Source organism: Nonomuraea sp. NPDC046570 (assembly GCF_040645915.1).
GTDB lineage: Bacteria > Actinomycetota > Actinomycetes > Streptosporangiales > Streptosporangiaceae > Nonomuraea.
Map to the genome: position 1 here is coordinate 1 of NZ_JBEYZF010000025.1, position 54,227 is coordinate 54,227.

Genomic DNA, 54,227 nt, shown 5'->3' on the forward strand with positions numbered 1-54,227 from the left:
CAACAAGCCCAAGAACGAGGACCTGAAGGAGACCACAGAGAAGCCGACACAGAATTAGCCCAGCTCAACTGCCTTGATCAAATTGACAGGTTCCGAGCCGATCCCAGCGGAAGATCTGAATAACGCTCTATCAGGCTGGCGATGCGGTCGAGATCATCGTCCATGTGATCGACCAGGTGAAAGACTCCAGACTTCAGCGAGCGCAGGAACGCGGCCTCCACCTTGGCTCCACCGATCTTGCCCAGCATGTAGGAGACCTCGCCGGCCACAAAAGCCGGAACAAGAAGCTCACGTCGTTCTCTACGGAACTGGTTGAATATCTCAACACAGACATCGTGCTTACGGTCATTTCGGATGGCAGCGGCCACGATGGGGCCGGTGTCAACGACGATCACGCTTCGCGACCATACCCCTGTCGCAAGATCTCCTCAGCGTGTTCGGCGATGTCGTCCCGCTCGGTGGTCACCGACCCGAACCAGGCGGGCGGCCACTCCTGGCCCGACTCTCCCTCACCGGAGTGGACGAGGCGCAGGGTGTGCGCGCGCACCTCATGAAGCTGGTCCGGCGTCAGCCGATCAACCAGCCGATGCATGTCCTCGTACTCTTCAGGAGCAGCGGTCATAGCCGGAGTCTACGCCAGTCGCCCCGGAAGGCACCGATCTACCAGCACACTTGCGTCGGAACGCTGCGGTCGAGTCCGGCGGGAAGGATCGGCCTCATACTCTGCTTCGTTCCGCCGTCGGCGCATCCGGTCGAAGGGACGCAGGCTCTGACCCAACGGTGGATCAAGCTGCGCGCTGACCGCCTCATATATCGCGATGTGCCCACCCCGGCTGGTGGCCCGAAGCCCTTGGTTCTCCAGCACCGCGCACAGGGCCTTGCGTGCCGCGTCATAGAGCAGCTGGTAAGCACCGATCGGGTCCGATTCCATCGCAAGACGAGCAGTCGCCACGTGTTTTCCTGCCTGAGCGAGCAGCTCCTCGGCCTGCGAACGACTCGCCGCGACTTTTTCGATCTCGCCACGGCTAAGCATGCCCTCAAGGACAGCCCGCCCCTGCTCCCATCTCACCGGCCATGCCCCTTCTCAATCTTGAGTCGCACAAGTGGCCGGGACCTGACCGTTTCCAGGAAGGGATCGCCGGCTGAGAACTCCCAGTCATCGCGGCTCAGCCGACGCATGTTCACCTCTCTGCCAAGTTGCCGCTCCGCAGCTCTGGCGGCGTCGTACAGATCATCTTCATCAATAGCGCCGACAACCAGAACATCCACATCCTTCGGCACCCTGCCCGGCTCACCTGAGTACCGCGCAGCCCAGGAACCATAGATGTACGCCTCCTCGACGGCAGCGACGTCAGACAGCCGCTCACCAAGCACAGCCACCGGCCCGTACGTCAGAGCGAGCAACTCGGTCAGCGGCCGAGCCACGACCACGTCCGTGTCCGCGCGGATCATCCGCAGGTTGCCGATTCTCCGCTCGACGACCAGACCCGCCGCAGCGAGACGATCTACTTCCCGAGTCACGGTCGAGGCCGAGACATCGAACCTCTTCGCCAGCTCAACCTGTGGATATTCATCACCGGGATGGAGAAAGAGCCAGGCCAAGAGCTCACCCTGAAAGGGAGAGCGCAGCAACGGAAGCAAGACGGATGGTGGCTGTTTCATAAACTGAAACATAGCTTGCAGCTTACGCAAGCTCCCAGCGACCACGTGGGGAAATCGACATTCGCGTGCTTCCGTGGTCGGTCTTCAGCAAGATCGGACGGCAAGCTCTGCCACAGGATGCACACATGGCCGGGATAGATCGCGGGACTACGCGGCCATGACCGCAGTAGCCCGACGTATGACTTCATAGGCCTCAAACGCCCGGCTCGGCCAGACGACAAGTTCTGAGCTCTCGCCAGTTGCCTACTCGCTCATGTTTTCTCACTGGGATGAATGACCCGCTTATGGTCACGCACCGAGCCAGAAGAGCCCTGCGAACAGCGCCAGCGGTAGGACACGCCACACGACCGGGACACGAGGTGCGGCGACCAAGACGGCCAGGGGGTAGGCGACGATCCCGCCCAGGGGAACGGCGGGGTAGAGGTTACCAATATCGACTTGGGCCGCCAGCCGCCACAGCACCCCCATGAACACGCCCCCTAGGACGGCGACGAGCCATGCCCGGCGTATTTCAAAGAGGTACAACACCGGCCAGCAAATAGCGGCCGGTACGATGACGAACAGCGGCATCACGTCATCCGAGGTGAGGCGTACACGCTCGACAGTCAGCACTATGACCGACATCATCGTCGCGAGCAGGGTGACGACGGCGGGGATGACGACGATCGTCGAGTGTCCCATTTGACTGATCAACAGCCGACCGGAAGAAGTCTGCTCCTCCATGACCATCCGGACATGGTGTCATACCCAGTGATCCCGCAACCGGCCCGTTCGGACGCGGAGACCCACCGCTGATCCTGTGCCGCGACAGGTGCCAACGCAATCGATCGTCTGCCACACGAGCGTCGACTACATGCCGAGGTCGTACGACGGGGTCCTGCTCCTGCCCGCGATGGCCTGGTCGCTGACGCGACCACGGGCAGGAGAGGAGGTACGGCCGCGGCCTGGATCAGCCGGTGTAGGACGGGCTGACGACGACGGGCTCGTTCGGACCCGCCGTCGTCTTGACCACGGGCCGCTGGTCGGCCGGCGCCGGGGCTGGCGTGGCGGCGGACGTGACGGCCGGCTTCTTGGGATCGGCCGCGGCCGTGCCCGAGAAGCTTGCGAGGCCCGCGGTCAGGGCCAGCACCGCGCTGATGCCGATGAGCGTGGCTTTGATCTTCATATGGGTTTCCCTGTTCATTCGAGTCGGGCCTCAGCCCTGTACGACGACCGGAGTACCGATCGCCAGGTTCTTCGCCATCCAGGTGATGTCGTCGTTGCTGATCCGGACGCAGCCGTGGCTGGCCCGCGTGCCGATGGCGGAGGGCTTGTTCGTCCCGTGGATTGCCAGCTGGCCTGGGCCGCCGGCGAAGCTCTTCAGCACCGGTGAGAAGCCGCTCAGCCCGAAGGCGTAGGCGCCGTAGGCCCCGCCCTGGTCGACGGGCTTCACCAGCTCGGTGAAGAAGTATCGACCTGGAGGTGTCGGCGTGCCCGCTTCGCCCGTCGCGACCTTGCCCGACCTGACGGCCCTGTCGCCGTCATAGACCGTGAACCTGAACGCCCCGCGATCGATCTCCACCCGGTAGGCGGTCTCCGCGAGCGTCACGTCGGTGGCTTTGATCCAGCCCTTGCTGCCGTTCGGCCGGATCGGCAGCAGCACCTGGAGCCACTTGCCCTCGTCACGTTCCACCAGGAAGACACGCGTCGCGCCGTAGTCGTTGGGGCTCGTGATCGTCCTCTGTGCCACCCCCTCCTTGCTTTTGTAGACCGTGATCCGAGATCCCTTGACGCTCGCGATCTTCGAACTGACGCTGCTCGCCGGCTCGGGCCGTGCGGTGCTGCTCGCGCTGCCCACACAACCGGTCAGCAGGAAGGCGAGTGTCGCCGCAGCAGCCGTACGAAGCAGGTTGGTTCTCACCTGCCGCAGCCTGGCGACAGAATGTGTGAAACCTGTTTGGTTGTCATGCGGATCCCATATGCACCCCTGGCATGGGCATAGCCTCAGCCCATGTGCGCGTACGTGCTGGTGGCCGAGGATGACCCCAAGCAGGCCGAACTGCTCAGGCGATATCTGGAGCGGGAGGGCCATGAGGTCCTCGTCGTGCACGATGGGCGTTCCGCGATCGACGAGGCGCGGCGGGCGGATCCCGACCTCGTGATGCTCGACGTGATGATGCCGAAGGTTGACGGGTTGGACGTCTGCCGGGTGCTGCGTGCCGAGTCCGACCTGCCGATCCTGATGCTGACCGCCAGGTCCACCGAGGATGATCTGTTGTTGGGGCTCGACCTCGGCGCTGACGACTATGTCGCCAAGCCGTACAGCCCGCGTGAGCTGATGGCCCGCGTGCGGACCCTGCTGCGCCGTGCCGGGAAGTCCCAGGACGCCGATCGGCAGGTGTTCCAGGCGGGCGATCTCCTCGTGGACCCGGTCAGGCACACCGTCACCGCGGCGGACACGCTGGTGGACTGTACGCTCGCGGAGTTCCGGATCATCGAGACGCTGGCTGCCGAGCCGGAGCGGGTGTTCACCAGGAAGCAGTTGCTGGAGCGCATCCACGGCTTCGACAGGTTCATCACCGAACGCACGGTCGACGTGCACGTGATGAACCTGCGCAAGAAGATCGAGCCTGATCCGCGCCGCCCGGTCCGGCTGCTGACCGTGTACGGCGTCGGCTACAAACTGACCCACGCATGAGGTCGTTGTTCGTCAGGTTGCTCACGAGTTCGGCTGTCGTGGCGGTCTGCTCGATCACGGCGACCGCGTGGCTGGCTGCCAGCAGCACCTCTGGCGCCATCCAGCGCGAGCAGGGCCAGACGCTGGCCAGCGACGCCCGGATCAACAACAGCCTGCTCGGCTACGCCTCCCGCCATGCGGACTGGTCGGGCGTCGCCGCCACCGTGCGCGATCTCGCCGCCCAGAACAGCCGCCGCATCGCGCTGGCCACCGAGAACGGCACCCTCATCGCGGACTCGGCGACCGCCGGGACCCCACTGCCTGCCAAGGTGTCGGCCGTCGTCGACCCGCTGGCCGTGGACGTGACCCTGGTGCCAGGAGCGGCCAGGGACCGTATCGATCCGCGCGCGGTGGGTCCTTTCCTACTGTCCGCCCGCGATCGCGCCCGGCTGAGGAAGGCCGCCGACACCTACGCCGCCTGCGCGGGCCGCACCGGGCAGGCCGTACAGGTGACCGTCTCGAACACCGGCAGGCCCCTCGTCACGACGCTCAGCCAGGGGGTCAGTCAGGAGTCGAGCCCGATGCCGAGCCCGATGCCGACCGCGGCCCCCATCGTGGTGGGCGCCTGCGACGCCACTGCCTTCAGCACACCGACGCGCACCGAGAAGGCCGCGTTGAAACACCTCAACCTCCTGGTCAGCAGGTGTCTCAAGGGCAAGGGCGCGGAAAGGGGTTCGGTCGGCCTCGACTTCACCTGGGTCTCCAAGGTGAAGTCGAGGCCGACCGAGCCCGATCAGGTGATCTCCTCCTGCATCGTCACGGCCCGCAAAGAACAACTCGATCCCTTCGTCGCCCCGGCGGCGTACCTGTACATCGGCTCCCCCGCCGAGGCCACCGGCCAGCGCATCCCGCTCCCCTCGATCGCCGGTGCCGCCCTCCTCGTCCTCGTGCTGACCGTGGGCGTGAGCGTCATGGCGGCCAGGCGCCTGGTCAGGCCCGTCAACGCGCTCACCCACGCCGCGCAGCGGATGCGTGACGGGGACAGCTCCGCCCGCGTCACGGTCAGGACCACCGGCGAGATCAGCGAGCTCGCCACGGCGTTCAACGAGATGTCGGAACACCTCCAGCGCATGGAGGAGCAGCGCAAGGCCATGGTCAGCGACGTCTCCCACGAGTTGCGCACACCGCTGAGCAACCTCAGGGGCTGGCTGGAGGCCGCCCAGGACGGCGTCGCCGAGTTGGACCCCGCGCTGATCGCCTCGCTGGTCGAGGAGATCCTGCTGCTGCAGCACATCGTCGACGACCTTCAGGAGCTCGCCCTCGCCGACGCGGGCAAGCTCCGTCTGCACGTCGAACCCGTCCACCTCGGCGACCTTCTCGACCAGGTGACCACCGCCCACCGAGGCCGGGCCGAAGCCGCAGGTCTCACACTGACCAGCATGGTCACCGACGACCCCCCACTGACCGCGGATCCGGTACGGCTCCGCCAGGCCATCGGCAACCTGGTGACCAACTCCCTGCGCTACACGCCCCGCGGCGGGCACATCACGCTGGGCGCCCGCCAGGACGGCGACCAGGTCGTCGTCGAGGTGACCGACACGGGGATCGGGATCCGCGCCGAGCACCTCCCCCACGTCTTCGACCGGTTCTGGCGGGCAGAGAAATCCCGCAACCGCCAGACGGGCGGCAGCGGACTCGGGCTCGCCATCGTGCGCAACCTGGCCGAGGCACACGGCGGCACAGCCACGGTCACCAGCGTGCCAGGCATCCGCACGACGTTCACCCTGCGTCTTCCGTCATAGCGGGGCCTATGAAGGCCCGCCGTGCCACCAGGAGCAGTCGAGGACTCAGTTGCCAGCTCGATGAAGGAGAAAACGCGGCTCACGACCAGGAAGTCAGAGGCGAGCCACACAAGTGGGTACGGCTCACTCCCAGAAGCCGAGCGCGAGCCGTACCGGTGAAGTCGGCGTCTCAGCTCTCTCGGCTAATCCTCAAAAGAGGTCGTTGTTTACACGCAAGGCAGTGGTTCAGCTCGCTACACACGTACGAGGCGGACCGCCTGCCCACAGAGCTTTCTCATGTCGTCCTCATCCGTGGTGATGACGACGACCGGCCGGGTGGAACGAAGAGCGGTTGCGGCGACGACGGCGTCGATCGCGTAGTTGTGGCCGTGAAGACCGCTGTCGCGCAGCAGGTCCAGCGCGTGGACAGAGACCTTCTCGGTCACCGGCTCGACGCGCAGCCGCGACAGGTGCCAACGCAATCGATCGTTTGCCACACGAGCATCGAAGGCCTCGATAGGCGTCAGCGCACTCACAGCGACCCGGAAGTCGTTGCTCTGCGCCTCCCGCACAATGGCAGTGACTCGCTGGTCAGCCGAGCACCACTTCGAGAGCCCTTCAGAGTCCAGGATGACGGTCCCCGCGCTCAGCTTGCTTCGTGCGCGTGCCATTCACTGTCCTCCCGCAGTTCCGGGGCGGACTTCACGCTGCGGAACAACTCCTCCGCTTCGTCGCGAAGGTGCCGCGGGATCGGACCGCTCTCCTTCTCGTTGACCTGGAGCGCTTCCTCCAGCAAATCTCGCTCGATTTGGCGTTCCACGGCGGCATCCACGTACGCGGAGAACCCTCGCGCGCCGACGCGTTCCTTGATGGCGCGGATGTTGCCGGCACGCAGAGAGACGCTGACCTTGGCTGCTGGCCCCTCCCCTGGCGGGAAAGCTCGTTCAGGCAGGCTCATAGAGGGAGTTTACTACTTGCAGTAGCAAAGGCTCGCCTCATTCGGCTTCATCGCTTGCTCGATCTTCCCTCATCCGCGTCTTCCGGAAGACGGTCAGGAGGATGATCCGCCGACCCGGGGCGATCCAGTAACTGACTCGCATCGTCAGATCATCAAGGTAGAACCGGAGCTCACGTAGCTTGCCATCAAGCTGCCGCGTGTACGGCTCTCCGAGCAACGGGCCTTCTCCCGCCTTCGGCTTCAGGCGTCGGTGTCTTTTGGGTGACGAGGTGAGGCGTAGACGACCCAGACAGTGCGAGTGGTGTCATCGATGACATAGCGGACGCGCCCGCCGCTGGTGACCTCGAATTCCCATTGCTCCAGGTCCTGGCCATTATGACGATGAGTCGCGAGGTCGCCGCGCAGGCGATGTTGACGCTCATGATCCGCCCGCGAGCGTGGATCGGCGCGCAATGCCTCGAAACATCGGCGTGTGTTGCCCAGGGCGTGACGGCATAATTCCTCCCACCCCTTGACCGCATCACTGGCACCGAACCGGATATCCCATTCGTCATCCGGAGGAGGGACCGTGACCCGGTCACCGCGCTTCGGACTCATGCTGAAACCTCTACTGGCCCGTAGTCGCCGCTTGTGGCCTTGCGGGCCTGGGCGTAATGCGCGGGGTCGGCCTTGATCCGAGCGGTCGCCCGCCAGCCTGCGATGACTTCCTGGGTGGTGACATCGACATCCAGTTCCGCAGCGTCAGAGAGCGCCTCAACCAGTTCGAGTGTGAAGGCACGCAGCTCGGCGGAGGTGAGGTGGCGAACCCAGGGGAAGACCTCGGGCATGGCGATGACCAGCGCGCGAGCGGTCGGATCGTGCTTGATGAGGGCGAGGAACAGACGGGATGCCGTAGCCAGCGTCTGCCCACGCTGATCCTCGCGGTCGGCGGCGGTCAGGTAGAAATCTGGAGCGTCTCGGTGGGTGACGCGTACTCGACCGAGGCGTGCGGCGCGTTCGGCGACAGCTCGGGGGTTTCTCGACAGGTCCGAGAAGGTGACGGCGTCGGCGTTGCTGGTGCTCACTCTGCCATCGTAAGTCAGAACACATTCTGAAGTCGGTGAACTGCGGGAAGGAGAGCCACACCATCATCTGTCAGCCAGCCGGGCTGTCAGACGACTCGCACCGCGAAGAACAGCTATGAATCGTGCAGCAATCTCGATCAGATCCCAGTTCGATGAAGAAACGACAGCGAAGCCGCACAGTCGGACGCGACCTGTCGGCGGAGGGTGCGTCCCCGTGCTCTGGGCCGCCCCGAGCAGCTCTCGTACGATGTTCACGTGCCCTCCCTTCTTCGCTCCGTGTGGGACAACCCCAGTCCCCCCAACCCGCCGACGCGGGTATGGCGGGACTGGGTGCTCGTGGGAGTGCTCGTGCCGGTCGCGGTGCTCGAAGGGCTACTGCGGCCGGAGCTTCCGTGGCGAACCGTCTCGGTGATCGTCACCATCGGCCTGGTGCCCACGTTGTTATGGCGCCGGACCAGGCCGCTGCCGATGGTCGCGATCGCCTTCGCCACCACGAGCCTGGCCCCGCTGCTGACGGACGGCGACTCCGCGGAGACGTACACGATGGTGTACCTGCTGATCCTGGTGTACTCGTTGTTTCGGTGGGGGTCAGGACGCGAGGTCACACTCGGGTCGACGATCATGCTCGTCGCGGTCTCCCTCTCGCTGCTCTTCGACCGCATCACGCCCGGCGACATGGTCGGCGCGTTCGCCGTCATGTTCTCGGTCATCGCCCTGGGCGGAGCACTCCGGTACCGGGCCACGGCGAGGACGCGCGAGCTCGACCAGATCAAGCTGCTCGAACGCGAACAGCTTGCCCGCGACCTGCACGACACCGTCGCCCATCACGTCTCGGCTATGGCGATCCGCGCCCAGGCGGGTCTCGCCACATCGGAGTCGGGACCGAACGCCGCCACCGACGCGCTCCGCGTGATCGAGGTCGAGGCGGCACGCGCCCTCGACGAGATGCGCGCCATGGTCCGCATCCTGCGCCGGGACCAACCCGCGGACCTGGCGCCCGGCCGACGCGTCACCGATCTCGAACAGCTCGCGAGCCCAGGCCGCTCCGGCCCCTCTGTCGACGTGGAGATCTCCGGCGACATCGACGGCCTCCCCCCGTCAGTCGAGGCCGCGATCTACCGCCTCGCCCAGGAGTCGATCACCAACGCCCAGCGACACGCCCGTCACGCCACCCGCATCGAGGTCCGCGTCACCGCCGACGACACATCGGTGCGCCTGCGCGTGAGCGACGACGGCGACAGCAGCCCCATCCGCCCGGCCGCGCCGCCGGGATACGGGCTCATCGGCATGATCGAACGCGCTGACCTGCTCGGCGGCACCTGCGAAGCGGGCCCCAGCCCCGACCGGGGCTGGACCGTGACCGCCGTACTGCCCCGAAGCGGGGCGGCGACATGAGCATCCGAGTGATCGTCGCCGACGACCAGGAGATCGCCCGCACCGGGCTCGTGATGATCCTCGACGCCCAACCGGGCATCGAGGTCGTCGGCGAGGCCGCCGACGGACGACGAGCCGTCGAACTCGCGCGGCGCCTGCGCCCCGACGTGTGCCTGTTCGACATCCGCATGCCCGGCCTTGACGGCATCGAGGCCACCCGCTCCCTCGCCGGACCGAACGTGGCCGACCCGCTCGCCGTCGTCGTCATCACCACCTTCGACCTCGATGACTACGTCTACGCCGCCCTGCGAGCCGGTGCCCGGGGTTTTCTGCTCAAGAACGCCGGCGCCGACATGCTCTCCCAGGCCATCCACGCCGCCGCCAACGGCGACGCGCTCATCGCCCCCAGCGTCACCGCACGGCTGCTCAGCGCCTTCGCCAACACCGGGCCCATCTCACCGCCGGCGCACCCCATCGAGACGCTCACGGACCGGGAGGAACAGATCCTGGCCACCGTGGCACGCGGACGGACCAACAACGAGATCGCCGACGAGCTTCACATCTCTCTCAGCACCGTCAAGTCCCACATCGCCAGCCTGATGGCCAAGCTCGGCGCCCGCAACCGCGTCGAGATCGCCATGTGGGCTTACGAGACCAACCGCGTCAAGAACTGAGCCGGGTACGGGCCTGGATGGACCGATCGCCTACGGATGATCCATTCGGCCGCGGCGAGGTTGATCACCCAGCCTGCGCCCACGAGCAGCGCTCTGGGGATCTCTCCAGGCGTGCCGAGGATCAGGAACCAGGTCAGGTGAGTCAGCACCTGCGTACCCGCCCCCAGGCCGATCGCATAGCCGCGGATCATCCAGGCGCGGTGCCGGGCGACGTTCCGCCGCCGGATCGCGGAGAGACCGAGAACAAGGGCCAGGACCATGGCCGAGCCGAACAGGAGCCGGAAGCCGGCGAGGAGATCACCGTCACCATGGGGGCGCAGATGGAACAGGGTCATCCATAGCCCCGAGAGCGCTGCGACGAGTCCGCACGGGACCAGGACCCGCCCTGCGACGCGGTGCCAGCCGGGCCTCCGGCGGCGGAGTCGGGGGACGAACTGAAAGGCCCCGAGCACGCCGTACAGGCCGGCGCTGAGGATGTGCAGCACCACGGGCAGGGGCGCCGCGAAGAACCGTGCGTTCTCCGGCGTGATCTCCGCGCCGCCCGTCAGCTCGGTCAGGCGGACGGCACCGGCGGTCACGGGAACGGCGCTGAGCACGATCAGTGCCGCGGGCACGAGCCAATCTGCCCTGGTGGAGGAGGCTACTGCGGAAGTTCCCGCCGTGTTCCGGTCATCCGCCGGCCGACCGCTCCGCGGCGACTGCGGAGACCAGGGGTGTCCTGTCAGGCTCTCATCGGTCATGACCCGATCGTGGCGGCTGAGACGGCGGCGGCTCATCGACAGAACGGCCTGATCTGAGCTGGCCGATCATCCACCAATCAGGCGTACTTTCGGCTGATGAGTCCTTTGCGCAGGCCTTCTACGCTGATTTTCAGTGGCTCGGGACACGCTCGCCGCCATCCGGCCGACGATACCTCCGCCCCATCGACACGAGCCACGACATCGATCGTGAATGTGACGGCCCCCGACAGAACCCGCGGGCACCCGCGAGGGACGAGGAGAATGTGATGAAGGCGTTCGTCCTGCGCTCGTTCGGCTCACCCGACGTGTTGGATCTCACCGACATCGACCAGCCCGTGCCCGGCGACGACGAGGTGCTGGTCAGGGTACGCGCCACCTCCGTACAGCCCTATGACTGGCACCTCATGAGAGGGGAGCCGTTCATCGCGCGGCTGATGGGCGGCGGCCCCGGACTACGCAAGCCGAAGATCAGTATCTTGGGCGCCGACATCTCGGGGGAGGTCGAGGCGGTCGGCAAGGACGTGACGGAGTTCCGCCCCGGCGACGAGGTGTTCGCGATGCCCAAACAGGGCGGCTTCGCCAAGTACGCCTGCGTCCGGGAAAGCGAGCTGGCGCCCAAACCGAAGAACCTGTCGTTCGAGCAGGCGGCGGCGGTGCCGATGGCGGCCGGCACCGCCCTGCTGGGCCTGCGCGACGAAGGACGGATTCAGCCGGGACAGAGGGTTCTCATCAACGGGGCGTCGGGGGGCGTGGGCACGTTCGCCGTTCAGATCGCCAAGGCATTCGACGCGCAGGTCACCGGCGTCTGCAGCACACGGAATGCCGACCTGGTCCGGTCGATCGGCGCGGACGAGGTCGTTGACTACACCAAAGAGGATTTCACGCGGCGTGGACAGCACTACGACCTGCTGCTGGACATCGCGGGAAGCCGCCCGGGATCGGCGTGCCGGCGGGTGCTGACGCCCAAGGGGATCTACGTCGCCGTCGGCGGGCCGGGCAGCCGATGGTTACAACCCGTTGGTCACGTGTTCTCGGCCCTCGCGATGTCGCCGTTCGTGTCCCAGAGAATGGTCATCGCGGACGTGGTCCGATGCGTGCAGAACAGACAGAACCTGATGACGCTGACCCACTTCATCGAGGACGGCAGGATCACTCCGGTCATCGACCGCTGTTATCCGTTCGAGGAGATCCCGGCCGCCATCAGATACATGGAACAAGGGCACGCGCCGGGGAAGGTCGTCATCATGGTCTGAGCCACCGGATCCACACAACCTTGACGGTTTTCCCGCGTCCATGTCGTCCTTGTCAGAGGTGAGAACGATCACTGGTCTGACCGCACGCAGGACGGTGGAGTTGCTCGGTGGCAACCCGACCCGGAGCACAGGGCTGCCATGGAAGGCGCGTGGGCGGTGCTGGCCGCGACCGGCCCCCAGGCCGCAGCGCGGCCAGCGACCGCCAGACGCGCAGGCCGCCGCAGGCGGACTGCCCTTGACCCTGTAGAGAAAGTTGTCGCCAGAAAGGACTCTGGCCCTCGATCGTCGTCAGCTGAGCCGCGCGACCAAGAGCCAGATTGTTAGACGAACCGCAGGTCTACGCCTCGCCGGACGTCAGACCGACAGGACAGGCCACGCCCGTCCCCCCGATGCCGCAGTAGCCGTTTTTGTTGCGGTGAAGATACTGCTGGTGATAGTCCTCCGCGAAGTAGAACTCGCCCGCCGGTTCGATCTCTGTCGTGATCTCGCCGTAGCCCGAGGACGTCAGAACCCGCTGGTACGCGTCGCGCGACGCCTCGGCCGCCTTCTGCTGTTCCGGTGTGTGGGTGTAGATCGCTGAGCGGTACTGGGAGCCGACGTCGTTCCCCTGCCGCAGCCCCTGGGTCGGATCGTGCGCCTCCCAGAACACCTTGAGGAGTTCCTCGTACGACACCTTGGCCGGGTCGTACACCACCCGCACCGCCTCGGTGTGCCCGGTGAGGCCGCTGCACACCTCCTCGTATGTCGGGTTGGGCGTGTACCCGCCCTGGTAGCCGACGGCGGTGGTCACCACCCCGGGGGTCTGCCAGAAGATCCGCTCGGCGCCCCAGAAGCAGCCGAGGCCGAAGTCGGCCACCGGGTAGCCTTCCACCGGGGGCAGTGGAGCGGACAGCACCGCGTGCGTGGCCGGCACCGGCATCGGTGTCGAGCGCCCCGGCAGCGCGTCCTCGGGAGCGACCATCGTCGCCTTGTTCCTGCCGAACATCCAACCCATCGTGCGCACCTCCACCTGTCAGCCTAAATCACCCAAACACTTAAGAGCCCCTACATAATCCCACATAGCAATACGCATTTGTCTTTAAGCATGTAAGGCGCGAAACTGTACTACATGCCTGACCTTCGGCGCGGTGTACTCTTTGGGGTCGCCGCCTACGTTCTCTGGGGACTGTTCCCTCTCTACTGGCCTCTGCTCAAGCCCTCGGGCGCGATCGAGATTCTCGCCCACCGTATGGTCTGGTCGCTCGTCGCCGTCGTCGCCATCCTGGCCGTCCGACGCCACTGGTCCTGGTTCAGAGACCTGGTCAGGCAACCCAGGAAGATGGCCCTTCTCGCCCTCGCCGCGGTGCTCATCACCGTCAACTGGGGCACCTACATCTACGCGGTCAACACTGGCCACGTCGTCGAAGCCGCCCTGGGGTACTTCATCAACCCGCTGGTCAGCGTGCTGTTCGGCACCATGCTGCTGAAGGAGCGCCTGCGCCCCCTGCAGTGGACCGCGGTCGGCTTCGGCGTGCTCGCCGTGCTCGTGCTCACGATCGACTACGGCCGGCTGCCGTGGATCGCCCTCACGCTCGCCGTCACTTTCGGCATTTACGGGCTGGTCAAGAAGCAGGCCAACGTCGGCGCCGCGGAGAGCCTCACGGTCGAGACCCTGGTGCTGCTGGCCCCGGCCCTGGCCTACCTCGTGTTCCTGGACCAGTCGGGCGCCACCACGTTCGGCCGTGAGGGCGCCCTGCACGCGCTGCTGCTGGCCGGCGGCGGGCTGGTGACCGCGGTCCCGCTGCTGTTCTTCACCGCCAGCGCGATCCGGGTGCCGCTGAGCACCATCGGCCTGCTGCAGTACATCGCCCCGGTCCTGCAGTTCCTGGTGGGCGTGCTGGTCGCCAAGGAGGTCATGCCGCCCAGCCGCTGGATCGGCTTCTCCATCGTCTGGCTGGCCCTCGCCATCTTCACCTACGACAGCCTCCGTACGGCTCACGCGAGCCGTACGGCGGTGAGAGTGCGTCAGCCCGAGCGCTCGACCACGTAGTCGCACAGGGCCAGGAAAGCCTCCCTGGCCGGGATCGGGGGCAGGGAGGCCAGGTCGCCCCGTGCCCTGTTCACCCACGCGTCCAGCTCGGCACGCGCCCTGACCATCGCGGGGTCGGCGCGCAGGAGCTCCAGCGCCTCCTCGACGTCGGCCTCGGCGACGGGGCCGTCCAGCAGGGCGCGGAGGCGGTCGCTGGCGGAGGACTCCAGGGCGTACAGCACGGGCAGGGTCTTGATGCCCTCGCGCAGGTCGGTGCCGGGCGTCTTGCCGGACTCCCCGGACGAGGACGCCACGTCGAGCAGGTCGTCGCCGAGCTGCCAGGCCACCCCGATCGCCTCGCAGGCCCGGCTGAGCCGCTCCACCACGTCGTCGGGCGCGCCGGCGAGCAGGCCGCCGAAGCGTCCGGAGGTGGCGATGAGCGAGCCGGTCTTGTCGGCGAGCACGTCGATGTAGTGGGCGATGGGGTCGTCGCCGGCGCGCGGGCCGACGGTCTCGCGGATCTGACCACGGACCAGGCGGGAGAACGTCTGCGCCTGGATCTTGATCGCCTCGGGGCCGAGGTCGGACAGGATCTCCGAGGCCTGGGCGAACAGGTAGTCGCCGGTCAGGATCGCCACGGTGTTGTCCCACCGGGCGTTCGCGGACGGCGAGCCCCGGCGGACCGGCGCCTCGTCCATGACGTCGTCGTGGTAGAGCGTGGCCAGGTGGGTCAGCTCGATCACGACGGCGCCGGGCACGACGCCCGGCGCCGAAGGGTCGCCGAACTGGGCGGCCAGCAGGACCATCATGGTCCTGAAACGCTTGCCGCCTGCCTCGATGAGGTGGCGGGACGCCTCCGTGACGAAGGCGTCCTCACTCTCCACCGACGAGCGCAGCAGCTTCTCGACCGAGGCCAGTCCTGAGGCCACGTCCTGCGCCAACCGCTCATCGACGATGGGCAGGTCAACAACGGGTGGCGCAGCCATTCACAATCCCCCTAGCGAACGAACAAAGTTGACGCAGCCTGTTCGGCGAGGTCCAGGACAGGCTGCGGGAAGACCCCCAGCACTACCGTAACCGCTGCCGCCAAGGTGATGACCGCCGCGGTCGCCCCACTGGGGATCGCGATGGTGGGGCCGTCCGCGGCGGGCTCGCTGAAGAACATCAGCACGATCACGCGGACGTAGAAGAACGCCGCGATGGCCGAGGTGACCACACCGACGATGACCAGCGGGGTGGCGCCGGCTTCGACGGCCGCGATGAAGATCGCGTACTTACCGAAGAAGCCGCTGGTCAGCGGGATGCCGGCGAAGGCCAGCAGGAAGAAGGCGAACACGCCCGCCAGCACCGGCGAACGCTTGCCCAGCCCGGCCCAGCGCGACAGGTGCCCCGCCTCGCCGCCCGCGTCGCGGACCATGGTGACCACGGCGAACGCGCCGACCGTGGTGACACCGTAGACCAGCAGGTAGAACATGATCGCCGACAGCGAGTTGGCGTTCTGCGCCGCCGCGGTCTCGACGACCTGCCCGTTGGGGCCGACCTTGTCGACGTTGGTGGCGATGACGCCGATCAGCAGGAAGCCCGCGTGCGCGATCGAGGAGTAGGCCAGCATGCGCTTGATGTCGGTCTGCGTGATCGCCAGGATCGCGCCCACCACCATCGTCAGGATCGCCACGCCCCACATGACCGGGCGCCAGTCCCAGTCGAGGTTGCCCAGGGCGACCCAGAACACCCGCAGCACCGCGCCGAAGGCGGCCACCAGCGTGCCGGAGGCCATCAGGGCGGTGATGGGCGTCGGCGCGCCCTGGTAGACGTCAGGCTTCCAGGCCTGGAACGGCGCCGCGCCGATCTTGAACATCAGACCGACGCCGAGCAGCGCCAGACCGGCGAACAGCAGCGTGTCCATGCCGCCGACACTGCCCAGCGCGGTGTTGATCTTGGCCAGGTCGACCGAGCCGGCGTAGCCGTAGATCAGCGCCATGCCGTACAGGAAGAAGGCCGAGGAGAACGCGCCGAGCAGGAAGTACTTCATCGACGCCTCCTGCGAGAGCAGGCGGCGACGGCGGGCCAGGCCGCAGAGCAGGTACAGCGGCAGCGACATGACCTCGAGGCCGACGAACATGATCAGCAGGTCGTTGGCCGCGCTGAACAGCAGCATGCCGCCCACCGCGAACAGGACCAGCGGGTAGACCTCGGTGTGCGCGGCCCCGGAGGTCTCCGCGTCCTCCTCTTCGGCACTGCCCGGTACGGCCGCCGCCGAGGCGACGAAGTGATCGTCGCCCATCACCAGCAGCACGCTGACGAACGACAGCACCAGGATGACGCCCCAGATGAACAGCGAGGGCCCGTCGACCGCGATGGCGCCCATCGCCGCCGCCTTGGTCGGCACGCCGCTCGCCATCACCTGGAAGATGATCAGCGCGAACGCGCCGACCAGGCTGAGCAGGGTCACCGGCACGTGGATCGACTTGCGGAGGTACCGGGGCGCGAACGCCTCGATCAGCACGCCGATGATCGCCGCTCCGAAGACCAGGAGCATCGGCGCCAGAGTGCCGTACTCGATGCTCGGCGCGGGGATGGTGGTGCCGTTCACTGTCCGGCCCCCTTCTCGGCAATCGCCGGGGTGAACTTCTCCACCTGCACGGTGGACAGCGTCTTGTCCACCGCCGGGTTGATCACGTCAAGCAGTGGCTTGGGGTAGAAGCCGAGCCCGATGATCAGGGCGATCAACGGGGCGACCACCCACATCTCGCGGCCGTTGAGGTCCTTGAACCCCTTGACCGACTCGGCCGTCGGCCCGTTGGCCACCCGCTGGTACATCCACAGGATGTAGATGGCGGCCAGGATCACACCGGTGGCGGCGATGATCGCGGGCCACGCGTAGCGCTCGTAGGTGCCGATCATCACCATGAACTCGCTGACGAAGGACGACAGTCCCGGCAGCGCCAGGCCCGACAGGCCCGCGATGAGGAACATGCCGGCCAGCTTCGGCGTGACCTTCTGCACGCCTCCGTAGTCCGCGATGTGCGGCGAACCGCGCCGGGCGATCAGGAACCCGGCGATCAGGAACAGCGCGCCGGTCGAGAACCCGTGGTTGACCATGTACAGCGTGGCGCCCGCGCCCGCGTCGTTCGTCATGGCGAACACGCCCAGCGCGATGAAGCCGAAGTGCGAGATCGAGGTGTAGGCGATCAGGCGCTTCATGTCGGTCTGGCCGATGGCCACGATCGCGCCGTACACGATGCCGACCAGGGCGAGCACGATCACCAGCGGCGTGAAGAACTTCGACGCGTCCGGGAACAGCTCCAGGCAGAAGCGGAGCATGCCGTACGTGCCGACCTTGTCCAGGACGCCGACGAGCAGCACGGCGGCGCCGGCCGGAGCCTGCGCGGCCGCGTCGGGCAGCCAGGTGTGGAACGGCCACAGCGGGGCCTTCACCGCGAAGGCGAAGAAGAACCCGGCGAACAGCCACTTCTGCGTGGTCGGGTCCTGGATGGCCCCGATGAGCTCGGGGAACATGAAGGTGCCCTTGTCGGCGATCACGTACAGCGCGATCACCGCGACCAGCATGAGCAGGCCGCCGAACAGCGAGTACAGCAGGAACTTGACCGCCGCGTAGGACCGCTGGGCGCCGCCGTAGGACCCGATCATGAAGTACATCGGGATCAGCATGGCTTCGAAGAAGACGTAGAACAGGAAGATGTCGGTGGCCGCGAAGACACCGATCATCATGGCTTCCAGCACCAGCAGGAGCGAGAAGTACGTCTTCACCGAACGCTTGGCGGTCGGCGCGTCGGCGTCGTGCCAGGAGGCCAGCACCACGATCGGCACCAGCACCGCCGACAGCGCGATCAGCACCAGCGCGATGCCGTCGACGCCGAGACCGAAGTGCACCCCGAAGGACGGGATCCAGTCGTAGGTCTCGACGTACTGGAAGCGCTGGCCCTTCGGGCTGAACGGCACGGCCATCGCGATGGTCAGCGCGAGGACGACCAGCGAGACGCCCAGGGTGACCTGCTTGGCCAGCTTGTCTTTGCCCTTGGGAAGCAGGGCGACCAGGACGGCGCCCAGGACGGGCACCGCGATCAGGATCGAGAGCCAGGGCATCACAGGTTCCCTACAAGGAGCAGAGCGCCGGCCAGGAGGGCCGCGCCGAAGAGGATGGACATCGCGTAACTTCTGGCGAAGCCCGTCTGGAGCCGGCGCATCCGGCCCGACGTGCCGCCGATCGTCGCGGCCAGCCCGTTGACGAGCCCGTCGATGCCGCGGTTGTCGAAGAACACCGCGAAGCGGGTCAGCCACTGGCCGGGGCGCATGAGCAGCGACTCGTTGATGGCGTCGCCGTACAGGTCGCGCCGGGCGAACCTGGTGAGGAACGAACCCGCCGGGGCGAGTTCGGGGACCTCGGCCCTGCCGTACTTCATCCAGGCGATGGCCGCGCCGATGGCGACCAGTACGAGCGTCGCCATGCCCGGGGTGCTGACGAAGTGGAACGTCGGCAGGGTGTCGGGCTGGCCGACGGCCGGGGCGAGGAACTTCATCAGGCGGTTGTCCAGGATCAGGTAGCCACCCAGGAAGACCGAGCCGATCGACAGGACGATCAGCGGCCAGGTCATCACGGCGGGCGACTCGTGCGGGTGCGCCTCGGAGTCCCAGCGCTTCTCCCCGAAGAAGGTCATGAAGACCATCCGCGACATGTAGAAGCCGGTGAGACCCGCGCCGAGCACGGCCAGCCAGCCGAGGACCGGGTCGTGGTGCATGGCCGTCTCGATGATGCCGTCCTTGGTGAAGTAACCGGACAGCAGCGGGAAGCCGATGATCGCCAGGTAGCCGATGAAGAAGGTGGCGAAGGTGACCGGCATGACCTTGCGCAGGCCGCCGTACTTCCTCATGTTCACCTCGTCGTTCATGCCGTGCATGACCGATCCGGCGCCGAGGAACAGGTTGGCCTTGAAGAAGCCGTGCGTGACCAGGTGGCCGATCGCGAAGGCGTAGCCGACCGGGCCGAGGCCCGCGCCGAGCATCATGTAGCCGATCTGCGACATCGTCGAACCGGCGAGGCCCTTCTTGATGTCGTCCTTCGCCATACCGATGATCGCACCGGCGAGCAGCGTGGCCACGCCGACGATGGTGACGACGAGCTGCGCGGTGGGCGCGGCCTCGAAGACGAAGCCGGAGCGGACCACCAGGTAGACACCGGCAGTGACCATGGTCGCGGCGTGGATGAGGGCGGAGACCGGAGTCGGGCCCTCCATCGCGTCCAGCAGCCAGGACTGCAGCGGGAGCTGGGCGGACTTGCCGCACGCGCCGAGCAGGAGCAGCAGGCCGATCGCGGTGAGCGTGCCCTGGGAGGCCTCGCCGACCTCGCCGGCGATGTCGCCGAAGGCGAGCGAGCCGAACGTCGTCCACATCATGAACATGGCGATCAGCAGACCGAAGTCGCCGACCCGGTTCACGATGAACGCCTTCTTGGCCGCCACCGCCGCCGTCGGCTTGAACTGCCAGAAGCCGATCAGCAGGTACGAGGCCAGGCCCACGCCCTCCCAGCCGATGAACAGCCCCACGTAGTTGTGGCTGAGCACCAGCAGCAGCATCGCGGCGACGAACAGGTTCAGGTACGAGAAGAACCTGCGCCGGTCCGGGTCGTGCGCCATGTAGCCGACCGAGTAGATGTGGATCAGCGATCCGACACCGGTGATCAGGAGCGCGAAGCAGATCGACAGCGGGTCGATCAGCAGCCCGATGTCCGCCATTTCGGGAATGAAGTCGAACAGGTGAACGCTGTAGCGCTTACCGTCGAGGGCGAAGAAGGCGAGCACGGCCACCACGAACGAACCGAGCGACATGAGCACGCCCAGCAGGTGACCCCACCCGTTGGTACGGCGTCCGCCCAGCAACAGGATCGCCGCGCCCAGCAGGGGCAGGGCGATCATCAGCCAGGAGGCCCCGATCACTCCACCGGAGTGCGGGATGATCTCAGCGGGTTCCACTGGCCACCTCTAGTACTTCAGCAGGTTCGCGTCGTCAACGGACGCCGACCTGCGGGTTCGGAAGATCGTCACGATGATGGCCAGGCCGATCACAACCTCGGCCGCGGCCACCACCATCACGAAGAAGGCGATGATCTGGCCGTCGAGGTTGCCGTGCTGCCTGGCGAAGGTGACGAACGCGAGGTTGCATGCGTTGAGCATGAGCTCCACGCACATGAACACGACGATCGCGTTGCGCCTGATCAGCACGCCGATGGCGCCGATGGAGAACAGCAGCGCCGACAGCACCAGGTAGTGAGTGGTCACTTCGATTCCTCCTCGGCCGCTTGCCTGATCGCCTCGGCGAGCTTCGGATCGGCCGGCAGGTGCCCGGTCTTGACGTCGTACCGCGCGATGTGGCGGTTGAGCGACAGCTCGGAGACCGTGCCGTCGGGGAGCAGCGCGGGCATGTCGATGGCGTTGTTCCTGGCGTAGGTGCCAGGCGCCGGCAGCGGCGACGGCTGCGGGCCGAGGAACCTCGCGCGCGACAGGTCCTTCTGCGAGGGCTTGCGCTCGTCGCGCTCACGGTGCGCCAGCACCATCGCGCCCAGCGCGGCGGTGATCAGCAGCGCCGAGGTGACCTCGAAGGCGAACACGTGGCGGGTGAAGACCAGCTCGGCGAGGGCGGGCACGTTGCCGCCGGCCGCCTCGGTCGCGCCCGCGAGCCCCAGCGTCGGGGTGAAGACCGCGTTGCCGATGGCCAGCGTGATCAGAGCCGCGAAGCCGAGCCCGGCGACCGCCGCCCAGAAGCGCTGACCCTTGATGGTCTCGACCAGCGAGTCCGAGGAGTCGACGCCCACCAGCATGAGCACGAACAGGAACAGCATCATGATCGCGCCGGTGTAGACGATGATCTGCACCGCCGCCAGGAAGGGCGCGTCCTGCACCGCGTACAGCACCGCGAGGCAGAGCATGACGCCGCCCAGCATGAGCGCCGAGTAGACCGCCTTGCGGCTGAAGATCATGCCGAGCGCCGCGCCGACGGAAACCACGGCGAGCACCCAGAATGTGATGGTCTCACCCATTCTCGCGTCCCAACCGGTAGTAGTCCTCTTCGGTCTCGCCGAGGCGCATGGCGTGCGGAGGAGCCTCCATGCCGGCGGTGAGCGGCGCGAGCAGCATCTCCTTGGTGTAGATGAGGCTCTCACGGCTCGAATCGGCCAGCTCGTACTCGTTGGTCATGGTCAACGCGCGAGTCGGGCAAGCCTCGATGCACAGCCCGCACAGGATGCACCGCAGGTAGTTGATCTGGTAGGTGCGGCCGTACCGCTCACCCGGCGAGAAGCGCTCGTCCTCGGTGTTGTCCGCACCCTCGACGAAGATCGCGTCGGCGGGACACGCCCAGGCGCACAGCTCGCAGCCGACGCACTTCTCCAGCCCGTCGGGCCAGCGGTTGAGCTGGTGCCGCCCGTGGAAGCGCGGCGCCGTCGGCTTGCGCTCCTCCGGGTAGTTGGTCGTGACGGGCTTCTTGAACATCGTGTGGAACGTGACGCCGAAGCCCTTGACGGGGTTCAGCCAATCAGTTGCTCCCACTGGGAACCTCCTTGCGCTGCACCCCGTGGTAGTGCGGCAGATCGAGCGGCGGCACCGGGAAGCCGCCGGCCGTGGGCTCTTCCCTGAGCTCCTCGTACTCGGCTTCGACCTGGGCCTTGGCTGCTTCCTTGCGGCGCTGGTTGACCGCGTCGAAGCGCCACCAGATGGCGAAGGCGCCGACGAGGACGACCGCCGCGATCACCAGGACCGTGGTCTGGTCGACACCCTCCATGCGGTAGGCGCGCACGGTGGCCACGAGCAGGATCCACGCCAGGTTCAGCGGGATCAGGACCTTCCAGCCAAGCGCCATGAGCTGGTCGTAGCGGACTCGCGGCAGCGAGGCGCGCACCCAGACCACGAAGCAGAAGACCAGGACGAACTTGATGAAGAACCACAGGAACGGCCAGTAGCCCGAGTTCGCCCCGTCCCAGAGCGAGATCGGGTACGGCGCGCGCCAGCCACCGAGGAAGAGGGTGATCGCCATCGCCGAGGCGATGAACGTGTGCAGATACTCGCCCATCATGATCAGCGCGAACTTCAGCGACGAGGAGTACTCCGTCTGGAAGCCACCGACCAGCTCGCCCTCACCCTCGGGCAGGTCGAACGGGATACGGGCGGCCTCACCGAACGCGCAGACCACGTAGATCAGGAACGACGGCAGCAGCAGCACGACGTTCCACGACGGCATCGGGATGGACATCCCGAAGAGCTCCAGCGCGCCACCCGACGCCTGCGAGGCGACGATCTCCGAGGTGGACAGCGTCCCCGCGAACAGGAACACCGCCACGAACGACAGCCCCATGGCGACCTCGTAGGAGACCACCTGAGCCGCCGACCGCAGACCACCGAGCAGCGCGTACGGCGAACGCGACGACCAACCGGCCAGCACCACGCCGTAGACCGACACCGCGCCCATGGCCAGCACGAACAGCACCGCGACCGGCAGGTCGGTGAGCTGCAGCGGCGTCTGCACGCCGAACATGTTGACCATCGGCCCGAACGGCACGATCGCGAACGTCGCGAAGGCGGGGATCACCATGATGACCGGAGCCAGCAGGTAGACGACCTTGTCCACCGTCCGCGGGAACAGGTCCTCCTTCAGGCCCATCTTCACACCGTCGGCCACCGACTGCAGCAGGCCGAACTTGCCCGCCCGGTTGGGGCCGTAGCGGTTCTGCATCCGGGAGATGAGCTTGCGCTCGAACCAGACGCCGAACAGCACGGACAGCATCAGGAAGACGAAGATGCCCACGGCCTTGATGATGGAGATCCAGACCGGGTCCTTGCCGAAGTCGGCCAGGGTCGGATCGGCCGCGAGAACGTGAATCATGAGGCGCTCCCGATCTTGACGATGTCGCCGGCCACCGCGCGCAGGTCACGCGTGACCGAGCAGCCGGCGGAGTTCGTCGGCACCCAGACCACCCGGTCCGGCAGGTCGGCGATGCGCACCGGCAGGCTCACCGTCTCACCGACTACGATCTTGCCCCCGTCGACGACGCCGATCTCGGCGGCGGTGCCCTCCGACAGCAGCGCCTCCGCCTCCCGCGCGGTCCCGGCCAGGTACGGCTCGCCGTCCTGCAGCCGGCCCGCGTCGAGCAGCTGGTGCCAGGTCGCCAGCAGCGCCTCACCGGCCTGCGGGACACCCGTCGACCGGCCGTTGACGCTCGGCGCCGCGACCCGGGCGCCGCGCCAGGAGCGGATACCGCTCAGCTCGCGCCGCGCGGCCTTGGCGTCGGGCAGGCCGAGGTGTACGTCCATGTGGTCGGCGAGGGCGCCGACCACACCGAGGTCGGTCAGCATGCCGGGCACCCTGAGCGCCGCCTCGAAGGTGCGTCCGCGCCCCTCCCAGTCGACGAACGTGCCGCCCTTCTCCGCGACGGCGGCGACCGGCAGGACCACGTCGGCCCGGTCGGTGACGGCGCTGGCGCGAACCTCCAGGCTGACGATGAACGGGGTGTTCTCCAGGGCCGCCAGCGCGGCCTCGGGGTCGGCCAGGTCGTACGGGTCGACACCGGCGATCACCAGGGCGTCGAGCTCCTCGCCCAGCGCGGCGGCGAGCATCGCGTCGGTGCTGCGGCCCGGGGTGTCGGGCAGCGAGGCGACGTTCCAGGCCCGGGCCACCTCGGCGCGGGCGCTCTCGTCGTCGACCGGGCGGCCGATCGGCAGCAGGTTGGGCAGCGCGCCCGCTTCCAGTGCGCCGCGCTCGCCGGCCCTGCGCGGGATCCAGGCGAGCCGGGCGCCGGAGGCGGCGCTGAGCCGTACCAGGGCCGAGAGGGCGCCCGGGACGGCGGCCAGGCGCTCGCCCGCGAGCACGATCGTGCCCTCGGCCAGCGCGCCGGAGTCCACCAGACCGCCGAGCGCCTCGGCCTCGGCGCCGGGAGCGGTACGCAGCAGCGTGCCGCCCATCTTGGCCAGGCCGGTGGTGGCGAACGGGGCGATCGAGGTGACCTGGAGACCGTGCTTCAGCCACGCCTTGCGCAGGCGCAGGAAGACGATCGGCGACTCCTCCTCGGGCTCGAACCCGACGAGCAGCACGGCGGGCGCCTTCTCCAGGTCGGCGTAGGAGAGCTCGATGCCCTTGCCCGCGACCTCGTGCGCCAGGAACTGCGCCTCCTCGGCGGAGTGCGGCCTGGCCCGGAAGTCGATGTCGTTGGTGCCCAGGGCGAGCCTGGCGAACTTCGAGTACGCGTAGGCGTCCTCGACGGTCACCCGGCCGCCGACCAGCACGCCGGCCCGGCCGCGCGCGGCGGTCAGGCCCTTGGCGGCGACGGCGAGGGCCTCGGGCCACGAGGCGGGCTCCAGCACCCCGTCGGCGTTGCGCACCAGCGGGGTCCTGAGCCGGTCGGGCTGCGTCGCGTAGGTGAACGCGAAGCGCCCCTTGTCGCAGTTCCACTCCTCGTTGACCAGCGGGTCGTTGCCGGCCAGCCGCCGGGTGACCTTGCCGCGCCGGTGGTCGGTGCGCAGCGCGCAGCCGGAGGCGCAGTGCTCGCACGCGCTCGGCGTGGAGACCAGGTCGAACGGGCGGGCCCGGAACCGGTAGGCGGCGCTGGTCAGCGCGCCCACCGGGCAGATCTGGATGGTGTTGCCCGAGAAGTAGGAGTCGAACGGCCGCCCGTCGGCGACGCCCACCTGCTCCTTGGCCCCGCGCTCGAAGAACTCGATGAGCGGGTCACCGGCGATCTGGTCGGCGAAGCGGATGCATCGCGCGCACTGGATGCAGCGCTCGCGGTCCAGCAGCACCTGCGTCGAGAGCGGCAGCGGCTTGGCGAAGGTCCGCTTCTGCTCCTGGAAGCGCGACTCGCCCTGGCCGTTGGACATGGCCTGGTTCTGCAGGGGGCATTCGCCGCCCTTGTCGCAGACCGGGCAGTCCAGCGGGTGGTTCATGAGCAGCAGTTCCATCGCGCCCCGCTGCGCCTTCTCGGCGACCGGGGAGCTGAGCTGGGTGGCCACGACCATGCCCTCGGCCACCTCGATCGCGCACGACGGCTGCGGCTTGGGGAAGCCGCGGCCGTTGCCCGCGTCGGGGATGTCGACCAGGCACTGGCGGCAGTTGGCCGCCGGATCGAGCAGCGGGTGGTCGCAGAACCTGGGGATCTGGATGCCGAGCAGTTCGGCGGCCCTGATGATGAGCGTGCCCTTGGGCACGGTGATCTGGAAGCCGTCGATGGTGAGGGTGACGACCTCCACCTGCTGGGCGGTCTCTACAACGGTCACTGGTCACCCCACACGGTGGACTTCTTCGGGTCGAACGGGCAGCCGCCGATCTCGAAGTGCTTGAGGTACTCGTCGCGGAAGTACTTCACCGACGAGTGGATCGGGCTGGTCGCGCCGTCACCGAGGGCGCAGAACGAGCGGCCGAGGATGTTGTCCGCGATGTCGGTGATCGTGGACAGGTCCTCCTCCGTGCCCTGCCCGGCCTGCAGGCGCTTGAGCACCTGCTTGAGCCAGTAGGTGCCCTCGCGGCACGGGGTGCACTTGCCGCACGACTCGTGCGCGTAGAACTCCGTCCAGCGCAACACCGTACGGACCACGCAGGTGGTCTCGTCGAAGATCTGCAGCGCGCGGGTGCCGAGCATCGAGCCCTTGGCGCCGACCGCCTCGAAGTCGAGCGGCACGTCGAGGTGCTCGTCGGTGAAGATCGGTGTGGAGGAGCCGCCGGGGGTCCAGAACTTGATCCGGTGCCCCGCGCGGATCCCGCCCGCCATGTCGAGCAGTTCGCGCAGCGTGATGCCGAGCGGCGCCTCGTACTGGCCGGGCCTGGTGACGTGGCCGCTCAGTGAGAAGATGCCGAAGCCCTTGGACTTCTCCGTCCCCATCGAGGCGAACCAGTCGGCGCCCTTGTCGATGATGGAGGGAACACTGGCCACAGACTCCACGTTGTTCACAACAGTAGGCGAGGCATAAAGCCCCGCTACAGCCGGGAACGGGGGCTTGAGGCGCGGTTGTCCACGGTAGCCCTCCAGCGAGTCGAGCAGAGCCGTCTCCTCGCCGCAGATGTACGCGCCGGCGCCGCTGTGCACGACCAGTTCCAGGTCGTAGCCGGAGCCGAGGACGTCCTTGCCCAGGTAGCCCTTCTCGTAGGCCTCGCGCACGGCCGCCTGCAGCCGGCGGATCACGTGCAGCACCTCGCCGCGCACGTAGATGAAGGCGTGGTTGGCCCTGATCGCGTACGAGGTGATGATGACGCCCTCGACCAGCGAGTGCGGGTTGGCCATCATCAGCGGGATGTCCTTGCAGGTGCCCGGCTCCGACTCGTCGGCGTTGACGACGAGGTAGTGCGGCTTGCCGTCGCCCTGCGGGATGAAGCCCCACTTCATGCCCGTGGGGAAGCCCGCGCCGCCGCGGCCGCGCAGACCGGAGTCCTTGACGGCCTGGATGACGGCGTCGGGGTCCATCGTCAGCGCCTTGCGGGCGGCGGCGTAGTCGCCGTAGCCCTCAAGGGTGAAGGAGTTCGGCTGGTCCCAGTTGGCGGTCAGGACCGGCGTCAGTGTGGTGCTCATGCCTCGGGGGCCTTCCATCCGTTGGCCTTGGCGACCTTGAGACCCTCCAGCGAGGGGCCGGCGGCGCTCGGACCTTCACCGGCCAGCTCGTCCGGCAAGCCGGAGAGCACCCGCGAGGCCTGCTTGAAGGAGCAGAGCTTCTCCGGGCCGCGGGTGGGCGAGACGGGCTTGCCGTCGCGCAGGTCGTCGACGAGCTGCTTGGCCGAGTCGGGCGTCTGGTTGTCGAAGAACTCCCAGTTGACCATCATGACCGGGGCGAAGTCGCAGGCGGCGTTGCACTCCAGCCGCTCCAGCGAGACCTTGCCGTCGGCGGTCGCCTCGTCGTGACCGACGCCGACGTGCTCCGACAGCTCCTCCCAGATCTGGTCGCCGCCCATGACGGCGCACAGGGAGTTGATGCAGACGCCGACGTGGTACTCGCCCACCGGCTTGCGCTTGTACATCGTGTAGAACGTCGCGACGCCCACGACCTCGGCCTTGTTCAGGCCGAGCATCTCGGCGCAGAACTCCTGGCCGCTGTCGGTGATGTAGCCGTCCTCCGACTGCACCAGGTGAAGCAGCGGCAGCAGCGCCGACCGCGTCTTCGGGTAGCGCCCGATGATCTCCTTGGCGTCCCGTTCGAGACGCTCCCGGACTTCCGGCGAATAGCTCACCGGTCCACACCTCCCATGACGGGGTCGATCGAGGCCACGGCCGCGACGACGTCGGCGACCTGTCCGCCCTCCGCCATCGCGGGGAAGGCCTGCAGGTTCGTGAAGGACGGCTCGCGGAAATGCACCCGGTAGGGGCGCGTGCCGCCGTCGCTGACCACGTGCGCGCCCAGCTCGCCGCGGGGCGACTCGACGGTGGCGTAGGCCTGGCCCGCCGGCACCCGGAAACCTTCGGTCACCAGCTTGAAGTGGTGGATGAGGGCTTCCATGGAGCTGCTCATGATGTGCGCGATGTGGTCGGGCGAGTTGCCGAAGCCGTCGGGCCCGAGCGCGAGCTGCGCGGGCCAGCCGATCTTCTTGTCCTCGATCATCACCGGCTTGTTCTTCAGCGGCCCGGCCAGGCGGTCGAGCGCCTGCTCGATGATCTTCAGGGACTCCTCCATCTCGGCCATCCGGACGAGATAGCGGCCGAAGACGTCGCAGCTCTGCTGGGTCGGCACGTTGAACTCGTAGTCCTCGTAGCCGCAGTAGGGCTGCGACTTGCGCAGGTCCCACGGCAGGCCGGCCGAGCGCAGGATCGGGCCGGTGATGCCCAGCGCCATGCAGCCGGTCAGGTCGAGGTAGGCGACGTCCTTGGTACGGCGGGTGTAGACCGGGTTCTCGTCGAGCAGCTTGCGGATGTCCTTGATCCGCTTGGGCATCTCCTTGAGGAACTCACCGATCTTGTCGACCGCGCCCGCGGGCAGGTCGACGCTCACACCACCGGGCCTGATGTAGGCCATGTTCATCCGCAGACCCGTGATGTACTCGAACAGGTCCATGATCAGCTCGCGGTCGCGGTAGCCGAACAGGAACGGCGTGGTCGCGCCCAGCTCCATGCCGAACGTGCCCATCGCGACCAGGTGTGAGGAGATCCGGTTGAGCTCCATCATCATCACCCGGATGGCCGAGGCGCGCTCGGGGATCCGGTCGGTGATGCCAAGCAGCTTCTCCACGCCCAGGCAGTAGGCCGTCTCGTTGAAGATCGGCGCGAGGTAGTCCATGCGGGTGACGAACGTGGTCCCCTGGGTCCACGTCCGGAACTCCATGTTCTTCTCGATGCCGGTGTGCAGGTAGCCGATGCCGCCGCGGGCCTCGGTCACCGTCTCACCGTCGAGGGTCAGGATGAGCCGGAGCACGCCGTGCGTGGACGGGTGCTGCGGGCCCATGTTGATGACCAGGCGCTCGTCCTCGGACTCGCGGACCGCGTCGACGACCTCGTCCCAGTCCTGCCCGTTGACGGAGTAGACCTTGCCCTCGGTCGCCTCGTCGTAGCCCGTGCTCATGAGTAGGACCTCCTCTGGTCCGGCGAGGGGATCTCGGCGCCGCGGTACTCCACCGGGATACCGCCCAGCGGGTAGTCCTTGCGCTGCGGGAAGCCTTCCCAGTCGTCCGGCATCATGATCCGGGTCAGCGCGGGGTGACCGTCGAAGATGATCCCGAAGAAGTCGTAGGTCTCGCGCTCGTGCCAGTCGTTGGTCGGGTAGACGCCGACCGTCGACGGGATGTGCCGGTCGCTGTCCGGGCAGCTCGTCTCGACGCGGATGCGCCGGTTGTGGGTGATCGAGCACAGGTGCAGCACCGCGTGCAGCTCCTCGCCGACCAGGTGCGGGTAGTGCACGCCGGACACGCCGAGGCACAGCTCGAAGCGGAGCTCGGCGTCGTCGCGCAGGCGGCGGCAGACCTCGACCAGCTTCTCGCGGCGGACGTGCACGGTCAGCTCGCCGCGGTCGACGACGACGCGCTCGACGGCGTCCTCGATGCCGGCTTCGAGCGTGTCGACCACGTCGTCGAAGTAGTCGCCGTAGGGGCGGGGAGTCGACAGCTGGGGGGCGCGCCGTACCACCAGGCCGCCGTAGCCGGAGGTGTCGCCGGTGTCGGCGGCGCCGAACATGCCGTTCCTGGCGACCGGCTCCTCCGGCACGTCAGGGAGGTTCTCGCTCACTTGCCGGCCCCCTGATCGATCAGCGGCAGCGTACGCAGCGCCTGGAGTTCGAGCTCCTCGATCTGCTTGGCCCGGTGCGCGCCGAACTTCATGTTCTGGATCTTGTCGTGCAGCTTCACGATCGCGTCGATCAGCATCTCCGGCCGCGGCGGGCAGCCGGGCAGGTAGATGTCGACCGGGACGACGTGGTCCACGCCCTGCACGATGGCGTAGTTGTTGAACATGCCGCCGCTGGAGGCGCACACGCCCATGGCGATGACCCACTTGGGCTCGGCCATCTGGTCGTAGATCTGCCGGAGCACCGGCGCCATCTTCTGCGACACCCGACCGGCGACGATCATGAGGTCGGCCTGACGCGGAGACGCCGAAGCGCGCTCCATGCCGAAGCGCGCGAGGTCGTAGTGCGAGGCCCCGGTGGCCATCAGTTCGATGGCGCAACAGGCCAGGCCGAACGTCGCCGGCCACACGGAGTTCTTACGCGCCCATCCGGCGGCCTGCTCGACCGTGCTGAGGATGAACCCGCTGGGGAGTTTTTCTTCAAGTCCCATATCTAGTCCCAGTCCAGACCCTTGCGGCGCCACACGTAGGCGTAGGCCACGAGCACGGTGACGATGAACAGCACCATCTCGACCAGCCCGAACAACCCGAGCTTGTCGAAGGTGACCGCCCACGGGTAGAGGAAGATGATCTCGATGTCGAATACGATGAAGAGCATCGCGGTGATCATGTACTTCAGCGGGAAGCGGCCGCCACCGACCGGCTGGGGCGTCGGCTCGATGCCGCATTCGTAGGCGTCAAGCTTCGCGCGGTTCCAGCGCTTGGGACCGGTGAAGGGCGCGATCGCGACCGAGAAGATCGCGAATCCTCCCGCGAGAACGGCGAGCACCAAGATGGGCACATAAAGATCCATCGCTACGCCTCCTCTCCCATCTCCACGCGCGCGGGCGCGCAGTCTGATCTATAAGTGGGTCTTGGGTTCATGCTGGTGGGGCTAGTTTCGCTAGGGCGTTGATGATGCGGTCCGACGCATCGCCTCGCCGGTCGGTGAGATTACCAAGGAGTTTGAGAGCGAAGCGCATCAGCCTCGGGTGCGGCAGGCCGTGCCGGGTGCCGAAGCTCATCACTCCGGGCCGCCCGATGGCCTCGACGAACATCCTGCCCAGCGTGAAGTATCCGCCGTAGGCGTCCTTGAGCACCTGTGGATAACCGCGCAAGATCCGCTCCTGCTGTGCGGGAGTGGTGCCGCGCAGCGCCTTGACGATGACCTCGGCGGCCACCTCGCCGGTCTCCATGGCGTAGGCGATGCCCTCGCCGTTGAACGGGTTGATCGCTCCCGCCGAGTCGCCCACCAGCACCAGACCGCGGGTGTAGTGCGGCTGCCGGTTGAACGCCATCGGCAGGGCGGCCCCTCGGATGGGGCCGACCATGTTCTCCTCGGTGTAGCCCCACTCGGCCGGCATGTTCTTCACCCAGCGCCTGAGCAGATCGCGGTAGTCGATCGTCTTGAAGGCGTCGCTGGTGTTGAGCAGGCCGAGGCCGACGTTGCTGGTGCCGTCGCCGACGCCGAAGACCCAGCCGTAGCCGGGCAGCAGCGTGTCGCCGTCCCACAGCTCGAGCCAGGTCTCCAGGTAGTCGTCGTCGTGGCGCGGGCTCTCGAAGTACGTGCGTACGGCCACGCCCATCGGGCGGTCCTCACGCTTGTGCAGTCCCATCGACAGCGCGAGCCGGGTGGAGTTGCCGTCGGCGGCGACCACCAGGCGGCTACGGTAGGTCGCGCCGCCCTTGGTGGTGACACCCACGACATGGCCGCTGCGGTCGTCGAGCACCGGCCCGGTGACGTTCACGCCCTCCATCAGGCGCACACCGGCCTTGACCGCGTGCGCGGCCATGATCTGGTCGAAGTCCTGCCGGGTGCGGACGAGACCGAAGTCGGGGAAGCTCGACAGCTCGGGCCAGTCCAGCTCGAATCTGAGCCCGCCGCCGACGACGCGCAGTCCCTTGTTCCTGATCCAGCCGGGCGCGTCGATGTCGACGCCCATGTTGATCAGTTGCTTGACCGCTCGCGGGGTGAGGCCGTCACCACAGACCTTCTCCCTGGGGAACCTGGTCTTTTCAAGCAGCAATACGTCGAGCCCGGCTCGGGCGAGGTAAAACGCTGTCGCGGAACCGGCGGGTCCGGCGCCGACGACGATGACGTCGGCGTCAGCCTGGATGACGGCTGGCACGGTCACGGGACCTGTCCTGTTCCTACACGCTCGATGGCCTCGGGGTGTGGGGCCTTCGTTCCTTTGTGAAGCTCTTCACAAACTTGTCGCCCGGCAGTCTAACGCTTTTCCGTTGCAAGGTGTCAGGCGGGTTGCCCCTCGGGGTAGGCTACCGGAGGATCTTCATGAGCCGACGCCCCCCTGCCGCCCCCTCTGGGGATCACGCCGCAGAACACGGCGTACACAGCTTTGACCTGCAAGTTTATGTGAACAAACACACAGCTGAGCGCCGCCGTGCGACCCGCCTTCCGGTCAGAGGTCGAATTCTGACTGGCGGACGCCCGCGAGGAACGCCCGCCATTCGCCCGGCGTGAAGGCGAGAACCGGCCCGGACGGATTCTTCGAGTCGCGGATCAGGACACCGTCGGCGACGCGCGCGAACTCCACGCACTCCCCGTTGGTGTTGCTGAAGCTGCTCTTCCGCCAGGAAACGCCGTCCACGGTTCCACCCATCCCAACCCATGCCAGAGAGAGTCAAATCGCCGACGCCCTGTCGTAGTGACGCGGCCAGGGTGGAAGTAGACCATGAAAGACAGATGGGGCGCTCGACAATCCTTGGGAGCAGTTACGTCTTTTACGGCTCCGGCGGGGTCAGATCCGCGCGGTCACCGCACGTGGTCGAACTCCCCGTTACGCACTCCGGCCACGAACGCGGTCCACTCGGCCGGCGTGAAGCGCAGGACCTCGTCGTCCGGGCGCTGGGAGTGGCGCACTTTCACGGCGGTCGGAGTCCACGCCACCTCCACGCACTCGCCGTTGTTACCGCTGAAAGTGCTCTTGCGCCAGGTCGCCGGCTCCATCGATACATCCTCACTGTCGGGGGGCTAGATGGACATACCCCGGCACCGAGCAAGGGATTCACATCATGTCGAACGTGAACGGTCCGCCAGGTCAGCAATGAAATCCACCGAGTCCTCGTCGGACATGGCCTCGATGGACATCTGATAGAAGAGCCTGTCGAAGAGGTAGGTCTCCTTCTCCCCCTCCTCGAACGCGCCGCCCGTGACCTTCTCCAGGTAGACGACGTCGTCGTGCAGCCGTTCCAGCCCGTCGCGCGGCGGGAAGCGCAGCAGGACGAACCCGTGGTGCGCGTGCATGTGCGGCGCGTTGAGTGGCAGCACCCGGATCGAGACGTTCGGCAGCCTGGCGATCTCGACGACCCGCAGCAACTGGTCCCGCATGACCTCCGGGGTGCCGAACCGGCGGTACAGGACCGACTCGTCGACCAGCGCGGAGATGTCCAGCGCGCCCGGCCCCTGGAGTATCCCCTGGCGCTGCAGGCGCAGCCGGGCCCGCCGTTCCACCTCGGCGGGCGACATCGTGTTCAGCGGGTGGCCGAGCCCCATGGCGGCGCGGGCGTAGTCGGCGGTCTGGAAGAGTCCGGGGAAGATGACGTTCTGCCAGGTGAGCATCGACTGGGCGCCCCATTCGAGGCCGATGTAGTTCACATAGGAGTCGGGCAGGGAGTCGGCGTAGCCGTCCCACCAGCCCTTGGCCTCGGATTCCATCGACAACGCGAGCAGCGTCTCGCGCAGCTTCGGCTCGATCTGGTAGAAGTCGGCCAGGCGGGCGACATCGTCCCGCTGCACGACCACCTGGGCCTTCTCGATGCGGGAGATCTTCGAGGTGGACCAGTCGAGCGCCTCGGCCAGTTGGGTGCCCGTCCGGCGAGCGTCCTCGCGAAGCCGCCGGAGCTCAGCGGCGAGCCTGCGCTGGCTGACGGTGGGGCTGGCATCCCGCGCCACTGCGCTCTCCTTCGGGCCGTGCTCACAGGATCGGACGAGATTCCCAGCGGGAATCCCGACATTAATCCCGGCGAGGATTGCGGTGCATTTCCCGAGCTAGAAGACCATCGTAACCCTGACGAGCACAATGCGCACAGATACGACAGAAACCACCGGCCAACCGCTAGACCTCCGGCCGCGCTGTGACCAGACTCACCCCCCGGACACCTCCCGCGCAAGCTCACTCGCGCATCGATCAGCCCCGGGGCTTGAAACCGCGGTGGAGCGCGACGGTGCCCATGGTGAGGTTGCGCCAGGCGACGCGCTCCCAACCGGCACGCTGGATGATCCCGGCCAGTGTCCGCTGGTCGGGCCAGTCCCTGATCGACTCGGCGAGGTACTCGTAGGAGTCGTCGTTGGAGCCGAACACCTTGGCCACCTTCGGCAGCAGCCTCATCAGGTACTCCCGGTAGACCGTGTCCACTATCGGCACCGTCACGTGGGAGAACTCGAGGATCACCAGCCGCCCGCCCGGCTTCGCCACCCGGAGCATCTCGCGCAGCGCCTGCGAGGTGTCGTGCACGTTGCGCAGCGCCACGGAGATCGTCACGGCGTCGAAGGAGTCGTCGGCGAACGGCAGCCTGAGCGCGTCGCCCGCGACGAACGAGACGCCGCGCACGCCGCCGCCGGAGATGCCCGACCCGCCCCTGCGCCGCACTCCCGTGGTCAGCATGCCGAGGGAGAAGTCGGAGGCGATGGCGCGGGCGCCCAAGGCGGTGAAGGCGTCCGTCGAGGTGCCGGTGCCGGCGCCGAGGTCGAGGACGAGCTCGCCGGGGCCCGCGTCGACGGCGGCCGCGACCGCCTTGCGCCAGAGTCGCACCTGGCCGAGGGAGATTACGTCGTTCACCAAGTCATACCGGCGGGCCGTGCGATCGAACATCGCGGCGACCTCATGCGGCTGCTTGTCGAGCTGAGCGCGCGTCATAGGGCAAGCCTAGGGCGTACCGGACAATAAACGGAAAGTAGCGTGCCGATTACTCAGAGGCTGATAAGACTTGGCGAATGCTTGCCCTCACCGCGACCATGGCCACGCTGCTGGCCCTGGTCCCCTCCTCTGCGATCAGGCACGAACGCGTGGTGTCCGCCGATCCGGTCGACACCACCCCCCATGTGCTCGACGGCATCGTCAACGCCATCGTGCTCGTCGGCGACACCGTGGTGGTCGGCGGCGCGTTCAGCGAGGTCGGCGACGCGGCCCGGACGACCGTCCTGGCCAGGGACAACCTGTTCGCCTACTCGCTGTCCACCGGCAGGATCCTGCCGGACTTCGCCCCCGTGGTCGACGGGCCGGTGAGCGCCCTCGCGGCGGGCGGCGGCGGCACCGTCTACGTCGCGGGCGGCTTCACCTCGGTCAACCACGCGCGCGGGCGCGCGCTGGTCCGGCTCGGCCTGGCCGACGGCTCTGTCGTCCCCGGCTTCACCCCCAGGATCTCCGGCGGCGCGGTGTCCACCCTGGCCAGACGGGGTTCCGAGCTGTACGCCGGCGGCGACTTCGACCACGTCGGCGGCATCCCCCGCCCGGCGCTGGCCAGGCTCGACGCGACCACCGGACAGCCCGACCCGCGCTTCACGATCACCCCGGGCTCGCCGCTCACCTCGAAGGTGAAGGTGCACGCCATCGCGCTGTCGCGGGACCGGCTCGCGGTCGACGGCAGCTTCACCACCCTCGACGGCCGGTCCCGGCCACAGCTCGGCCTGATCGACATCGGCGCCGCCACGCCCAGGGTCGCCGACTGGCGCACCGACACGTACGCGGTGACGTGCATGGACAGCTTCCCCTCGTACGTCCGGGGTCTCGACTTCGCGCCCGACGGCAGCTACTTCGCGCTGGTGACCACCGGTGGCCCGCGCGGCGGCGCGAAGAAGCCGTGCGACACCGCGGCCCGCTTCGAGACCTACGCCAAGGGCAGCCGGATCAAGCCCACCTGGATCAACCACACCGGCGGCGACTCGCTCTACTCCGTGGCGGCCACCGGCGCGGCGGTCTATGTGGGGGGGCATCAGCGCTGGATGAACAACCCGTCAGGGCGGGACTCGGCGGGGCCGGGCGCGGTGCCCCGGGAGGGCATCGCCGCCATTCACCCGCGCACAGGAAAGGCGCTGAGCTGGAACCCCGGCCGCGAGCGCGGCATCGGAGTCAAGGCATTTCTGGCGCACAAGGGCGGACTACTGGTTGGTAGTGACACAACGCGACTCGGACGGGAGTACCATGCCCGGATTGGCATGTTCCCCCTGCCCTAGTCGCCCTGCGGCTTGTTGCGGTCGACCTTGTCGCTGATGCGTGAGCTCATGGCGTCACGCTGCTTGGACAGCAGGACATAGCTGGCTATGCCGCTGACCACGAAGGCGATGACGATCAGCAGCAGTGGGTGGCGCACGTTGAGCAGATAGAGCACACCCAGAGTTACGAGAAACAGGCCGATCCGCGACGCGGTGTAAACGAGAACGGGACGCACAGGTTCGAGGTTACTCGCCCCGCTCCGTGCGTCGCTCTTCGCACCAGGCGCGACCGCTGCTACTGTTCCCAGTCAGGCGCTTTCGTAAAGAAACACCCACGAGAGCCCCAAAGAGGCTCTATCATATAACAATCGGGCAGTCGGCTGATAACAACCCGTGATCTTTGTAGAAAAGCACGGATAAATCAGGTTTCGCTCGACACACTGGATACCTGTCCGCCCGCTGGCAGGAAGCGGGATGCGAGGGGGAGAGATTGGTGGAGAGTAGCAGCGAGCGTCTGCTGACCCCTGGAGAGGTTGCCGCCCTCTTCCGGGTAGACCCAAAGACGGTGACGCGCTGGGCCGCGGCAGGCCGCATCAGTAGCATCCGTACCCCCGGAGGGCACCGGCGTTTCCGCGAGTCGGAGGTGCACGCCCTTCTTCGTGGCGAGGACGTTCTTACGGCCGATCGGCCGGCAGGTGAGTCCCCGCGCGTCTGACGTACCGTCACCGGTGATCCTGCGTGCCATACCCGGAGCCGCAGGGTCACCGACACGGGTCAGCGCGCGCACATCCCCGCATCAGGGTGTAAGGCCGGCCGTGGCCGGGCTTCCCTCGCCTGCGCCACTCGCGCTCACCGCCTGACCACCGCCGCGTCGCCACCGGATCAGGCATCCTCCTGCTCGGACCTGAACGCCAGGAACTCGCGCTCCAGCGCGTCGTTCTCCGCCTCCCACCTGCGACGGCGCTCCGCCACCTCGAACTCGGTCAGCGACTCGGCCAGCCACCTCTCGTAGTCAGGGTCCCCCGGCTCGATCTCGACGTACGCGTTGCCGATGAGACGCCCGTCATCGCTGGTCAGGCTCTGCGGCACCCGAATGGTGCCGTCCGCGAGCCGGATCACGTACATGACTGATCACCTAGATTCCGTAGCGCCGGTTGAAGAACAACATCACGTTGAGCGCCATCCGCGTGTCACCGCCCAGCATGTCGACGAGGGCGGGCCGCTGGCGTGAGGCGATCGCCGCGAAGGCGTCCGCGAAGAACTCCTTGCGCCCCAGTCCGCCGCCCTGCCGGTGGAAGGAGGATGCCAGAAGGGGCGTGCACTGCTCGTAGAGCGCCAGGAACTCCGGCGAGTCGGACACCCAGTCGCCCTCCGGCGAGTCGACGTCGTCGATCGCGTGCCCGACCTCGTGCATCATCACGTCCGGCGTGGGCGAGGGGCGGTCGCCGACCACGATCTTGCGCTCGCCGTACGCGCCGGCGCAGATGTCCCAGGTGGCGCGGCCTGAAGGGAGGGGGGCGCCGCGCAGGTAGGACATGTCGTCGAGGTCGGGGACGCCGCCGGAGCCGACGTAGATGCCCTCCAGGCCGTCGGCGAGCAGCCGCTTGAGCCGGTCCGGCAGCCCGGCCAGGCTCTCCACCGCTCGGACGGTGTCGGCGGCGGGCGGTCCCTGGCGGGCGTCCCACTGGCGGTGCAGGATCGCTTCCAGGCTGCCGCAGTGGCGCAGCCCGTCGCCCTGCGGGGGAACGTCGGGCCGGTTGGGCTGCGCCCGGGGCCGCTCGTCGACGAGCTCGAAGTCCTGCCAGGTGTACTGCGGCCGGTCCACCACAGCCGCCGCGAACCGCTCGCTGTTCCGATCCCCGCGCTCCACCCGCTCCTGACGCCCGGCCACCGAATCCGCGGCACCGGCCCGGCCGTCCGGTTTCCGGTCGGCGCCGCCGGACAGGCCGTCGGTGAAGCGTTCCCGCCAGCGGTCCCGGAAGCCCTCCACGCGCTCCCTGGAACGCTCCCTGGGGGCCTCGGCCTCAGGAGGATCCTCCGGATGGTCGCCGCCCCAGAAGGACTCGCGTGGCGCGTCGGAACCGCGTGCGGAGAGGTACGAGCCGCGGCGCCACCAGCGGCTGCCCCGCCGATGGCGGCCCTTGTCACCGGACCGCCGATCGCCAGAAAAGGCCATAGCACCTCTCCCCGACGTGGAGCCCGTAGTCGCAGCTCCCTGGATCAGGTTCCACCGTACGACGCGGATCTTCCCGAGTCATCCGAAATGGGGCAGCGCGCACGCACGATCACTCGATCGATGGCTTACAGTTCGGGCATGCCTAGCGTCCTTGTCGGTCTGGCGGTCATGGCCTTCTGGCTCTACTGCCTGTTCGACGTCATCACCACCCCTGACGAAGAGGCCAGGAACCTGCCCAAGATCCTCTGGGTGCTCGTCATTCTGCTGCTGCCCCTGGTCGGCGGCCTGTTCTGGCTGCTGCTCGGCCGCCCCCACGGCCCGCGCGCGACGCGCGTGCCACCACCGGACACGACGAAGCGCACCCAGGCCCCGAAGGGCCCGGATGACGATCCCGACTTTCTGCGCGACCTCGACCGCCGCCTGCGCGACGACGACTGAGCGTTCTACAGGCCCGAGTAGCTGTGCAGGCCGCCCAGGAAGATGTTGACGCCGACCAGGTTGAACAGCAGGCAGCCGAACGCGACGAGCTGGACGATCGTCACCGACCTGCCGCGCCAGCCGGCCGTGGCCCTGGCGTGCAGGTAGGCGGCGTAGGCGATCCAGGTGATGAACGCCCAGACCTCCTTGGGGTCCCAGCCCCAGTACCGGCCCCACGCCTTGTCCGCCCAGAGCGCGCCGGCGATGACGGCGAACGTCCACAGCGGGAAGGCCAGCACGATCGCGCGGTGCGCGACCCGCTCCAGTTCGGCGCGGGTGGGCAGCCTGGACAGGCCCTCACGGCGGACCAGGTAGAGGATGCCGGCCACGCCCGCGAGCGTGAACAGGCCGCTGGCGATGATCGCCGCGGAGACGTGGATGGCGATCCAGTAGGAGTCCAGGGCGGGCACCACGGGCCCTGCCTGGACGTAGAGGTACTTGACCGCGAAGCCGATGCCCAGCGTGGCCGCGACCATGACGAAAGCGCCGAGGAAGCGGATGTTCTGCCGGAGCTGGGTGACCAGGAAGGCGGTCACGGCGGCGCAGCAGAGCGCCAGCACGAACTCGTACATGTTGCCCCACGGCCAGCGTTCCACGGCCAAGCCGAGGGTGACGATGGCGGCGAGGTTGGCGGCCCAGCCGAGCCAGCCGAGCGCGACGGCGGCGGTGCCGGCCTTCAGCGCCCAGGCCGGCGGCTCGGGGGTGTCGGCGACGGCCGTCTCCGGTTCCTTGACCGCGACTCCGCCCGAGGAGGCCGCCGCGAGCGGCACTCTCCTCTTGGCGGCGGCCGAGACGTTACCGCGAGCCTTGCCGAAGGCTAGCTCCATCGCGAAGCCGATCATGGCGACGAGATAGAGCAGCACGGTGGCGAGGACGAGATTGTCGCTCAGTCCGGCGAGTTGCTCAGCGGACATCCTTCTCTCCTGAAGATAGGATTTTGACGATGCCGGCGAACTCCTCGGAGAAGCCCGCGCCGGAACCTTCGGTACGTGTCAGCCCACCGATCTGGACCGTGGTGCCGTCCAGCCGTACCCAGAGGCGGCGGCGGCGGATCATGAGCGAGAGCACGATGCCGAGGACCGCGGCCGCCGAGGAGACGAGCGCGGGGACCCGGCCAGGGTCGTGGGCGATCTGGAGGGTCATCCACTCCTTGACGGCGGTGAACTCGATCTTGCCCGCGCCGTCCGGCAGGTCGAAGGACTGCCCGACCGCGAGCGGCTTGGGCGCCTTGGAGCCCATGACCAGCGGGTTGAGCTTCTTCATGATCTCCGGCGGGGCCAGCTCGTAGACCGACTGGGGCCGGCCCGAGCGGACGCCGAGGTCGCCGGAGAAGGCTCCGACGATCTGCAGCTCGGGGTTGATCGCGCCGGGGAAGGCGGAGACGAACGTGCCGTCCTGCGTCTGCACGCTGGTGGGCAGGAAGCCGAGCACGAAGCCGAGCTGACTGGGCTGGGCGTCGGGCGCCTTGACCACGCAGGCGGAGGTGAGCGTGGGCTTGCTCTCGATCAGGCACGGCACCGGCCCGTCGAAGGCGACCTGGCCCTTGCCGTCGGTCACCTTGACGACCGGCGCGTAGCCGTGGCCGATGAGGTAGGTCTGGGTGCCGTCGATCTCCAGCGGCTCGTTCACCTTGAGTTCGTAGGCGCGTTCGGGCGCGCCCGGCGAGTCGTTCACCTTGAGGTAGGCGGAGTAGTCGAGCTCCTGACCGCGCTTCTGCCCCTGGAGCTGGTAGGAGGCGCTGAAGTCGGTGAGCTGGAAGGAGAACGGCTCCAGCGACTCGGCGGAGACCTGGCTGCCGGGCATGTAGCGGTCGTAGGCGGCCACCGTGTTGGCGAAGCCGTCGCCCTCGACGACCAGGACGTTGCCGCGGTAGCCGTACAGGCTGCCGATGCCGACCGCGACCAGGATGCCGAGCAGTGAGACGTGGAACAGCAGGTTGCCGACCTCGCGCAGGTAGCCCTTCTCCGCCGACACCCAGCCGGGCCCGGTGTCCACCCGGAAGCGCAGGCCGCGCAGCCGCTTGGCGGCCTCCTCCACGGTGAGGTCGCCGTCGAGGGAGGAGTGGTACGGCAGGCGGCCGAGGTTCTTGGGCGCGGCGGGCGGGCGGCGGCGCAGCTCGCGGACGAACGTCGAGGTACGCGGGATGATGCAGCCGATCAGCGAGGTGAACAGCAGCAGGTAGATGGCCGCGAACCAGGGCGACTGGAAGACGTCGAAGAGGGACAGCCGGTCGTACCATTCGGCGAGCGCGGGGTTGTTCTGGTAGATCTTCGCGACCTTGTCCGGCTCGACGCCGCGCTGCGGCACCAGCGAGCCGGGGATGGAGGCCAGCGCGAACAGGAACAGCAGCACCAGGGCGGTCTTCATCGCGGTGAGGGTGCGCCACCCCCACCGCAACCAGCCCAGCACGCCGAACTGGGCGGGCTGGGGCGCCTGCTGCTTCTTGAGCTCGTCGATCGTCATCAGATCACCGGCTCGAATCCGCCGATCCACACCTGCATGGACGCGATGATCTCAGTCCAGAGCCCGGTGACCAGCAGGACGCCCACGGCGACCAGCATGCCGCCGCCCACCCTGGTGATCAGTCTGCTGTGGCGGCGGATGGCCTTGATGGAGCGCAGCGCCCACCGATAGGCGAAGGCGGCCGCGACGAACGGCAGGCCGAGGCCGAGCGCGTACGCGCCGGCGAGCACGGCGCCGCGGCCGGCGCTGCCCTCGTTGAGGCCGAGGGTGAGCACGACGGCCAGCGTCGGGCCGATGCACGGGGTCCAGCCGAGGCCGAACACCACGCCGAGCAGCGGCGCGCCCGCCAGCCCCGCGGCGGGCATCCGGTGGATGCGCACGTCGCGCATCATGCCGGGGATCACACCGAGGAAGGCCAGGCCGAGCACGATGGTGAGCACGCCGAGGACGCGGGTGATGATCTCGGCGTTGCCGAGCAGGGCCGCGCCGAGGCCGCCGAACAGCGCCCCGCTCAGCACGAAGACCAGCCCGAAGCCCAGCACGAACAGCGCGGTGCCGAGCACCAGCCGGCCGCGCTTGGGATCGGCGCTCATGCCGGTGACGTACGACAGGTAGCCGGGCACCAGTGGCAGCACGCACGGGGACAGGAACGAGACCAGCCCGGCGAGCACCGCGATCGGCAGGGCCAGGACGAGCGAGCCGGAGGCGACGGTGGACACCCAGTCAGCGCTCATCGCGAACCTTCGTGACCGCGTCCATGAGGTCGGTGTACTTGACCGCGCCGAGCGCCCGCGCGGCGATCCGGCCCTGCGCGTCGATGATCAGCGTGGACGGGATGGCGGCGGGCGGCACCGTGCCCTGGAAGGACAGCGCGACCTTGCCGGGCTGGTCGAAGATGCTGGGGTAGCCGGACTGCTCGGTCCGCTCGAAGGCCAGCGCGTCGGCCTTGCGGTCCTTGAAGTCGATCCCGAGGAACTCGACCCCGCTGGCCTTGGTCTTGGCGGCGACGTCCTTGAGCACGGGCGCCTCGGCCCGGCAGGGGCCGCACCACGACGCCCAGAAGTTGATCACGACGACCTTGCCCTTGTGGTCGGCGAGGGAGACGGTGGTGTCGGTGAGGGTCGTGCCCCGCACCTCGGGCGCCTGCTTGCGGTCGGCCTGGGCGAAGATCGTGACCTTCCCGTCGCCGGCGACGAACCGTGTGTCACCCGACTGCGGCTGGCCGTCCTGCTGGTTGCCGGCGCAACCCGCGAGGAGGAGGGCCAGGAGTGCGAGAGTGATGGGTTTTGCGCGCACGGGAGAAGGATCTCCTTGTACTACAACTGGTAGAGCTTGCAACTGTACCGGCGGAGTCAGGCGCCCGGGACAGAGGGGCGGCCTTTCACCAGCGCCCCCGCGGGCTCGCTGTAGCCGATGCTGACCAGCCGGTCGCCGTCGAAGGTGAAGGTGGTGAGGCTGGCCAGCGCGCACTGCCGGCGGCGCGGGTCGTGCCACAGCCGGCGGCCCTCGGCGGCCGTTCTGATCATCCAGATCGGTAGCTGGTGGCTGACCAGCACGGCCTCGTGGCCTCGCGCCTCCTCCCGGGCGGTGTCGACCATGGAGCGCATCCGGGCGACCACCTCGGTGTAGCGCTCGCCCCAGGAGGGGCGCAGCGGGTTCCAGAAGTAGCGGTAGTGGCGGGGGTTGCCCAGCACGGCCAGGCCCATGCCCACCGGCGCGCCCTGCAGCAGGTTGTCGGCCTCGATCAGCCGTACGTCGGTCGCCACCTCCAGCTCCAGCGCATGGGCGAGCGGGGCGGCGGTCTCCTGGGCCCGTTCCAGGGGGGAGCTGTAGAGCTTGACGATGTCGCGGTGGGCTATCGCCTTGGCGACCGTCTCGGCCATCAGCCTGCCGGTCTCGGACAGGTGGTAGCCGGGCAGCCTGCCGTACAGGACGCCCCCGGGATTGTGCACCTCACCGTGCCGCAGCAGGTGAACGACGGTGGTCTCAGCCATGGTGGGGATCAGCCTATCCGTTTGGATATGCCTGGCAGACGGGCCCTGCCTCGTGGAGAAGGTATGTGGAAGGTAAAGTCGGACCCGATCGCGCCTAGGGTTCCGTGCCGTCCCGCGCTCCGCGCGACGGCAGGCAGGTCCGAGCGGCGCCGCGGCTCCTCGGGGTCGTACAGCTGACGGGACAAAAGCCTGGAGGCTCCTGTCCGCTTACCCGGAGGGAGTCTCACAGTGAGCCTTTTCCCCCTTGTCCTCGTTCTTGTCGCGGCCATCGCGCACGCCTCGTGGAACCTGCTGAGTAAGCAGGCGTCCCAGGCCGACGGCATCGTGTTCCTGTGGCTGGTCGCGGCGGCGTCCTCGATCATCTGGGGGCCGGTCGCGATCGGCTACCTGGTCGTCACGGAGACCGCGCCCACCTGGACGGACGCGGCGGTGATCACCGGGAGCACGCTCCTGCACCTCGGCTACTTCATGCTGCTGCAGCGCGGGTACCGCGACGGCGACCTGTCGATCGTGTACCCGATCGCCAGGGGCACAGGGCCGATGCTGGCCAGCGCGGTCGCGGTGCTCTTCCTGGACGAGCACCCGGCTCCCGCGGGCGTCGCGGGCATCGTGCTGGTCGGCGTGGGCGTGTTCATGATGAGCGGCGGCGGCGCCGAGGGCGACCTGCGCGGGATCGCGTTCGGCCTGGCCACGGGCGTGTTCATCGCGGCCTACACGGTGTGGGACGCCCAGGTGGTCGGCGCCTTCGCGGTCGCGCCGATCCTGCTGAACTACGGCGGCGAGGTCGGGCGGATGGCGTTCATGACGCCGCTGGTGCTGGGCGGGCGGCGTCCGCTGATCGGGCGGGTGTGGCGTGAGCACCGCTACCGGGTGCTGGGGGCGGCGGTGCTGATGCCGTTCTCCTACTTGCTGGTGCTGTTCGCGTTCACCATGGCGCCGGTCAGCGTGGTGGCGCCGATGCGCGAGGTGAGCGTGCTGGTGGCGGTGGTGCTGGGCGGCCGGCTGCTGGCCGAGGGCGACCTGCGCCGCCGCCTGCTGGCGGCGGGCGTCATCCTCGGCGGCATGGTCACGATCGCACTGAGCTGATCCAGCCGTCCTCAAGGTGGCGGCTGGCCTGCTCCAGCGCGTCCACCGCGGCGCGGATGGCCGGCCGGCGGGCCGCGTCGGTACGCCACAGGGCGTAGATGCGCCGGGTCTGCCGGGGCAGGGTCGGGATCACTCGTACCCCTTCGGGCACGCAGTCGCGCCCCAGTCTGGGCACGATCGCGCTGCCGAGCCCGGCGGCGACCAGCGCGAGCTGGGTCGGGTACTCGTCGGCCATGCAGGTGATCTCGGGTTCGAGCTGGGCGCTGCGCAGCGTGAAGATCAGCCAGTCGTGGCAGACGGTGCCGGGCGAGGAGCTGATCCACTTGTCGCCGCTCAGCTCGGCCAGGGAGACCTCCCGCCGGTCGGCGAGCGGGTGGCCGGCGGGCAGGATGACGTCGGCGATGTCGTCGATGAGCATCGCCCGGGACAGCCCGTCGGGGATGGCCATCGGCCGGTTGAGCCAGTCCTGGACGATGGCCAGGTCGAGCTCGCCCCTGGCCACTTCGCGGATCTGCCGCTCGGGCTCCCGTTCGCTCAGGTTGATCTGCAGGTCGGGGTGGCGCTCGCGCAGGGCGCTGAGCGCCTGGGGCATCAGCCCGCGCGCGGCCGTGGGAAAGGCGCTGACGTGCAGCTTTCCGACGACCGCGCCTCTGAGTGCCTCGAAGTCGGCCTCGGCGGTCTCGACCAGGGCGAGGATGCGCTCGGCGTGGTCGGCCAGCAGGCCGGCGGCGTCGGTGAGCCTGACGCCCCGGCCGTTGCGCTCGATGAGCGTGGCGCCGGTCTCCCGTTCCAGTTTGGCGAGTTGCTGCGACACGGCGGACGGCGTGACCATCAGTGCTTCGGCGGCGGCTCCCACCGAGCCGTAGACGTGCACGGCGTGCAGGGCCTTGAGCCTGTTGAGGTCGAGCATGTAGCCAGCCTAAATGGATATGCGCAGAAAGTCTCGCTTGTACTGAACTGTTCCGCCGTCGACCGGCTACTGAACCGCCGCCGCCGCCTTCGCCGCGGCCGGCAGCGCCTCCGCGATGCGCCCGATGGCCTCCTCGTCGTGCGCGGCCGACAGGAACCACGCCTCGTACGCCGACGGCGGCAGGTAGACCCCCTGGTCGAGCATGGCGTGGAAGAAGGCCGTGAACGCCTTGGTGTTCTGCGTCTGCGCCCCGGCGAAGTCGGTCACCTGCCGGTCGGTGAAGAACACCGAGAACAGGCTGCCCGCCCGCTGCAGCCGGTGCGGCACGCCCTCGGCGGCCAGCGCCTCGGCGGCGGCCGACCCCACGGCCTCGGCGGCGGCGTCGATCCTGGCGTAGGCGTCCGCGTCCAGGTTGCGCAGCGTGGCCAGGCCCGCCGCGGTGGCCAGCGGGTTACCCGACAGGGTGCCCGCCTGGTAGACCGGGCCCTCGGGCGCCAGATACGCCATCACGTCGGCCCGGCCGCCGAACGCCGCGGCCGGCAGCCCGCCGCCCATCACCTTGCCGAACGTCATCAGGTCGGCGTCCACCGGGTCCAGGCCGTACCACCCGGCCGCCGACACCCGGAAACCGGTCAGCACCTCGTCCACGATGAGCAGCGCGCCGTTCGCCGAGCACAGCTCGCGCAGGCGGGCGTTGAACCCGTCGGCGGGCGGCACCACGCCCATGTTCGACGGGCAGGCCTCGGTGATCACACAGGCGATCTCGAAACCGCGGAACGCCTCCTCCACCGCCGCCACGTCGTTGTACGGCAGGACGATCGTGTCGGCCGCCGACGCGCCGGTCACCCCGGGAGTGTCGGGCAGCCCGAACGTCACCACACCGGAGCCCGCCGAGGCGAGCAGCGCGTCGACGTGGCCGTGGTAGCAGCCGGCGAACTTGATGACCTTGGAGCGGCCGGTGAAGCCCCTGGCCAGCCGGACGGCGCTCATCGTGGCCTCGGTGCCCGAGCTGACCAGGCGGACCTTCTCCACCGGGGCGACCCTGGCGACGATCTCCTCGGCGAGTCCGACCTCGCCGGGGGTCGCGGTGCCGTACGAGAAACCGTGGGAGAGCGCTTCGGAGACGGCCTCCACCACCGCGGGGTGGCGGTGCCCGAGGATCATGGGCCCCCACGAGCAGACCAGGTCGACGTAGCGGTTGCCGTCGACGTCGGTGATGTACGGACCCTGTCCCGAGGCCATGAAGCGGGGGGTGCCCCCGACGGCGCCGAACGCGCGGACCGGGGAGTTGACGCCTCCCGGGACGATGGCGCGGGCGCGGGCGAACAGGGCCTCGGAGTTCCTTGTGCTGCTCACGGACCCAGCCTAGCCAGGCGCGGGAGTCAGGTGAGCCAGTCGAGCACGCGCACCGGGTCCGGCAGCGGGCGGCCGTCCGGCGGGCGCAGCCACGAGACGGGCTGGCCGGTGGACAGCGTCGAGGGCGGGGCCAGCACGTAGCTGTCGCGGCAGTGCCAGCGCAGCCCCGGAGTGTCGTCGATGGTGGCGGGGTCGCAGTCGAGGTTGCAGGACCACCACTCGTCCTCGTCCTCGGGATTGCCGCGGGTCCCCACATAAAACAGGACCCGGTCGCCTTGGGAGGCGACCGGGCCCGAGTCGAAGCCCGCGGCGTCCATCCGCGTGAGCGCGGACAGTCCGGCGGCGAGCGGTACGTCGAACACGTCGAACACGCGGCCGGTGGGCAGAATCACATTGGCCTCGGGCTCACGCTGCCACCAGCGGGTGAGCAGCGTGGTGTCCGTCGTCGCCTGCACATGCCAGGCCGGCGAGAGCGGATGCGCGCCCGGGTCGGGACAGCCGATGCGGTCACACGAACAGGCCCGCGAGCCGCGCCGCAGCGGGTGGGCGCCGGGCACGCTGGCCCAGCCGAGCGCGGCATACTCCAGCACGGCGTCGATCCGAGTCGAACGCGCCCGCTTTTTTGTACGTCGAGCGAGTGGTACCCCCACCATGGTGCCTCCGTCGAGTCCGCGCCTGAGGCGGCCCCGCCAAGAGGTGCGACATCGGGCCTTAGGCACACGAGTGGTCGTCACCTGGGACACACCAGCACTTGTCCTCGCACTCTAACGCACCAGTCCCACAAGACGACGGGAAACCCCCCGGCTAGAGACGGCGCGCCACTTCGGTCGCCCAATAGGTCAGGATCATGTCGGCCCCGGCGCGCTTGATCGCGACCAGCGACTCCATGATCATCCGATCCCGGTCGACCCAGCCGTTGGCCGCCGCCGCCTCGACCATCGCGTACTCGCCGCTCACCTGGTAGGCCGCCACGGGCACGTCCACCGTGTCGCGCATCTGCCGGATGATGTCGAGGTAGGCCATCGCGGGCTTGACCATGACCGCGTCGGCGCCCTCGGCCAGGTCCAGGCGCACCTCGCGGAGGGCCTCGCCCAGCGGTCCCGCCGGGTCCTGCTGGTGGGAGCTGCGGTCGCCGAACTGCGGCGCGCACTCGGCGGCGTCCCGGAACGGCCCGTAGAAGGCCGAGGCGTACTTGGCGGTGTAGGCCAGGATCGGCAGCCCGGCGAACCCGGCCGCGTCCAGCGCCTCGCGGATCGCGCCGACCTGGCCGTCCATCATGCCGCTCGGCGCGATCATCTGTGACCCGGCGCGGGCCTGGGCCACGGCGATCGAGGCGTAGCGCTCCAGCGTCGCGTCGTTGTCCACCTCGCCGTCGGCGGTCAGGATGCCGCAGTGGCCGTTGTCGGTGAACTCGTCCAGGCAGGTGTCGGCCATCACCACCAGCGCGTCGCCGACCTCGGCGACGGCGTCGCGCAGCGCCTGCTGCAGGATGCCGTCGGGGTCGTCGGCGGCCGAGCCGCGCGCGTCCTTCACCGCGGGGATGCCGAACAGTATGACGCCGCCCACCCCCGCCTCGGCCGCCTCGTGGACGGCCTTGCGCATCGAGTCACGGGTGTGCTGGACCACCCCCGGCATCGAGCCGACCGGCTGCGGCCCGCTGATCGACTCCTTGACGAACATCGGCAGGATCAGCTCCGCCGGGTGCAGGCGGGTGCCCGCGACCATCCGCCGCATCGCGGAGGTACGGCGCAGCCGCCGCGGACGGGCGACGGGAAACTCAGCGGACATGGGCACTCCCCCGGGGGTCTCTCACTTGGTACGGCGGCGCGCGCCCCTGCGGTTCTGCGAGGGCCGCCGCGGCGTGTCCCCCGCGGCCAGCGCCGCCTGCCTCTGCTTTGAACCGTACTCCGACAGCGCCGCCGCCAGGGCCGAAGCGGAAGGTTTGTCGGCCATGACGTCCACCCGCAGGCCGAACTCCTCGGCGGTCTTGGCCGTCTGCGGGCCGATGACCGCGATCACCGTCACGTTGTGCGGCTTGCCGGCGATCCCCACCAGGTTGCGCACCGTGGAGGAGGAGGTGAACAGCACGGCGTCGAAGCCACCGCCCTTGATCGCCTCGCGGATCGGCGCGGGCGGCGGGGCCGCGCGCACGGTCCGGTAGGCGGTGACGTCGTCGCACTCCCAGCCCAGCTCGGTAAGCCCGGCGACGAGCGTGTCGGTGGAGATGTCGGCGCGCGGCAGCAGCACCCGGTTGATCGGGTCGAGCATCGAGTCGTAGGGCGGCCACTCGGCGACCAGGCCCTCGGAGGACTGCTCGCCGGAGGGCAGCAGGTCGGGCTTGACGCCGAACTCCACCAGGGCCCTGGAGGTGGCGTCGCCCACGGCGGCCACCTTGAGCCCGGCGAAGGCGCGGGCGTCGAGACCGTACTCCTCGAACTTCTCGCGCACCGCCTTGACCGCGTTGGCGCTGGTGAAGGCGACCCACTCGTAGCGGCCGGTGACCAGGCCCTTGATGGCCCGGTCCATCTGCTGCGGGGTGCGCGGCGGCTCCACCGAGATGGTCGGCACCTCCTCGGGCACCGCGCCGTAGGAGCGAAGCTGCTCCGACAGGCTCGCCGACTGCTCCTTGGTCCGGGGCACCAGCACCCGCCAGCCGAACAGCGGCTTGGTCTCGAACCAGGACAGCCGGTCGCGCATGCCGACGGCGTCGCCGACGACGATCAGCGCGGGCTCGGTGAAGCCCGCGTGCTTCAGGTCGGCCTGCAGCCGGCCGAGCGAGGTGGCCACGGTGAACTGCTCGACGGTGGTGCCGGAGCTGCTCACCGCGACGGGCGTGCTGTCCGGCTTGCCGCCGGCCATCAGCGCCTTGCCGATCGCCACGGCGTCGTTGATGCCGTGGTAGATGACGAGCGTGCCCTGACAGGCCGCGTGCGAGGCCCAGTCCTGCTCCTGCGCGGCGTCGACGATCCGGAACTCGGGCACGCCGGAGGCCGGCGGGATGCCGGCATAGGTGAGCACCGCGGTGGCCGGCGGCACACCGGGCACGATCTCGAAGTCCACCTCCGCCGCGGCACAGGCCGCGACCTCCTCGGCGATCGAGGAGAACAGCATCGGGTCGCCCTCGCACAGCCGGACGACCCGCTGGCCGGCCTTGGCACGCCTGACGACGTCGCCGTCGACGACCTCGACCCCGGCGCGGCAGTGCCGCAGCAGCGGGCCGAACAGTTCTTCGTCGAGGACGACGGCGTCTGCCTTGGCCAGCAGTTCGGCGCCGCGCAGCGTGAGCAGGTTCTCGTCACCCGGCCCCGCGCCTACGAAGGCGACGAACGCGGAGGTTGGACTATCGGAGCTCAATGGGAATGCTCCCCCATCAATCTGTCGGCCCCTTCGGCGATCATGGTGGCCGCGAGTTCACGGCCCAGCTCCATGGCCTCCGAAGGAGAACCGGCGGCGGACTTGCGCACCGCGTGACGGCCGTCCAGTGAGACGACCGCGGCGGTCAGGTTCAGTGTGTGCCCGTCGTCGACGGCGTGGGCGCCCACCGGAGCGGAGCACCCCGCCTCTAGGGCGGACAGCACGGCGCGCTCGGCCGTCACCGCGGAACGGGTCCGCGGATCGTCCAGCACGCTGAGAAACTCGACCAGGTCAGACCTGGTCGAGAGGCACTCTACGGCCAAAGCGCCCTGACCAGGAGCCGGCAGCATCTCCTCGACCTCGAAGACTTGGGAGATCTCGGCGTCCCTGCCGATCCGGACCAGGCCCGCGGCGGCCAGCACGACCGCGTCCAACTCGCCCGAGGTTACCTTGCCGATGCGGGTGTCCGCGTTGCCGCGGATCGGCACGTAGACCAGGTCGGCGCGCAGCGCGGACAGCATGGCGATGCGGCGCGGCGAGCCGGTGCCGACCCGCGCGCCCGGCTCCAGGTCGGCGAACTTGGCCCTGCCGACCAGCGCGTCGCGCACGTCGTGCCGGGTGGGGAGGGCGGCCAGCGTCACCTGCTCGTCCTGGGTGGTCGGCAGGTCCTTGAGCGAGTGCACGGCGAAGTCGATCTCGCCCTCGATCAGCTTGTCGCGCAGCGCGCTGACGAACACGCCGGTGCCGCCGAGCTGGGAGAGCTGGGCCTTGGTCACATCACCGAAGGTGGTGATGCCGACCAGCTCGATCTCCGCGCCGGTCGTGGCGGTGTAGGCGTCGGCGATCATCTGGGACTGGCTGGTCGCCATCAGGCTGCGGCGCGTCCCGAGCTTGAGCTTCACAGCTCTACCTCCCTCACGGCTTCGGGCACCTTCGGGTCCAGATCGAAAAGCTCACGCAGCGCCTCCGCATAATGATCGCCCGCCGGTGAGGTCGCGAGCTGTTTGACACGCACAGTGGGCTCGTGGAGCAGCTTGTCGACGACCCGGCGCACGGTCTGGCCGACCTCGTCGCGCATCCGGCCGTCCAGGTCGGGCACGCGCATCAGGAGCCGGCCGAGTTCGGCCTCCACCACGTCGGCGGCCTTGTCCCGCAGGGCCACCACGGTCGGGGTGACCCTGGCCGCCCGTTCGGCGACGAGGAACGCCTCGACCTCCTGCGCGACCAGGTCACGCACCGACTGTACGGCGTCGCCGTCCTGTGAGCCGACACCCGAGGCGTTGATGGCCTCCAGGTCGACCAGCGTCACGCCGGGCACCTGCCGGACGGCCGGGTCGATGTCGTGCGGCAGCGCGAGGTCCAGCAGGAACAGCGGGCCCTGGACCATGTCCGGGGTGATCACGTGGTGCCCGGCACCGGTGCAGGAGATGACCACGTCGGCGTTCCGGAGCTCTCGGGGAACCTCGGACAGCTCGACCGCGCGCCCGCCGACCGACTCGGCCAGCCGTACGGCACGCTCGAAGGTGCGGTTGGCGACCACGATGTCGGTGAGGCCCGCGCGGGACAGCGTCGCGGCGGACAGCGCGCTCATCGAGCCCGCGCCGACCACCAGCGCCCGGCGCCCCTCCAGCGGTCCGGCCAGGGACAGGCCCGCGCTGACCATGGAGGCGCCGGCCCGGTCGATGCCGGTCTCGGCGTGCGCCCGCTTGCCCACCCGCAGCGCCTGCTGGGCCAGCTCGTTCAGGGTCGCGCCGAGCACGCCCTCGTCCTGGGCCAGCCTGAGCGACTGGCGCACCTGGCCGAGGATCTGGCCCTCGCCCACGACCATGGAGTCGAGGCCGCTGGCGACGGAGAACAGGTGCTCGACGGCCCTGTCCTCGTAGTGCACGTACAGGTGCGGGGTCAGCTCCTCCACGGGGACGCCGGAGTGGACGCCCAGCAGCCGGCTGATCGCGGTGACGGCGCCGTGGAAACGGTCCACCGCCGCGTACACCTCGACCCTGTTGCAGGTCGAGACGACCATGACCTCCGCGACGCAGACCTCGGTCCGTACGTCGTGGAGCAGTTTGACGAGCGCGTCGCCGGTCACCGACACGCGCTCCAGAAGTGCCACCGGAGCGCTCCGGTGACTCAGTCCGATCGCAAGAACACTCATTGACTGTCCACGGCCATAAGTGGCCCCCCACTTTCGCGATCCGCTTTGCGCTGCTCATGGAACGCAAGGATCTGCAGCTCGATCGATAGGTCGACCTTACGGACATCGACGCTGTCAGGCACGGCGAGCACGACAGGGGCGAAGTTCAGGATGCTGGTCACACCGGCCGCGATCACGCGGTCGCACACCTTCTGGGCCGCTCCGGCCGGGGTCGCCAGCACCACGATCGAAACTCCGCGCCGTTTGATCACGGTTTCCAGTTCATCGATGTGCTCTACATTCAACCCAGCGATGTCGTCGCCCACCACTTCGGGGTCGGCGTCCAGGAGCGCGGCCACCCGGAAGCCCCTGGAGACGAATCCGCCGTAGTTGGCGAGCGCGCGGCCGAGGTTTCCGACGCCGACGATGGCGACGGCCCAGTCCTGGGTCAGGCCGAGTTCCCGGGAGATCTGGTAGATCAGGTACTCGACGTCGTAGCCGACGCCGCGCGTGCCGTAGGAGCCCAGGTGGGACAGGTCCTTGCGGAGTTTGGCCGAGTTTACTCCGGCGGCGGCGGCCAGGTCCTCGGAGCTCACCGTGGTGGTGCCGCGCTCGGCCATCCCGTTGAGCGCGCGCAGGTACAGCGGCAGCCGGGCGACGGTCGCCTCGGGAATACCGCGGTCACGCGATAGGGACGGGCCTTTGGGAGGGCGGGGCATCACGTGCCGGTGCTCCAGAGGAACGGGCGGTCTGGCCTGGACCGCGCCAACAGTATCGGGGCCGTCTTTCAGGTTAATCCCTTTGTGAACCGACGCACAAAGTCGGGGCTCCGGATACCGTGGCGGCATGCACCGGATCACGCTGCTGGGCAAGCCAGGCTGCCACCTCTGCGACGACGCCCGCGAGACCATCGCGAGGGTGGCCGGCGAGCTCGGCGTGCCCTGGGAGGAGATCGACATCAACTCCTCGGCCGAGCTTCAGGAGAAGTACTGGGAGATGATCCCGGTCACGCTGATCGACGGCGTGCAGCACGACTTCTGGCGCGTCACCGAGTCACGCCTGCGCGAGGCGCTCGCCTCCTAGAACATCGCCGTCGGCAGCGGCACCACCTTCGCCGCGTTGACGTTCAGCTCGATTACGTTGGTGGCCAGGACCATGCTCTGGCGCTCGGTCAGGAATCGCTGGACGTGCGGCTGGCGCTGGTGGTCGCCGTAGGCGACCTCGTCGCGGTAGAGCTCGTAGACGATGCGCTGCAGCGGGGCGGACTTCACCGAGTGGCAGGCGTAGATCAGCGTGTCGGGCTCGCCGCCGCGCACCGCCTGGACGGTCTCCTCGGCCAGCCGGTCGAACGCGTCGCCGGAGCCGTCGATGATGGTGAAGACGGTGAGCAGGCCGAAGATGTTCGGCGACGGCCTGGACTGGTGGACGGCGGCGGCCGGGCGGGTGGCGGCGTAGCCGGGCAGTTCGGCGCCGGGGTAGACCGCGCCGGTGCCCGGCATGCTGTAGTCGGGTTCGCGGGGCTGGCCGTACCCCTGGGGGACGGCGTGCGCGCCGGTCTGCGGGGTCGCGCCCGGCAGGTTGTGCGCGACGGTCCGCTCTCCGGTCTGCGGGCCGCTGCTGGGCATCCCGTGCGAGCCGCTCTGCGGGCCCGTTCCCGGCATTCCGTGCGAGCCGGTCTGTGGGGCGGCGCCGGGCAGACCGTGCGGGCCGGTCTGTGGGCCGCGGGCCAGTGGGTCGGCGCCGTTGGTCATGATGTAGCCGGTCGCCGGGCCCGCGGAGAACGGGTCGGGCGCCATCCGCGCGGCGTAGTCGACCTCCTGGTCGCCCGCGCGGTACTCGGCCACCAGGTCGCCCAGGCCCGAGTTGCGCGAGCGGCGCGGCTCGACCGGCGCGCGCGGCTCGGCGCGCTCCACCGGCGGCTCGGGCGCGGCCCGGCGCCCGCCGGAGCCGCGCTCCCAGCGCTCGTCCTTGACCCCGACGCCTCCGGCCTCCTCCTCCTCGTCCTCGTACGGCGCCAGCGGGCGCAGCACCGAGTACCAGATCGCGGCGGCGGCCACCAGCAGCAGCGCGACGGTGAACACCTCGGCCACCGCGAAGCTGACCGCGCCGACCAGCGCGATGCCCGAGGGCGCGATCACCAGTGAGGCGTGCAGGTTGTCGACGTCGGTCTCGTCGCCGGTGCGCCAGCGCAGACCGGCCACCGCCATGGCGGCGAGCATGATCACCACAACCGCGACGTGCGCGCCCAGCAGCAGGTAGGCCGGCGGCCAGTCCCAGTGGCCGGCGGCCGGCGGCAACGCCTTGGAGAACGGCGGCGTCTCGCCCACCGGGTCGAAGATCAGCACGACGGAGGCGACGACGGTGAAGGCGATGCCGATCAGCCAGGTGGCGAACTTGGCGGGCGTCTTCGTTGCGAGGAGCTGGATGAGCCCGATGGCCAGCCAGACGGGGGCCAGGAGGGAGCCGGTGAGCTGGTAGAAACGGAAGGTGGCGGTGCCGAACCCGATCAGCGAGCCCACGCCCACTACGGCCAGTGACACGCACAACGCGATCGCGGCGACGGTCCAGGCGATCAGCCAGCCCTCGCGCTCCTCCTGGAGTCTGCGGATCAGGGCGACCGAGGCGATCGCGGCGAGCAGGGCT

62 protein-coding genes (1 of these 62 running past the window's edge) are annotated in these 54,227 nt (G+C 68.6%); 11 read left to right on the forward strand and 51 right to left on the reverse strand.

Annotation, left to right across the window (positions count from 1 at the left end):
- Window positions 1-77: 77 nt before the first annotated feature.
- The 7 genes from ABZ911_RS30900 to ABZ911_RS30930 all read right to left on the reverse strand — a co-directional run bounded on the left by ABZ911_RS30900 (window position 78) and on the right by ABZ911_RS30930 (window position 3,562).
- Window positions 78-395 (reverse strand): PIN domain-containing protein, encoded by a 318-nt coding sequence (locus ABZ911_RS30900; RefSeq protein WP_358063715.1) that lies wholly within the window; start codon window positions 393-395, stop codon window positions 78-80.
- Complete coding sequence (locus ABZ911_RS30905; RefSeq protein WP_358063718.1) at window positions 392-622, reverse strand: hypothetical protein; 231 nt, start codon at window positions 620-622, stop codon at window positions 392-394. The genes ABZ911_RS30900 and ABZ911_RS30905 overlap by 4 nt, the downstream gene beginning before the upstream one ends.
- Window positions 623-631: 9 nt before the next feature.
- Window positions 632-1,033, reverse strand: coding sequence for a hypothetical protein (locus ABZ911_RS30910; RefSeq protein WP_358063721.1), 402 nt, complete (start codon window positions 1,031-1,033; stop codon window positions 632-634).
- A gap of 32 nt (window positions 1,034-1,065) precedes the next feature.
- Window positions 1,066-1,602 (reverse strand): winged helix-turn-helix domain-containing protein, encoded by a 537-nt coding sequence (locus tag ABZ911_RS30915; protein ID WP_358063724.1) that lies wholly within the window; start codon window positions 1,600-1,602, stop codon window positions 1,066-1,068.
- A gap of 348 nt (window positions 1,603-1,950) precedes the next feature.
- Complete coding sequence (locus ABZ911_RS30920; RefSeq protein WP_358063727.1) at window positions 1,951-2,391, reverse strand: hypothetical protein; 441 nt, start codon at window positions 2,389-2,391, stop codon at window positions 1,951-1,953.
- Window positions 2,392-2,611: 220 nt separating this feature from the next.
- Window positions 2,612-2,827 carry a hypothetical protein gene (locus tag ABZ911_RS30925; protein WP_358063730.1) on the reverse strand — a complete coding sequence of 72 codons (216 nt, stop codon included), beginning with the start codon at window positions 2,825-2,827 and terminating at the stop codon, window positions 2,612-2,614.
- A gap of 30 nt (window positions 2,828-2,857) precedes the next feature.
- Window positions 2,858-3,562: a L,D-transpeptidase gene (locus ABZ911_RS30930; RefSeq protein WP_358063733.1), complete on the reverse strand. Its 705-nt coding sequence runs from the start codon at window positions 3,560-3,562 to the stop codon at window positions 2,858-2,860.
- 90 nt (window positions 3,563-3,652) lie between these two features.
- On the opposite strand from ABZ911_RS30930, the gene ABZ911_RS30935 reads away from it, so the two are divergent.
- Together ABZ911_RS30935 and ABZ911_RS30940 are read left to right on the forward strand one after the other, a co-directional pair.
- The gene (locus tag ABZ911_RS30935) at window positions 3,653-4,339 is read left to right on the forward strand and encodes a response regulator transcription factor (protein ID WP_358063736.1); all 687 of its coding nucleotides are present in this window, start codon (window positions 3,653-3,655) and stop codon (window positions 4,337-4,339) included.
- Window positions 4,336-6,120: an ATP-binding protein gene (locus tag ABZ911_RS30940; protein WP_358063739.1), complete on the forward strand. Its 1,785-nt coding sequence runs from the start codon at window positions 4,336-4,338 to the stop codon at window positions 6,118-6,120. Before ABZ911_RS30935 ends, ABZ911_RS30940 begins: the two co-directional genes overlap by 4 nt.
- A gap of 233 nt (window positions 6,121-6,353) precedes the next feature.
- Here ABZ911_RS30940 and ABZ911_RS30945 read toward each other — a convergent pair whose 3' ends face one another.
- From ABZ911_RS30945 to ABZ911_RS30965, 5 genes are read right to left on the reverse strand one after another with little or no spacing between them, the layout of a single operon-like run.
- Window positions 6,354-6,770 (reverse strand): PIN domain-containing protein, encoded by a 417-nt coding sequence (locus tag ABZ911_RS30945; protein ID WP_358063742.1) that lies wholly within the window; start codon window positions 6,768-6,770, stop codon window positions 6,354-6,356.
- Window positions 6,746-7,057: a hypothetical protein gene (locus ABZ911_RS30950; RefSeq protein ID WP_358063745.1), complete on the reverse strand. Its 312-nt coding sequence runs from the start codon at window positions 7,055-7,057 to the stop codon at window positions 6,746-6,748. Before ABZ911_RS30950 ends, ABZ911_RS30945 begins: the two co-directional genes overlap by 25 nt.
- Window positions 7,058-7,094: 37 nt before the next feature.
- A complete protein-coding gene (locus tag ABZ911_RS30955) occupies window positions 7,095-7,274 on the reverse strand; it encodes a type II toxin-antitoxin system RelE/ParE family toxin (protein WP_358063748.1) in 180 nt (59 codons plus the stop codon).
- Between the two features lie 23 nt (window positions 7,275-7,297).
- Window positions 7,298-7,654 carry a hypothetical protein gene (locus ABZ911_RS30960; RefSeq protein ID WP_358063751.1) on the reverse strand — a complete coding sequence of 119 codons (357 nt, stop codon included), beginning with the start codon at window positions 7,652-7,654 and terminating at the stop codon, window positions 7,298-7,300.
- The gene (locus ABZ911_RS30965; protein WP_358063754.1) at window positions 7,651-8,121 is read right to left on the reverse strand and encodes a hypothetical protein; all 471 of its coding nucleotides are present in this window, start codon (window positions 8,119-8,121) and stop codon (window positions 7,651-7,653) included. The genes ABZ911_RS30960 and ABZ911_RS30965 overlap by 4 nt, the downstream gene beginning before the upstream one ends.
- A gap of 255 nt (window positions 8,122-8,376) precedes the next feature.
- Between ABZ911_RS30965 and ABZ911_RS30970 the strand changes: the two genes are divergently transcribed.
- Both ABZ911_RS30970 and ABZ911_RS30975 read left to right on the forward strand, forming a co-directional pair.
- Window positions 8,377-9,516 (forward strand): sensor histidine kinase, encoded by a 1,140-nt coding sequence (locus tag ABZ911_RS30970; RefSeq protein WP_358063757.1) that lies wholly within the window; start codon window positions 8,377-8,379, stop codon window positions 9,514-9,516.
- Window positions 9,513-10,169: a response regulator transcription factor gene (locus ABZ911_RS30975; protein ID WP_358063760.1), complete on the forward strand. Its 657-nt coding sequence runs from the start codon at window positions 9,513-9,515 to the stop codon at window positions 10,167-10,169. The genes ABZ911_RS30970 and ABZ911_RS30975 overlap by 4 nt, the downstream gene beginning before the upstream one ends.
- Here ABZ911_RS30975 and ABZ911_RS30980 read toward each other — a convergent pair.
- Window positions 10,142-10,783 carry a DUF2306 domain-containing protein gene (locus ABZ911_RS30980; protein ID WP_358063763.1) on the reverse strand — a complete coding sequence of 214 codons (642 nt, stop codon included), beginning with the start codon at window positions 10,781-10,783 and terminating at the stop codon, window positions 10,142-10,144. The genes ABZ911_RS30975 and ABZ911_RS30980 overlap by 28 nt on opposite strands.
- Before the next feature lie 392 nt (window positions 10,784-11,175).
- Here ABZ911_RS30980 and ABZ911_RS30985 point away from each other — a divergent pair, with 392 nt between their 5' ends.
- Window positions 11,176-12,162 (forward strand): NAD(P)-dependent alcohol dehydrogenase, encoded by a 987-nt coding sequence (locus ABZ911_RS30985; protein WP_358063766.1) that lies wholly within the window; start codon window positions 11,176-11,178, stop codon window positions 12,160-12,162.
- Between the two features lie 337 nt (window positions 12,163-12,499).
- Here the strand turns inward: ABZ911_RS30985 and msrA are convergent, their stop codons facing one another.
- Window positions 12,500-13,147 (reverse strand): peptide-methionine (S)-S-oxide reductase MsrA, encoded by a 648-nt coding sequence (gene msrA / locus ABZ911_RS30990; protein ID WP_358063769.1) that lies wholly within the window; start codon window positions 13,145-13,147, stop codon window positions 12,500-12,502.
- Window positions 13,148-13,270: 123 nt separating this feature from the next.
- Between msrA and rarD the strand changes: the two genes are divergently transcribed.
- Window positions 13,271-14,191, forward strand: a complete 921-nt coding sequence (gene rarD, locus ABZ911_RS30995; protein ID WP_358063772.1) for an EamA family transporter RarD — start codon at window positions 13,271-13,273, stop codon at window positions 14,189-14,191.
- On the opposite strand, the gene ABZ911_RS31000 is transcribed toward rarD, so the two are convergent.
- The 20 genes from ABZ911_RS31000 to ABZ911_RS31095 all read right to left on the reverse strand — a co-directional run bounded on the left by ABZ911_RS31000 (window position 14,167) and on the right by ABZ911_RS31095 (window position 34,339).
- Entirely contained in the window at window positions 14,167-15,156 is a 990-nt protein-coding gene (locus ABZ911_RS31000) for a polyprenyl synthetase family protein (protein ID WP_358063775.1), read from the reverse strand. The two genes, rarD and ABZ911_RS31000, sit on opposite strands and share 25 nt — an antisense overlap.
- An 11-nt stretch (window positions 15,157-15,167) precedes the next feature.
- Window positions 15,168-16,763, reverse strand: coding sequence for an NADH-quinone oxidoreductase subunit NuoN (gene nuoN, locus ABZ911_RS31005; RefSeq protein ID WP_358063778.1), 1,596 nt, complete (start codon window positions 16,761-16,763; stop codon window positions 15,168-15,170).
- Window positions 16,760-18,277 (reverse strand): NADH-quinone oxidoreductase subunit M, encoded by a 1,518-nt coding sequence (locus ABZ911_RS31010; protein WP_358063781.1) that lies wholly within the window; start codon window positions 18,275-18,277, stop codon window positions 16,760-16,762. The genes nuoN and ABZ911_RS31010 overlap by 4 nt, the downstream gene beginning before the upstream one ends.
- A complete protein-coding gene (nuoL, locus tag ABZ911_RS31015; RefSeq protein ID WP_358064055.1) occupies window positions 18,277-20,103 on the reverse strand; it encodes an NADH-quinone oxidoreductase subunit L in 1,827 nt (608 codons plus the stop codon). The genes ABZ911_RS31010 and nuoL overlap by 1 nt, the downstream gene beginning before the upstream one ends.
- Before the next feature lie 66 nt (window positions 20,104-20,169).
- The gene (nuoK, locus tag ABZ911_RS31020) at window positions 20,170-20,466 is read right to left on the reverse strand and encodes an NADH-quinone oxidoreductase subunit NuoK (RefSeq protein ID WP_358063784.1); all 297 of its coding nucleotides are present in this window, start codon (window positions 20,464-20,466) and stop codon (window positions 20,170-20,172) included.
- Window positions 20,463-21,224, reverse strand: a complete 762-nt coding sequence (locus tag ABZ911_RS31025; protein ID WP_358063787.1) for an NADH-quinone oxidoreductase subunit J — start codon at window positions 21,222-21,224, stop codon at window positions 20,463-20,465. Before ABZ911_RS31025 ends, nuoK begins: the two co-directional genes overlap by 4 nt.
- On the reverse strand, window positions 21,217-21,732 hold the full coding sequence (gene nuoI / locus ABZ911_RS31030; protein WP_358063789.1) for an NADH-quinone oxidoreductase subunit NuoI: 516 nt from the start codon (window positions 21,730-21,732) through the stop codon (window positions 21,217-21,219). The genes ABZ911_RS31025 and nuoI overlap by 8 nt, the downstream gene beginning before the upstream one ends.
- A complete protein-coding gene (nuoH, locus tag ABZ911_RS31035; protein WP_358063792.1) occupies window positions 21,719-23,062 on the reverse strand; it encodes an NADH-quinone oxidoreductase subunit NuoH in 1,344 nt (447 codons plus the stop codon). The genes nuoI and nuoH overlap by 14 nt, the downstream gene beginning before the upstream one ends.
- A complete protein-coding gene (locus ABZ911_RS31040) occupies window positions 23,059-25,446 on the reverse strand; it encodes an NADH-quinone oxidoreductase subunit G (protein ID WP_358063795.1) in 2,388 nt (795 codons plus the stop codon). The genes nuoH and ABZ911_RS31040 overlap by 4 nt, the downstream gene beginning before the upstream one ends.
- On the reverse strand, window positions 25,443-26,732 hold the full coding sequence (gene nuoF / locus ABZ911_RS31045) for an NADH-quinone oxidoreductase subunit NuoF (RefSeq protein ID WP_358063798.1): 1,290 nt from the start codon (window positions 26,730-26,732) through the stop codon (window positions 25,443-25,445). The genes ABZ911_RS31040 and nuoF overlap by 4 nt, the downstream gene beginning before the upstream one ends.
- Window positions 26,729-27,385: an NADH-quinone oxidoreductase subunit NuoE gene (gene nuoE / locus ABZ911_RS31050; RefSeq protein ID WP_358063801.1), complete on the reverse strand. Its 657-nt coding sequence runs from the start codon at window positions 27,383-27,385 to the stop codon at window positions 26,729-26,731. Before nuoE ends, nuoF begins: the two co-directional genes overlap by 4 nt.
- Entirely contained in the window at window positions 27,382-28,707 is a 1,326-nt protein-coding gene (locus ABZ911_RS31055) for an NADH-quinone oxidoreductase subunit D (RefSeq protein ID WP_358063804.1), read from the reverse strand. The genes nuoE and ABZ911_RS31055 overlap by 4 nt, the downstream gene beginning before the upstream one ends.
- Window positions 28,704-29,315 (reverse strand): NADH-quinone oxidoreductase subunit C, encoded by a 612-nt coding sequence (locus tag ABZ911_RS31060; protein ID WP_358064058.1) that lies wholly within the window; start codon window positions 29,313-29,315, stop codon window positions 28,704-28,706. The genes ABZ911_RS31055 and ABZ911_RS31060 overlap by 4 nt, the downstream gene beginning before the upstream one ends.
- Window positions 29,316-29,362: 47 nt before the next feature.
- Complete coding sequence (locus tag ABZ911_RS31065) at window positions 29,363-29,914, reverse strand: NADH-quinone oxidoreductase subunit B family protein (RefSeq protein WP_358063807.1); 552 nt, start codon at window positions 29,912-29,914, stop codon at window positions 29,363-29,365.
- 2 nt (window positions 29,915-29,916) lie between these two features.
- The gene (locus ABZ911_RS31070; RefSeq protein ID WP_358063810.1) at window positions 29,917-30,276 is read right to left on the reverse strand and encodes an NADH-quinone oxidoreductase subunit A; all 360 of its coding nucleotides are present in this window, start codon (window positions 30,274-30,276) and stop codon (window positions 29,917-29,919) included.
- A gap of 67 nt (window positions 30,277-30,343) precedes the next feature.
- Window positions 30,344-31,597: a geranylgeranyl reductase family protein gene (locus ABZ911_RS31075; RefSeq protein WP_358063813.1), complete on the reverse strand. Its 1,254-nt coding sequence runs from the start codon at window positions 31,595-31,597 to the stop codon at window positions 30,344-30,346.
- Window positions 31,598-31,882: 285 nt separating this feature from the next.
- A complete protein-coding gene (locus tag ABZ911_RS31080) occupies window positions 31,883-32,071 on the reverse strand; it encodes a DUF397 domain-containing protein (protein ID WP_358063816.1) in 189 nt (62 codons plus the stop codon).
- Between the two features lie 164 nt (window positions 32,072-32,235).
- Window positions 32,236-32,430 (reverse strand): DUF397 domain-containing protein, encoded by a 195-nt coding sequence (locus ABZ911_RS31085; RefSeq protein WP_358063819.1) that lies wholly within the window; start codon window positions 32,428-32,430, stop codon window positions 32,236-32,238.
- Between the two features lie 63 nt (window positions 32,431-32,493).
- The gene (locus ABZ911_RS31090; protein ID WP_358063822.1) at window positions 32,494-33,375 is read right to left on the reverse strand and encodes a helix-turn-helix transcriptional regulator; all 882 of its coding nucleotides are present in this window, start codon (window positions 33,373-33,375) and stop codon (window positions 32,494-32,496) included.
- A gap of 235 nt (window positions 33,376-33,610) precedes the next feature.
- Entirely contained in the window at window positions 33,611-34,339 is a 729-nt protein-coding gene (locus ABZ911_RS31095) for a demethylmenaquinone methyltransferase (protein ID WP_358063825.1), read from the reverse strand.
- Window positions 34,340-34,416: 77 nt separating this feature from the next.
- Here ABZ911_RS31095 and ABZ911_RS31100 point away from each other — a divergent pair, with 77 nt between their 5' ends.
- Window positions 34,417-35,655 carry a hypothetical protein gene (locus tag ABZ911_RS31100; protein ID WP_358063828.1) on the forward strand — a complete coding sequence of 413 codons (1,239 nt, stop codon included), beginning with the start codon at window positions 34,417-34,419 and terminating at the stop codon, window positions 35,653-35,655.
- On the opposite strand, the gene ABZ911_RS31105 is transcribed toward ABZ911_RS31100, so the two are convergent.
- Window positions 35,652-35,870, reverse strand: coding sequence for a DUF4229 domain-containing protein (locus ABZ911_RS31105; protein ID WP_358063831.1), 219 nt, complete (start codon window positions 35,868-35,870; stop codon window positions 35,652-35,654). The two genes, ABZ911_RS31100 and ABZ911_RS31105, sit on opposite strands and share 4 nt — an antisense overlap.
- A 257-nt stretch (window positions 35,871-36,127) precedes the next feature.
- Here ABZ911_RS31105 and ABZ911_RS31110 point away from each other — a divergent pair, with 257 nt between their 5' ends.
- Window positions 36,128-36,349 carry a BldC family transcriptional regulator gene (locus tag ABZ911_RS31110; protein ID WP_026214226.1) on the forward strand — a complete coding sequence of 74 codons (222 nt, stop codon included), beginning with the start codon at window positions 36,128-36,130 and terminating at the stop codon, window positions 36,347-36,349.
- 167 nt (window positions 36,350-36,516) lie between these two features.
- Here the strand turns inward: ABZ911_RS31110 and ABZ911_RS31115 are convergent, their stop codons facing one another.
- Together ABZ911_RS31115 and ABZ911_RS31120 are read right to left on the reverse strand one after the other, a co-directional pair.
- A complete protein-coding gene (locus tag ABZ911_RS31115) occupies window positions 36,517-36,759 on the reverse strand; it encodes a hypothetical protein (RefSeq protein ID WP_358063834.1) in 243 nt (80 codons plus the stop codon).
- Between the two features lie 10 nt (window positions 36,760-36,769).
- Entirely contained in the window at window positions 36,770-37,810 is a 1,041-nt protein-coding gene (locus ABZ911_RS31120) for a hypothetical protein (RefSeq protein ID WP_358063837.1), read from the reverse strand.
- A gap of 138 nt (window positions 37,811-37,948) precedes the next feature.
- Here ABZ911_RS31120 and ABZ911_RS31125 point away from each other — a divergent pair, with 138 nt between their 5' ends.
- The gene (locus ABZ911_RS31125; protein ID WP_358063840.1) at window positions 37,949-38,248 is read left to right on the forward strand and encodes a PLDc N-terminal domain-containing protein; all 300 of its coding nucleotides are present in this window, start codon (window positions 37,949-37,951) and stop codon (window positions 38,246-38,248) included.
- 5 nt (window positions 38,249-38,253) lie between these two features.
- Here the strand turns inward: ABZ911_RS31125 and ccsB are convergent, their stop codons facing one another.
- From ccsB to ABZ911_RS31150, 5 genes are read right to left on the reverse strand one after another with little or no spacing between them, the layout of a single operon-like run.
- On the reverse strand, window positions 38,254-39,201 hold the full coding sequence (gene ccsB / locus ABZ911_RS31130; protein ID WP_358063843.1) for a c-type cytochrome biogenesis protein CcsB: 948 nt from the start codon (window positions 39,199-39,201) through the stop codon (window positions 38,254-38,256).
- Window positions 39,191-40,750, reverse strand: a complete 1,560-nt coding sequence (locus ABZ911_RS31135; RefSeq protein ID WP_358063846.1) for a cytochrome c biogenesis protein ResB — start codon at window positions 40,748-40,750, stop codon at window positions 39,191-39,193. The genes ccsB and ABZ911_RS31135 overlap by 11 nt, the downstream gene beginning before the upstream one ends.
- Window positions 40,750-41,484, reverse strand: coding sequence for a cytochrome c biogenesis protein CcdA (locus tag ABZ911_RS31140; protein WP_358063848.1), 735 nt, complete (start codon window positions 41,482-41,484; stop codon window positions 40,750-40,752). The genes ABZ911_RS31135 and ABZ911_RS31140 overlap by 1 nt, the downstream gene beginning before the upstream one ends.
- Window positions 41,474-42,046 carry a TlpA disulfide reductase family protein gene (locus tag ABZ911_RS31145; RefSeq protein WP_358063851.1) on the reverse strand — a complete coding sequence of 191 codons (573 nt, stop codon included), beginning with the start codon at window positions 42,044-42,046 and terminating at the stop codon, window positions 41,474-41,476. The genes ABZ911_RS31140 and ABZ911_RS31145 overlap by 11 nt, the downstream gene beginning before the upstream one ends.
- 56 nt (window positions 42,047-42,102) lie before the next feature.
- Window positions 42,103-42,744, reverse strand: a complete 642-nt coding sequence (locus ABZ911_RS31150; RefSeq protein WP_358063854.1) for a histidine phosphatase family protein — start codon at window positions 42,742-42,744, stop codon at window positions 42,103-42,105.
- Window positions 42,745-42,972: 228 nt separating this feature from the next.
- Here ABZ911_RS31150 and ABZ911_RS31155 point away from each other — a divergent pair, with 228 nt between their 5' ends.
- On the forward strand, window positions 42,973-43,830 hold the full coding sequence (locus ABZ911_RS31155) for a DMT family transporter (RefSeq protein WP_358063857.1): 858 nt from the start codon (window positions 42,973-42,975) through the stop codon (window positions 43,828-43,830).
- On the opposite strand, the gene ABZ911_RS31160 is transcribed toward ABZ911_RS31155, so the two are convergent.
- The 8 genes from ABZ911_RS31160 to ABZ911_RS31195 form a co-directional block, all read right to left on the reverse strand.
- Window positions 43,811-44,740, reverse strand: coding sequence for a LysR family transcriptional regulator (locus ABZ911_RS31160; protein WP_358063860.1), 930 nt, complete (start codon window positions 44,738-44,740; stop codon window positions 43,811-43,813). The two genes, ABZ911_RS31155 and ABZ911_RS31160, sit on opposite strands and share 20 nt — an antisense overlap.
- A 66-nt stretch (window positions 44,741-44,806) precedes the next feature.
- Window positions 44,807-46,096 (reverse strand): glutamate-1-semialdehyde 2,1-aminomutase, encoded by a 1,290-nt coding sequence (gene hemL / locus ABZ911_RS31165; RefSeq protein ID WP_358063863.1) that lies wholly within the window; start codon window positions 46,094-46,096, stop codon window positions 44,807-44,809.
- Between the two features lie 26 nt (window positions 46,097-46,122).
- Entirely contained in the window at window positions 46,123-46,749 is a 627-nt protein-coding gene (locus ABZ911_RS31170; RefSeq protein WP_358063865.1) for a bifunctional DNA primase/polymerase, read from the reverse strand.
- 151 nt (window positions 46,750-46,900) lie between these two features.
- Window positions 46,901-47,884 carry a porphobilinogen synthase gene (hemB, locus tag ABZ911_RS31175; RefSeq protein WP_358063868.1) on the reverse strand — a complete coding sequence of 328 codons (984 nt, stop codon included), beginning with the start codon at window positions 47,882-47,884 and terminating at the stop codon, window positions 46,901-46,903.
- Between the two features lie 21 nt (window positions 47,885-47,905).
- Window positions 47,906-49,450 (reverse strand): uroporphyrinogen-III synthase, encoded by a 1,545-nt coding sequence (locus ABZ911_RS31180; RefSeq protein WP_358063871.1) that lies wholly within the window; start codon window positions 49,448-49,450, stop codon window positions 47,906-47,908.
- A complete protein-coding gene (gene hemC, locus ABZ911_RS31185; protein WP_358063874.1) occupies window positions 49,447-50,352 on the reverse strand; it encodes a hydroxymethylbilane synthase in 906 nt (301 codons plus the stop codon). The genes ABZ911_RS31180 and hemC overlap by 4 nt, the downstream gene beginning before the upstream one ends.
- Window positions 50,349-51,605, reverse strand: a complete 1,257-nt coding sequence (locus ABZ911_RS31190) for a glutamyl-tRNA reductase (protein ID WP_358063877.1) — start codon at window positions 51,603-51,605, stop codon at window positions 50,349-50,351. The genes hemC and ABZ911_RS31190 overlap by 4 nt, the downstream gene beginning before the upstream one ends.
- Complete coding sequence (locus tag ABZ911_RS31195) at window positions 51,602-52,303, reverse strand: redox-sensing transcriptional repressor Rex (protein ID WP_358064060.1); 702 nt, start codon at window positions 52,301-52,303, stop codon at window positions 51,602-51,604. The genes ABZ911_RS31190 and ABZ911_RS31195 overlap by 4 nt, the downstream gene beginning before the upstream one ends.
- Before the next feature lie 127 nt (window positions 52,304-52,430).
- Between ABZ911_RS31195 and ABZ911_RS31200 the strand changes: the two genes are divergently transcribed.
- Complete coding sequence (locus ABZ911_RS31200; RefSeq protein ID WP_358063880.1) at window positions 52,431-52,667, forward strand: glutaredoxin family protein; 237 nt, start codon at window positions 52,431-52,433, stop codon at window positions 52,665-52,667.
- Here the strand turns inward: ABZ911_RS31200 and ABZ911_RS31205 are convergent.
- Window positions 52,664-54,227 carry the 3' portion of an antibiotic biosynthesis monooxygenase gene (locus tag ABZ911_RS31205; RefSeq protein WP_358063886.1) on the reverse strand. It continues 35 nt past the right edge of the window, so 1,564 of the gene's 1,599 nt are visible here — the last part of the coding sequence; its start codon lies off the right edge, out of view; its stop codon occupies window positions 52,664-52,666. The two genes, ABZ911_RS31200 and ABZ911_RS31205, sit on opposite strands and share 4 nt — an antisense overlap.

What these genes read in the sequence shown, in the direction of transcription:
- ABZ911_RS30905 (WP_358063718.1), bottom strand. Translation starts at nt 622, where the DNA reads ATGACCGCTGCTCCTGAAGAGTACGAGGACATGCATCGGCTGGTTGAT.
- ABZ911_RS30910 (WP_358063721.1), bottom strand. Translation starts at nt 1,033, where the DNA reads ATGCTTAGCCGTGGCGAGATCGAAAAAGTCGCGGCGAGTCGTTCGCAG.
- ABZ911_RS30920 (WP_358063727.1), bottom strand. Translation starts at nt 2,391, where the DNA reads ATGGTCATGGAGGAGCAGACTTCTTCCGGTCGGCTGTTGATCAGTCAA.
- ABZ911_RS30925 (WP_358063730.1), bottom strand. Translation starts at nt 2,827, where the DNA reads ATGAAGATCAAAGCCACGCTCATCGGCATCAGCGCGGTGCTGGCCCTG.
- ABZ911_RS30935 (WP_358063736.1), top strand. Translation starts at nt 3,653, where the DNA reads ATGTGCGCGTACGTGCTGGTGGCCGAGGATGACCCCAAGCAGGCCGAA.
- ABZ911_RS30940 (WP_358063739.1), top strand. Translation starts at nt 4,336, where the DNA reads ATGAGGTCGTTGTTCGTCAGGTTGCTCACGAGTTCGGCTGTCGTGGCG.
- ABZ911_RS30945 (WP_358063742.1), bottom strand. Translation starts at nt 6,770, where the DNA reads ATGGCACGCGCACGAAGCAAGCTGAGCGCGGGGACCGTCATCCTGGAC.
- ABZ911_RS30950 (WP_358063745.1), bottom strand. Translation starts at nt 7,057, where the DNA reads ATGAGCCTGCCTGAACGAGCTTTCCCGCCAGGGGAGGGGCCAGCAGCC.
- ABZ911_RS30960 (WP_358063751.1), bottom strand. Translation starts at nt 7,654, where the DNA reads ATGAGTCCGAAGCGCGGTGACCGGGTCACGGTCCCTCCTCCGGATGAC.
- ABZ911_RS30975 (WP_358063760.1), top strand. Translation starts at nt 9,513, where the DNA reads ATGAGCATCCGAGTGATCGTCGCCGACGACCAGGAGATCGCCCGCACC.
- ABZ911_RS30985 (WP_358063766.1), top strand. Translation starts at nt 11,176, where the DNA reads ATGAAGGCGTTCGTCCTGCGCTCGTTCGGCTCACCCGACGTGTTGGAT.
- msrA (WP_358063769.1), bottom strand. Translation starts at nt 13,147, where the DNA reads ATGTTCGGCAGGAACAAGGCGACGATGGTCGCTCCCGAGGACGCGCTG.
- rarD (WP_358063772.1), top strand. Translation starts at nt 13,271, where the DNA reads ATGCCTGACCTTCGGCGCGGTGTACTCTTTGGGGTCGCCGCCTACGTT.
- ABZ911_RS31000 (WP_358063775.1), bottom strand. Translation starts at nt 15,156, where the DNA reads ATGGCTGCGCCACCCGTTGTTGACCTGCCCATCGTCGATGAGCGGTTG.
- ABZ911_RS31010 (WP_358063781.1), bottom strand. Translation starts at nt 18,277, where the DNA reads ATGCCCTGGCTCTCGATCCTGATCGCGGTGCCCGTCCTGGGCGCCGTC.
- nuoL (WP_358064055.1), bottom strand. Translation starts at nt 20,103, where the DNA reads ATGATCGCCCTGCCCCTGCTGGGCGCGGCGATCCTGTTGCTGGGCGGA.
- ABZ911_RS31025 (WP_358063787.1), bottom strand. Translation starts at nt 21,224, where the DNA reads ATGGGTGAGACCATCACATTCTGGGTGCTCGCCGTGGTTTCCGTCGGC.
- nuoH (WP_358063792.1), bottom strand. Translation starts at nt 23,062, where the DNA reads ATGATTCACGTTCTCGCGGCCGATCCGACCCTGGCCGACTTCGGCAAG.
- nuoF (WP_358063798.1), bottom strand. Translation starts at nt 26,732, where the DNA reads ATGAGCACCACACTGACGCCGGTCCTGACCGCCAACTGGGACCAGCCG.
- ABZ911_RS31055 (WP_358063804.1), bottom strand. Translation starts at nt 28,707, where the DNA reads ATGAGCACGGGCTACGACGAGGCGACCGAGGGCAAGGTCTACTCCGTC.
- ABZ911_RS31060 (WP_358064058.1), bottom strand. Translation starts at nt 29,315, where the DNA reads ATGTTCGGCGCCGCCGACACCGGCGACACCTCCGGCTACGGCGGCCTG.
- ABZ911_RS31065 (WP_358063807.1), bottom strand. Translation starts at nt 29,914, where the DNA reads ATGGGACTTGAAGAAAAACTCCCCAGCGGGTTCATCCTCAGCACGGTC.
- ABZ911_RS31070 (WP_358063810.1), bottom strand. Translation starts at nt 30,276, where the DNA reads ATGGATCTTTATGTGCCCATCTTGGTGCTCGCCGTTCTCGCGGGAGGA.
- ABZ911_RS31085 (WP_358063819.1), bottom strand. Translation starts at nt 32,430, where the DNA reads ATGGAGCCGGCGACCTGGCGCAAGAGCACTTTCAGCGGTAACAACGGC.
- ABZ911_RS31095 (WP_358063825.1), bottom strand. Translation starts at nt 34,339, where the DNA reads ATGACGCGCGCTCAGCTCGACAAGCAGCCGCATGAGGTCGCCGCGATG.
- ABZ911_RS31100 (WP_358063828.1), top strand. Translation starts at nt 34,417, where the DNA reads ATGCTTGCCCTCACCGCGACCATGGCCACGCTGCTGGCCCTGGTCCCC.
- ABZ911_RS31115 (WP_358063834.1), bottom strand. Translation starts at nt 36,759, where the DNA reads ATGTACGTGATCCGGCTCGCGGACGGCACCATTCGGGTGCCGCAGAGC.
- ABZ911_RS31120 (WP_358063837.1), bottom strand. Translation starts at nt 37,810, where the DNA reads ATGGCCTTTTCTGGCGATCGGCGGTCCGGTGACAAGGGCCGCCATCGG.
- ABZ911_RS31125 (WP_358063840.1), top strand. Translation starts at nt 37,949, where the DNA reads ATGCCTAGCGTCCTTGTCGGTCTGGCGGTCATGGCCTTCTGGCTCTAC.
- ccsB (WP_358063843.1), bottom strand. Translation starts at nt 39,201, where the DNA reads ATGTCCGCTGAGCAACTCGCCGGACTGAGCGACAATCTCGTCCTCGCC.
- ABZ911_RS31135 (WP_358063846.1), bottom strand. Translation starts at nt 40,750, where the DNA reads ATGACGATCGACGAGCTCAAGAAGCAGCAGGCGCCCCAGCCCGCCCAG.
- ABZ911_RS31140 (WP_358063848.1), bottom strand. Translation starts at nt 41,484, where the DNA reads ATGAGCGCTGACTGGGTGTCCACCGTCGCCTCCGGCTCGCTCGTCCTG.
- ABZ911_RS31150 (WP_358063854.1), bottom strand. Translation starts at nt 42,744, where the DNA reads ATGGCTGAGACCACCGTCGTTCACCTGCTGCGGCACGGTGAGGTGCAC.
- ABZ911_RS31160 (WP_358063860.1), bottom strand. Translation starts at nt 44,740, where the DNA reads ATGCTCGACCTCAACAGGCTCAAGGCCCTGCACGCCGTGCACGTCTAC.
- ABZ911_RS31170 (WP_358063865.1), bottom strand. Translation starts at nt 46,749, where the DNA reads ATGGTGGGGGTACCACTCGCTCGACGTACAAAAAAGCGGGCGCGTTCG.
- hemB (WP_358063868.1), bottom strand. Translation starts at nt 47,884, where the DNA reads ATGTCCGCTGAGTTTCCCGTCGCCCGTCCGCGGCGGCTGCGCCGTACC.
- ABZ911_RS31190 (WP_358063877.1), bottom strand. Translation starts at nt 51,605, where the DNA reads ATGAGTGTTCTTGCGATCGGACTGAGTCACCGGAGCGCTCCGGTGGCA.
- ABZ911_RS31195 (WP_358064060.1), bottom strand. Translation starts at nt 52,303, where the DNA reads ATGCCCCGCCCTCCCAAAGGCCCGTCCCTATCGCGTGACCGCGGTATT.
- ABZ911_RS31200 (WP_358063880.1), top strand. Translation starts at nt 52,431, where the DNA reads ATGCACCGGATCACGCTGCTGGGCAAGCCAGGCTGCCACCTCTGCGAC.